This window comes from Halorubrum sp. B53 (assembly GCF_059752395.1).
Window position 1 is genome coordinate 180,196 of record NZ_MWTH01000016.1, and the last position, 41,291, is coordinate 221,486.

Sequence of the window (41,291 nt, forward strand, 5' to 3'; positions counted from 1 at the left end):
TCGCCGAGCCGGCGGCCGGCGTGGAGATCGCCGTCGAGGCCGCTCCCGTCGGCGGCATCGCCGAAGCGGTAGCGGCGCGACTCGTCGAGCGACCGGAGAGAGTCGAGGGCCGCCGCGTCCGTGTCGAACGCGTTGATCCCCTGCAGGAACCGGTCGCCGCCGTGGTCGGCCGCGAGCCGGTCGGCGATCCGGCCACCGGCGCCGCCGAGACCGATGACGTGAAGGCGCATACGTCACCCCGGTCGGCGAGCGGGGGCTTATCTCTTCGGCTCGACGGCGCAGGCGTCCCTTCGGCTCGGTGACACGGGAGACCCGCGCGCCAGCGCCGCCGTCGGTCAGAACTCGTCGAGCCGCCGTTGGCCTCGAGAGACCGCGGCGGAGCGACCGTCTGTACCGGTCTCGTCTGGGTCGGCGCCGAGCAACCGGATCAGCGCCGTGTCGGCGAACGTGAGCGCGAGCACCAACACGATCGGCGCGAGGAACAGGCCGTGGAAGCCGAAGACGACGGGGCCGAAGATGTACGCGAGCATGAGCAGCCCGACGTGAGTCGTCTTCCCGCTGAAGTACGGCCGGAGCACGATGTCGGGGATCGTGTCGACGACGACCGCCGCGACGACGAGGAAGCCGGCCACGTAGGCGAGCAGCGCGAAGTCGCCGCCGAGCACCGTCGGCACCGAGGCCGCCGCCGCCAGCGGGAGGTACACGATCTTCATCCCGATCACCGGAATCAGGCTCGCGATTCCGGTGAGCGCGCCCGCGAGCGCCGGGTACGGGACCTCGACCGGCGCCGGCGCGATCACGTTGTAGGCGGTGTACGTGACGACCGCGATGATGGAGATGGCGATGACGTTGAGCAGGTTCCCGTACAGCACCGCCTCCAGCTCGGCGTCGACCGTTTCGAGATACTCGCGGACCACCGCGTCGTCGTCGAATCTGAGCAGCCACTCGTGGAACTTCGACCCGTCGAGCAGCAGGTAGTACGTGACGACGACGACGATCAGGAGGTTGAGCGCGAGCCCGCCGAGCGTGCTCGCCAGCAGCCCCGCCTGCTCTGAGACGAACTCGATCAGCGGGTCGAGCTGGCCGGAGCGGTAGGCGGCGACGACCCCCTCGAGCGTCGGATTCGAGAGCTGTGCCAAGTCCCCGACCCAGGAGTTCTCGGCGCCGACCGTCTCGGCGACCGGATACCGCTCGATGAACCGGCGTGCCTCGATCAGCGACAGCAGTACGGTGTAGCTCAACAGGCCGATCAGCGGGACCCCGATGAGCGACAGGGAGACGACGGCCCGGACGCGTGCGGGGAGCCGAAACCGTTCCAACCGGTGAAAGAGCCGCCGCGTCGAGTAGTAGAGAAACACGGCGACCGTGAGCGGGGCGACGAACCGGTATCCGATGAATCCCACGATAAGCGCGACCGCGAGACCGAAGAGGGCGATGACGAACCGCTTCTCGTCCATGGCCGCTCGTCTCGGTCTCCCAACATAAACCATGCGCCTGATCCCGGACGAACCCCAGTCGCGGTCGCGGGCGACCGGCGGTCGGTCCCGGTCTTGTCGGACGATCGGCGGTCAGCCTCGGTCTCGTCGGACGATCGGCACCCGACCGGTCGTCAGTCGTCGTCGGCGTCTGCCGACCGCCCGACCTCGTCGCCGTCGCGCCGGTCGTCGACCCCGCGGGCCTCGATCGCCCGCTCGAATCGGTCCACCTGTTCGCGGTGCAGCGAGAGGATCATGTCCGCCAGGAAGCCGAAGATCAGCAGTTGGACCCCGAGGATCGCCGCGCCCACGGCGCCGATGGAGACGATCTCGTGGGTGATCCCGTACGCGAACCACTCGTAGAGGACGTACGCGGTCATGAGCGCGCCCGCCGCCGTCGACACCACACCGACGCTGCCGAAGTAGAACAGGGGGTTGTTCGTCTTCGCCTTGCGGTATAGCTCGAGGAAGATCACGCCTCCGTCGCGGATCGGGTGGAGGTTGGTCGCGGAGCCGCCAGGGCGCTCGCGGTAGGTGATCGGGACGACGGCGACGGGGACTTGATTCTTCACGCACTCGACGGCCATCTCGGTCTCGATCCCGAACCCGTCGGCGGTGAGGTGGAGCCGGAGGAACGACTCCCGGGTGAACGCCCGATATCCGGAGAGGATGTCTCGGTAGCCCTCGCCGTGGATCGTGCGGAAGGCGACGTTGATGATCCGGTTCCCGATCCGGTTCAGCCGGGTCATCGCTCCCGGGCGCATGTCGGCGAACCGGTTCCCGATGACGTGCTCGGCCTCGCCGTCGAACAGGGGGTCGAGCATCGCGTCGACGTCGCCCGCGTCGTACGTCGCGTCGGCGTCGGCCATCACGACGTACGGCGCGTCGATGTGGTCGCGCACCGCCTCGCGGACGGCCTGCCCCTTCCCGCGACCGGACTGCTCGGCGACGCGGGCGCCGGCCTCGCGGGCGGCCGCTCGCGTCCCGTCGGTGGAGCCGCCGTCGATCACGAGGACCTGCTCGATCCCGACGTCGCGGAAGGCGTCGACGACGCGCGCGACCGTCTCGGCCTCGTCCATCGTGGGCAGCAGGACGCAGACGTCGTCGTAGTCGCTCATGGCGGGTTGACGGTGGGGGAGTTCCTAAACTCTGCCCTTCCGACGCGAGGGACCCGCCGACCGAGCGGACCGTTCGGCGCGACGGACCCACCGACCGAGCGGACCGTTCGACCTATCGCCCCCGCGGGGAGCGCTCGGGCCGGTCCGTCGACCCTCGTGGCCGGTCCTGCGGCCACCCATACGCTCATGTATCCGACGATAGATCGTGTGACTATGTCGCAGCCACCCGACTCTCACGTCGACGAACTGCTCAGTGCGACGCGGACGGCGATCGGCGACGAACTCCGGAGTCTCACCTACTTCACCGAGGAGGACGTCACGCAGCTGTACCTCCGCAGCGATCTGAGCCGGACCGCGGACCTCGTCGGCTTCGCTGAGAACGAGCGTCAGGGGTTCCACTCGCAGTCGCTGTACGCTAACACGCAGCTCGGGGACTACCAGTTCACCGTTCGCGTGTTCGAGAACGGGTACCTCACGCGGGTCATCGCCGGGGAACACGGGGTGTGGGTGACGACCGACTCGATGGAGATGGACCGGTTCGAGGAGCTCACCAGCGCGCTCTCCTCGATCCTCCAGTCGTTCGACCCCGCCTAAGCGGGCGGCGCCGGATCCGGGCCCGCACCCGGCGGAGACGAGCGAGCGGTCACTGGAGGTGACTCCGCAGCTCCGGGACCAACTCGTCGGGGTCGACCGGCTTGGTGACGTAGCCGTCCGCGCCGGCCTTCACCGCCTCCATCATCTTCTCTTTCTGGTCGACGCTCGTGCACATCACGACCACGGCGTCCGGCCACCGGTCTTTGATCGCCTGCGTCGCCTCGATGCCGGTCATCTCCGGCATGACGACGTCCATCGACACGGCGTCCGGTTCGTACGCCTCGAACAGGTCGACCGCCTCTGCGCCGTTCTCCGCCTCGCCGACGACGTCGAACGACCCCTCAAGCGCGTCCCGGACCACGGTCCGCTGGAACGAGGAGTCGTCGACGACGAGCACCCGCTCGGTCATGGCGATCGATCGGGGGGTGGACGGCATAAGCGCGCGGATCGATCGGCGATCCCTGGCGTGACCGTTGGGAATCCCTTGTATATTCGATCAAGCGTATAATGAACATAGGAACAACGTTAAGGTGGATCCCGCGGTACCGTCTTCCATGGAAACGCGGAAGGTCCAACGGCTGGGTCCGTCCACGCTGGCGATGACGCTCCCCGCCGAGTGGGCACAGGAACACGGCGTCAACAAGGGCGACGAGGTGTCGCTGCGGATGGGTGGAAAGGGAACGCTCACCGTCCTCCCCGAGTCGGTCAGCACGGAGGAGTCGGAGGCGGTCATCAACGCCGACGGGCTCGACGCGAGGTCGCTGGAGCGGGCCATCGTGGCGCAGTACGTCCTCGGGCGGCGCGTGATCCACGTCCGGAGCGAGGGCACGCTCGACAGCGAGCACATCAACGCCGTCTACAAGGCCGAGACGCAGCTGATGGGGCTCGGCGTCATCGAGGAGACGCCGGAGGACATCTCCATCCGCTGTTCGGTCGACCCGGAGGACTTCACCCTCGACAACCTGCTCGAGCGGCTGGAGAACACGGGGTCGACGATGCGCGGCGAGGCCGTGAAGGCGCTCGCCCACGGCAACCCCGACCTCGCGCAGCGCGCGCTCAACCGCGAGCGGCAGGCGAACAAGATCTTCGTCCTCCTGCTCCGGCTCATCTTCACGGCGTACCAGAACCCGAACCTCGCCCGCGCGGTCGGCTTAGAGGAGGGGTTCCCGCTCATCGGCTACCGCTCCGTGGCGAAGAACCTGGAGCTCACCGCCGACAACGCGGAGGACATCGCCGACATCGTGATGGAGGCCGACGGCCACACGCTCGACGTCGACAGCGCGACGATGCGCCAGATCCGCGAGTTCACCGATCAGGTGGACGAGCTGACGGCGCTCGCGGTCAGGGCGGTCGTCGAGCGCGACTACGACCTCACCGTCGAGTGCCGCGACCTGTTCGCCCGGCTGGAGGACCGCGAGCAGGAGATCCTCGGCGAGCTCCCGGACGACCTCGACAACGAGACGCTGCTGATGACTCGGGAGGTGCTCGTCAGCCTCCAGCACACCGCCGAGTACGCGATGCGGAACGCCGAGATCGCCGCGAACCTCGCCCTGAACGAGGAGTCGGAGCACGTCGAGATCATCTGAAAACGGTCGGTCGCGTCGGCGCGCCGCCTTCTTGGCGGACACTGTCGCATCGCGGGCTTCGCATGAACTAAGTAGTCGCCCGCGAAGCGTCAGGTATGAGCGAGGCATCTATCGACTCTGACATGGAGATCGGCGTGGCGCTGGCGCTGGGAGCGGTCGCGCTCGTTGGCACGGTGTTGATGTTCGGGTACCCGTCGCAGCTCGGCCGCGCGTGGGGGTTCGCGGCGGCGTTCGTCTTCGCCCTCGGGGCGGTCGTCGCCGTGCAGGTGTTCGAGTAAACTACCCTACCCTACTCGCTCACGGCGTTGCCGTTCGCTTCGTTGAGGGGAGGGCTTTCGCGTGGACTCCCGTTCTGGCCATCGCTGGCAGGCTCGTAATCGCCGTTCACGTTCAACGTCCCGCGATTCAAGCGCACGTTTACGGGTGCGCCTCCGCCCGACGACGTTTGCGCCGAGCGGAGATGCTTCAGGCCGATATCCTTCGCCGTCGCAAAGTCGCTACGCGACTTTGCTGCCCGCCGGACGCAGTCCGGCGACCGCGTTGTAGTCTGCGTGCGGTGAGTATCCGCACTTGAGACACGCAAACACGTCCTGTCCGTTCGAGGTAGGACGGTTGTCCTCGTGAGTGAACCCGCACTTCGAACATCGCTGACTCGTGTACGCAGGACTTACTTGTTCGACCGAGATGCCGACGACTTCGGCTTTGTACTCGACGTACTCGAACAAGCGTCGGAACGCCCATGCGTGGAACTTCTTGGCGTTCGGCATCCGATCACGAATTCCCGTCAGGTTCTCGAATACGATCACGTCACAGTCGTGTTCGACGGCTTCTGCAACGAGTTCTTTCGAGACGGTGTGCAAGAAATGGTCGTAGCGTCCCGTCTCAGTCCGTCCAACCGACTGGATGGTTTCGTGAGCGGCCCGTGTCCCACGCTGTTGGAGCGATCCGCGTCGCTTCTCAAACTCGCGGTGCCAATGATTCAGCTCCGAGCCGTTCCAGAATGTCCCCGTTGACGTGACAGCGACGTTTTCGATGCCGAGGTCAACGCCGAGGACTGTGCTGTGCTCGGCGTTGCCTTCGTCGGCAGTCTCGAACTCCATGTCCGCCTTTGTGCGGACGTGAAGGTAGAACTCACCGTCGCGGTAGTGGAGTTCTGCACCCGTCACGTCGTAGTCGTCGTTGAACAAATACTCCGAGTGAGGCGTCTCGCGGTCCTCGTCGGGGAGAATGTATCTAGCGGTGATACGTCCTTCAACGGTCGAAAGCGTCGCGTGGTCGTCGTTGAACGTGGCACACCGTTTGTCGTAGACGAGCGTCGGAGCGGAGAAGCGCGGCTTTCCCGCGTAGTCGCCCTGTTTCCAGCGGGCGACGACGCTCTGGACAGCGTCAGCAGCCTTGTTGCGGGCGTTCTGGACGAGGTTCGCTTGAAGTCGCGTCTCGGCTCGCACGTCGTCGTAGGTCTCGCGTTGGAGTTGGGCTTTGCTCGTGGTCTTGTACTCGCCTTGCCACGCGTGGTCGACGACGTAGTTGGCGGCCCACAGGAACTCGGAGATGGTTTCGCGGAGAAGGGCAGCGTCGCTGTCGGCCACGTCGAGTTTGACGGGGACCGTGCGACGTACCTCCATCCGTCCTTCAGACGTGTTTCTTATTTTTATATTAATAACGGTTCGGTGGGAGCCGGTCAGCCATCGAACGAGGAGCGTGCCATCCCATGTCGATTTCCTCCCCGACCTACTCGCTCCCTGCGGTCGCTCCTTGAGGTCGGGGGCTCATCTTGAATTGTGCTGAGCGACCGACAAACGAGAAACCGTTAAGGACGTCTGACACCTACCTTCGCGGTATGAGCGAGTACACCGAGGAGGAGCAGCGCATCCTCGCGTACCTCACGGACAGCGTCACCCGTGGCGAGCGGTACGTCCGCTCGAAGACGATCGCCGACGCCATCGGTCTCACGGCCAAGCAGGTCGGCTCGCGGCTCCCCCGGCTCGCCGAGAAGTCCGACGACGTCGACATCGAGAAGTGGGGGCGAGCCCGGTCGACGACGTGGCGCGTGACGCCGCAGGGGTAGCGGCGGTTCGGACCGCGGTACGAGGCCCGCGTTCCGCTCGGTCGGCCCTGCCGGACTCGCGTGTTTTTAACCCCCGTGGCACCAACGGACGGGTATGACCGTCCGAGTCTCCCGGACGTTCGAGTTCGACGCGCCCGCCACGGACGTGTGGGCGTTCATCTCGGACGCCGAGAAGCGCGCCGGAGCGATCAGCGTGGTCGAGTCCTTCGAGGTCCACGACGAACGGCGTGCGACCTGGCACGTCGCGCTCCCGATCCCGATGATCCGTTCGACGATCTCCGTCGAGACCGAGGAGGTCGAGCGCGACCCGCCGAACCGGGTGAAGTTCGTCGGCAAGTCGAAGGCGTTCCGCGTGACCGGCGAGCACACGATCACCGAGACCGACGGCGGCTGTCGGCTGGCCAACGAGTTCGTCGTCGACGGTCGGCTCCCGGGGGTCGAGTCGTTCTTCGAGCGCAACTTCGACGCGGAGCTCGACAACCTGGAGGACGCGCTCCGCGCCTCGCTGGGCCCGACGGCATGAGGGTCGCCTGCGTCCAGCTCGGCGTCGAGGGTGGCGCCGTCGCGGCCAACGTCGAGGGCGCGATCGAGCGGGTCCGAGCGGCCGCCGCCGACGGGGCGGACCTGGTGGTCCTCCCGGAGCTGTTCGACGTCGGCTACTTCGCGTTCGACTCGTACGCCCGGGCGGCGGAGAGCCTCGCCGGCGACCGGCTGTCGCGGTTCGCTGCGGTCGCCGCCGACGCCGACGTGAACGTCCTCGCAGGCACCGTCGTCGAGGACCTCGCGGCCTCCGCGGCGGACGGGGTCGACGTCCCGGCGCCGGAGGGGCTCGCGAACGCGGCGGTCCTCTTCGACCGCGATGGGGAGCGCCGGCTCGTCTACCGGAAGCACCACCTGTTCGGGTACGGCTCCGAGGAGACCGACCGGATGGTCCCCGGGGAGCGGGTCCCGGTCGTCGAGCTGGAGGGCGTGCGGGTCGGCGTCACGACGTGTTACGACCTCCGCTTCCCGGAGCAGTTCCGCGACATGGTCGAGGCCGGCGTCGAGTGCGTGCTCGTGCCGAGCGCGTGGCCGTACCCGCGCGTGGAGCACTGGCGGACGCTCGGTCGGGCACGGGCGATCGAGAACCTCGCGTACGTCGCCGCCGTCAACGGGAGCGGGGCGTTCGACGGCGACGCGCTCTGCGGCCGGACGACCGTCTACGACCCGTGGGGCACCACGCTCGCGTCCGCGGGCGAGGAGCCGACGACCGTGACCGCCGAGGTCGACCCGGAGCGGGTCGCGGCGGTGCGTGACGAGTTCCCCGCGCTGCGGGACCGACGTTGACCGCCGGTCCCGATACTGCCCCGCCGTCCGAGCGCGGACCGTCTGGTTTATACCGGAGAAGCGACTAGCGTGTGTTGCCGAAGTCCGACGCTTTTCTCGTTGGAGTTCGGCGACAACACAACGCGCCCGTCCCGACCGCTCGGGCGGCGACGCCGACGACAGCCCGGGGGTCCGCTGTCCGGCCGCCGCCCGCCCGCCTCTCGTCCCACCTTCGCCTTTCGCCGCCTCTTCCCTTCCGTTTCATCACTTCCCTTCCGTTTCATCACTCACAACCGCACCCGCTGCCGGTAGGGTTGAGTATCGGCTGCGATAATTCGGGCGATAGCTTCTTATTTCGGATCGGGCTGGTGGAAAACGCCGCGGACGAACCCGGCCGGCTCGCCCGGTTTCGGACGGGCCGGCGGGACACTCGCTTCCACCGTCCGTCGTCCGTCGGCTCTCGGGTTCGGGTCCGACCCGCTCCCACACCGTACCCGAACCCGTTTCTGCGGCGCGCGGCCGCGACTCCCCGCCGAGCCGAAGCGCAAGCGAAAAACCCCCTGACGCCGAACCGTCGGTCGAATGTTCCCCCGCGAGTACCGCGGCGTCGCCTTCGTCGTCGGCCTGTTCCTCGCCGTCCAGCTCGGTGCGCTGGCGCTGGTCCCCGAGTTCGCCGAGAGCGGGTATCAGGCGGTCGAGAACCCGGACGACCCGACGAACAGCGTCGTGTACGTCCTCGCAATCTTAGTCATGACGGGCGTGATGCTCGCGGCGTTTAAGTACAACTTCGACGGCGCGATCCGGCTCCTCATCGTCGGAACCTCCGCGTGGCTCTCCTGGTACGTCTTCTCCGCGCTGGTGTCGCCGCTGGCGGCGGCCGTGCCGGCGGCCGCGGTGGGCGTCGGGCTGCTCGTCTACCCCGAGTGGTACGTCATCGACACGGCTGGGGTGTTGATGGGGGCCGGCGCGGCCGGGCTGTTCGGCATCTCCTTCGGGCTGCTCCCCGCGCTGATCCTGCTCGCGTTCCTCGCCGTCTACGACGCGATCTCCGTCTACGGCACCGAGCACATGCTGTCGCTCGCGGAGGGCGTGATGGACCTGAACATCCCCGTCGTCCTCGTGATCCCGCTGTCGCTGTCGTACTCGCTGCTGGGCGCCGACGGGGAGGAGGCGGACGACGGAGGCGGCGACGGGGACGACGAAAGCGACGAGGCTGCCGACGCCGACGAAGACGGGGATGTCGACGTCTCGGACCCCACGCCCATCGAGGAGCGCGACGCGTTCTTCATCGGGCTCGGCGACGCCGTGATCCCGGCCGTGCTGGTCGCGAGCGCGGCGACGTTCTCCCCCGCGGCCGGGCTCGCGGTCCCGCTCGTCGGCGTCAACCTCCCCGCGCTGCTCGCGATGGTCGGGAGCCTCGCGGGGCTCCTCGTGCTGATGAGCTGGGTGATAAAGGGCCGACCGCACGCCGGGCTCCCGCTGTTGAACGGCGGCGCCATCGGTGGCTACCTGATCGGCTCCGTCGTCGCCGGCGTCCCGCTCGCGGACGCGATGGGGCTCGCCGCGTTCCTCTGAGTCGCCCGCCGAGCGGGGGCGACGGGTACAGGCCGACACGGTTTTTAAAACGGTCGCCGTGGGTCGAACCGTGTCCGATCCGACTCCCCACCACGTCGGCGTCACCGTCTCCGACCTCGACCGCGCCGTCGATTTTTATACCGAGACGTTCGACCTCACCGTCGCCGCCGAGTTCGCCGTGGGCGGCGAGGCGTTCGCGGACGCCGTCGCCGTCGACGGCGCGGCCGCCGACTTCGCGCACCTCGTCGCCGGCGGGGAGGGCGCCGAGACGATCGTGGAGCTCGTCGCGTACGAACCCGAGGGCGAACCGACGGAAGACCCGGCGCTGAACCGTCCGGGAGCGATTCACCTCGGGCTCTCCGTCGACGACGTGGAGGCGTTCTACCGCGGTCTCGACGACGGCGTGGAGACGCTCAGCGAGCCGCGAACGACCGAGAGCGGCACCACGATCCTGTTCGTCGTCGACCCCGACGGTAACCTGATCGAAGTGCTGGACGCCTGAGAACGGAGGACAGCGGACGAGTTCTTACTTGACTTTCGTGCCCGGGCCGGCGTCCTCGTAGGTGGTGAGGAGGTCGGCCTCGTCGCCCGCGGCGAGCACCATCCCGTTCGACTCCACGCCGAACAGCTCCGCCTTCTCCATGTTGGCGAGCACGACGACCTTCGTTCCGGGCAGGTCGTCGACGTCGTGAAGCTGCTTCAGTCCCGCGACGATCGTTCGGGTCTCCGCGCCGAGGTCGACCCGGAGCTTCAGGAGGTCGTCGGCGCCCTCGATCCCCTCGGCCTTCTCGATCCGGCCGATCCGGATGTCCAGTTCCTGGAAGTCGTCGAAGCCGATGCGGTCGTCGCTGAGGGGTTCGATGTCGGTCATGTCGGTGTCGTCGGTGGTGTCGGGGGTGTCGTCCGTGGTTTCGCCGTCCGCTTCTCCGCCGCTGTCGCCGTCGGCGTCGGCGTCACCGGTCTCGCCTTCCGCGGCCGCCTCCGCCTCGGCGACCCGCGACTCCAGCTTCTCGTTGAGCGCCTCGACGCGCTCGTCTTCGATCTGCTCGAACAGCTCGGTCGGCTCCGCGAGGTCGCCGGCGGGTCCTTCGCGGGCCGCGTCGACGGTGACCTCGTGGACGGAGCCGCCCTCGCCGAGCTGGGCCCACAGGCGCTCGCACTTCTCGGGGGCGATGGGCTCGAAGAGGACGGCGATCGCCTTCGCGATCGCGACGCAGTCGTGGATGACCTGCGCGGCCTCGTCCGGGTCCTCGTCGACGAGGTTCCACGGCTCGCTGCGCTGGATGTACTCGTTGCCGAACCGGGCGAGGTCGGTGACGGCGTCGCCGAGCGCGCGCACGGAGTAGTCGTTGACCGCGGCCTCGACGTCGGCGATCGCCTCCTCGATGCGCGATTCGACCTCGTCGCTCGTCGCGTCCGCAATAGGCGCGTCGTCGTAGTTGCGGTGGGCGAACAGCAGGGAGCGGTAGAGGAAGTTGCCGACCGTGCCCACCAGCTCGGTGTTGACGCGGTCGCGGAACTTCTCCCACGAGAAGTCGACGTCCTGCTGGAAGCCGCCGTTGGTGGCGAGGTAGTAGCGCAGCGGGTCGGGGTGGAACCCCTCGTCGAGGTACTCGTCGGCCCAGACGGCGCGGTCGCGGCTGGTGGAAAAGCCCTTCCCGCCGAGAGTGACGAACCCGCTCGCCATCACCGCGCGCGGCTCGGCGTGGCCCGTCGCCTCCAGCATCGCGGGCCAGAAGATCGTGTGGTGCTGGATGATATCGCGGCCGATCACGTGGACGATCTCGCCGCCCTCGGGATGGGCGTCGCTGGCGCCCTCCAACCAGGCCGCCTCCCAGTCGAAGGCGTCCGCGCCGACGCGCTCGGAGTACTGCTTCGTCGAGGAGATGTACTCGATCGGGGCGTCGACCCAGACGTATAAGACGAGGTCGTGGCCGGCGGCTTCGCCGCCTTCCCGAGGCGACGGAGTCGCCTCGCCGCCGGGGTAGTCGATCCCCCAGTCCATGTCGCGGGTGATACACCAGTCTTGGAGCCCCTGCTCGATCCACTCGCGGGGCTGGTTCCGGGCGTTCGAGGTGCCCTCCAGCCGGTCGAGGAAGCCGGAGAGGTACTCCGAGAACGCCGAGACCTCGAAGAACTTGTGGGTGCGCTCGCGGTACTCGGCTGGGTTGCCGGTGATCGTCGACTCGGGATCCTCGACCTCGCCGGGCTCGAGGTGGCGCTGGCATCCCTCGTCGCACTCGTCGCCGCGGGCGTGCGCGCCGCAGTACGGGCAGGTGCCCTCGACGTAGCGGTCGGGGAGGTACTGGTCGTCGACCGGGTCGTACGCGACCATGATCTCCTTCTCGTAGACGTGGCCGCCGTCCGCTAAGTCGCGGACGAGCTCCTGGGTGACCGCGGTGTTCGTCTCGTCGTGGGTGTGGCCGTAGTTGTCGAACTCGACGTTGAACTTCGGGAACGTCTCGGCGTACCGCTCGTGCCAGTCGAGCGCGAAGTCCTCGGGGGAGACGCCCTCCTGCTCGGCGTTGACCGCGACCGGCGTCCCGTGCATGTCCGAGCCGGAGACGAACGCGGTCTCCTGCCCGAGTCGTTCGAGCGCGCGGCTGTACACGTCGCCGCCGACGTAGGTGCGCAGGTGGCCGATGTGGAGGTCGCCGTTGGCGTACGGCAGTCCACAGGTCACCACCGCCGGGTCGTCGGTGGGGAAGTCCTCGTGGCTCATGTGGTGTGTGTATCGAGTTGTCGTGGATACGGGCCTAAAGCCCGCTGGTTTTCGGGTGAGATCGAGACGGACGGATCGCGTCGGCGGAGCCACTCCCGCTCGCCCGAAACGGATTTCGCACGGGGCCTCTCGGCGACGGCCCGGAGGAGGACCTCCCGGCGACGGCCCCCGAGGAGGACCTCCCGGCGACGATTCCGAGGGGACGCCGCTCAGGGGTCCATCGACCGCTCGACGCGGCCGGTGAGCCGGTCCGGGTCGAGCCGGTAAAACTCGAACTCCACTCGGCTCGTCGGCTCGCCGAACACGTCGACTATCGGGATCTGCTCCGTCCGTTCGAGCCCGGCGAGCGACTCGGTTGACAGCGACTCGTCGGTCGTCGCCGTCAACCGCCCGCTCGCAACCACGCTCCGCCACCGCCCGTCGCGCTCGCCGTAGGTGACGAACGTGATTCCGCGATCGGTGGGATTCGCCTTTCCGCTCTCTTGTCCGACGGCGAGACGGAAGTAAAACGCCTCCTCGACCGGGTCGTACCCGTACGACACCGGGACCGAGTGCGGGGGGTCGTCGCCGGCCGTCGACAGCGAGAGCACTCCCGTCCCCGACCGCCCGAGGAACTCGTCGCGCTCGTCGTCCTCCATCCGAACCGCGTCGGGACCCGTCATACGCGACGTTGGACCGCCGTGGTAATGAATACCTGCCACTGACCGGGACTGGAGCGACCGCGTCGGGCCGTGCGCCTCGCCTACACGATCTCGCGGACGATCGCGGCCGCCTCCGACGCCGTCGGCGCGAGGACGTACACGATCGGTTCGATGCCGACCGCGCCGGTCTGGTAGAGGACGAGCGTGTCGTCCGGATCGGCGCCCGCGACCGCGTCGGCGACCGCCTCCTCGGTCGACCGCTCGGCGTCGAACTCGACGGTCGGGTGCGACTCGGCGAGCGCCGCGACGGTGTCGGGCTCGTATCGGACGTTCACGGCGCCGCGGGCGGTCGACCCCGCCTCCCGGGCCACGAGCAGCACCGTCGCGACGTGTTCGCTTACGCCGAACTCGGGCTCGCCGGGGACCATCGCCTGCCCCTTCACGTCGACGAGGCGACCGGGGACGGCCGCCACGTCGTCGATCGTCCGCGCGTCGTCGAGGCACTCGGCGACGTTGGCACCGACGTTCGGGATGAGCGCGGCGAAGCCGGAGGCGTTCGTCAGGGTACGGAGCCCGCGCCGCACCGAGCCGAGGACGCGCTCGCGCTCGCGGAGCCCGCTGTCCGGGTCGTGGACCGAGAACTCCACGTCGGCGTCGGCGAGCGCCGGCATCGCCTCCTCGTGGAGGTCCGCGAGGAGGTCGCCCTCCTCTAACCGCCGGATCAGCACCTCGATCTCGACGAGCGCGGCGACCGGGCTCAGGTCGCCGGCGGCGAGGCCCGCGCCAACCCGGTCGACCAAGTCGCGGACGCGGTCGTCGGCGACGATCCGCTCGTGGCGCGCCACGTCGCCGTGGGCGTACTTCGAGACGGCCGACTGCGAGATGCCCAGGGCGTCGGCGACCTCCCGCTGGGTGAAGCCGCGGTCGCGCAGGTCCTCCGCCAGCATCGAGCGGACCGTGGGGAGGAACTCGTCGACGACGACCTCCTCGATGAACCTCACGGGCGGTCCTCCGCGGGGGGGTCGCCCGCATCACTCGACGCGTCCGCCTCCCCCGCGAACTCCGGGTCGTCGCCGATCTTGGACGCCTGCGGGCCGTCTTGTTCCTGATACTTCGAGCCGCGCTCCGCGCCGTACGGGCGGTCGGCGGGCGACTTCAGTTCCGTGAACGTGAGCTGGGAGACGCGCATCCCCGGCGAGAGCGCGACGGGCGCGGTGCCGAGGTTCGACAGCTCGAGCGTGATTTGGCCCTTATACCCGGGGTCGCACAAGCCGGCGGTAGCGTGCACGACGATCGCGAGCCGCCCGAGCGACGAGCGCCCCTCGACGTGCGCGACGAGGTCGTCCGGAATCTCGACGCGCTCGGTCGTCGTCCCGAGCACGAAGTCGCCGGGGTGGAGGATGAACTCGTCGCCCTCCGAGACGGTCGTCTCCGTCACGTACTCGCCGACCTCGTCGGCCTCGGTCGGGTGGATGCAGGGGATGTTGGTGCGCTGGAACTCCAGGAAGCGCTCGCCGAGCCGCAGGTCGACGCTCGCGGGCTGGACCTGCTGGTCGATGTCGTCCAAGGGCTCGACCACGAGGTCCCCGTCCGCGAGCCGGTCGAGGATGTCCGCGTCCGACAGGATCATGTCGGGAGACGGAGCCCGCTCGGCTTAAAAACTCCCGAATGCGGCGTCGAGCCTCTCCCGGCCGTCGACGCCGCGGTCGCGACAACACGACTCACACCGCCGCGGTCGCGACAACACGGCTCACACCGCCGCGGTCGCGACAACACGGCTCACACCGCCGCGGTCGCGACAACACGGCTCACACCGCCGCGAGCAGGAACCCGAGCACGGCGAACGCGCCGGCGACCGCCCCCGCCGTCCCGCGATCGAGGTCGTGGGCCGCTTCCAGGCCGCCCACCACGATCACCCACTGGACCGCGATCACGAGCGCCGAGGCGACGATCAGGGGGACCTGCATCGTCCCGATCGCCGCGACGATCTCGTTCGCGATCGCCCGGATCGTCTCGCCGCCGACCGTCGCCGTCGAGAGCGCGTACCAGACCGCGGCGAGCCCGGCCGCCAGCCGGAGGATCTCCGGGACGAGCGCCCACGCCGCGATCACGAACGAGTCGCCCACGGAGCCGTCCCCGCCGGCGAGGCGCGCGCCGCCGTGGAGCGCGAGCGCGAAGATCCCCCACCAGATCGGCACGCCGAACAGGCCGTACGCGACGTAGTCGCCGGTCGCGCGACGAAGCTCCTCGCCGACGTCGACGTCGATCCGCTCCGGCCGGTCGCACTGCTCGCCGATGAGCGAGTCGTCGCCGAACGACTCGCAGGTCGTCTCGGACGGTCGGTCGGGGTTGTCGACGGTGACCTCGCGGTCGATCGTCGCGTCGAAGGCCGCGCCGAGCCCGACGATCCCGCCGACCGTCGCCAGAGTGACGAGGAGGACGAGCCCGACCGCGACCGCGCCGGACCGCGAGCGCGACGTCTCGAAGTGGCGGCGGGAGCGGTCGAGGAGCGACCCGACGGCTGCGGAGAGCGCGGCGAGCGGGGAGGGCATCATCGGGGTATCCGCGAGACCGCACAAATGTCTTATTCATCCGAACCGCGCCGGAGTCGGATCGGGTCCCGCTCGTTCGGACCGCGGTCGACTCCGCCGTGCGCGGTCACTCGCGTTCGGTCTCGGTCTCGGGGTCGGCCTCGCGTTCCCCGCCGGTCTCCGTCTCGGAGTCGTCACCGTCAGGCGCCTCGGCGGCCTCTGCGGCCTCCGCGGCCTCCTTCCGAGCACGGTCCGCCGCGAGTTCCCGGTCGATATCGTCCTCGACGTACCCCATCGACTCCACGGTGACGACGTTGCCGCCGCCGGGGTCGACGACCATCACCTCCTCGCCCTCTTCAATCGTGCCCTCGATCGAACGCGCGGAGTAGTTGGGGTTGAACCCGCCGCCGGTGAGTTTCACCTCGCCGCCCGAGGTCGTCACCGTCTCGGTGACGGTGCCGGTCTTCCCTTTTAACGAGTCGCTGTCGCTGGTCTGCTGTTGGCCCTTTCCGCCGTAGAGATCGAACTCATGGTAGCCGTAGAAGGCGGCCGCGCCGAAGGCGAGCGTCAGGAGGGCCATGATCAGCGTGAGACCCGCCCCCGCGACGCCGAGCGACGCCAGCAGGAGCCCGCCGAGCCCCGCGCCGATCAGCGCGATGCCGACGACGATGAAGTTCGCGCCCGGGGCGAGCGCCTCCGCCATCGAAAGCAGCAGACCGGCCGTCAACAGCAGGAGCGGCAGCGTGTCCGGCCCGATCAGCCCGGACTGGAGGAGCGACCCGAACCCGAAGAGCAGATCCATGTCCGGACGTACGGCCGCGGCGGTATAAGTGATGGTACGAGCGCGGTCGGGCGGGAAGACCGACTCGGAAACCGAACGGGGACCGACTCAGAACCCGAACAGCAGCACGCCGACCGTGATCGCGACGCCGAGCGCGACGAGGGCGGCGTTCTCGAAGTCGATGGAGCCGGGCTCGATCGGTTCGTCTTCGGGAGTGCCGCTGTCCTCCGTGATGCCGTCCGGGCCGACGTCGTCGACGGCGAACCGCCACTGGCGCTCGTCGCTCTCCTCGGCGTCGGCCCGGGTCTCGTTCGCCCGGATACGCGTGTCGCCGTCGGCGGCGTCGGCGCCATCGGTGACGTTGGCGTCGTCGTCGGCCTCGTCGCTCTGCATACCCGAGGGTAGGCGCGTCGTCGGTAAATGGCTGGCGGGTGCGGAGGGCGGGAGGGCGAGAAGGCGGGTTACCGCTTGCGCGTCGCCGCGATCACGTCGCCGTCGTAGACGACGCCGCGCTCGCCGTCGAGCGTGATCACGTCGCCGTCGGCGACGCCCTCGGGGAGCGTCGCGTCGGAGACCATCGGGACGCCGATCTCGCGGGCGACGACCGCGGGGTAGCCGGTCATCCCCTCGTGGGCGTCGACGATGCCGGCGAGCACGTCGAGGTCGCCCGAGAACTCGCCCTCGAAGTCGGGACCGAGCGCGACGATCGACCCCGCGGGGATCTCGTCTAAGTCGCCGTCGTCGGTCCGATAGACGGGCGCCGCGACGCGGCCCGCGACGGTCGCCTTCCCCGTCACGAGCGTCTCGGCCGCGACGTGGACCTTCAGCGTGTTCGTTGTGTTCGTCCCCTCGAACTCCGTCAGCATGCCGGAGAGCACGACCAGCGTGTCCCCGGAGGAGGCGCCGCCGGTGTCGAGCGCGGCGTCGACCGCGTTGTCGAGGATCGTCTCCATGTCGCGGGCGTACTCCGTCAGGACGGGGCGGACCCCCCACGAGAGCGCGAGCTGCCGCCGGACCCGGTCGTCCGGCGTCGTCGCGACCACGGGGACGCCCGGCCGGAACATCGCGGTCTTGCGAGCCGTGAAGCCGGACTCGGACACCGCGACGACGGTCGACGCGCCGATGTCGCGGGCGAGGTAGCGCGCCGAGCGCGCCAGCGCCTCGGTCCGGGAGCCCTCGGCGGCGGCCGGGACGCGCTGCTCGCGCGTCTCCGCGTACTCGTCGCTGGACTCGATCTCGCGGACGATGCGGTCCATCGTCTCCACGACGTTGACGGGGTCGTCGCCGATCGCGGTCTCGCCGGAGAGCATCACCGCGTCGGTGCCGTCGAGGACGGCGTTGGCGACGTCGGAGGCCTCGGCGCGGGTGGGGCGGCGCGAGTGGACCATCGAGTCGAGCATCTCCGTCGCGGTGATGACGGGGACGCCCGCGTTGACGCATTTCCGGATGATCCGCTTTTGAACGACGGGGACGTCCTCCAGCGGGCACTCCACGCCGAGGTCGCCGCGCGCGACCATCACGCCGTCGGCGGCGTCGACGATGCCGTCGAGGTTCTCGACCGCCCCGGCCCGCTCGATCTTCGCGACGACGGGGATGTCGTCGCCGCCGCGCTGCTCCAACTCGTCGGCGATCTCGTAGACGTCGTCGGCGTCGCGCACGAAGGAGGCCGCGACGAAGTCCGCGTTCGCCCGGACGGCCAGGTCGAGCTCGGCCTCGTCTTCCGGCGTGATCAGGTCGACGTCGATGGCGACCCCCGGGAGGTTGACGCCCTTTCGGGAGCTGAGCTTCCCGCCGGAGACGACCGTGGCGACGACCTCCTCGCCGTCGACCCGCTCGACGCGACACTCGATCCGCCCGTCGTCGAGGAGGACCGTGTCGCCCGGGCCGGCGGCCGCGATGGAGTGGGTGAGCCCCACGCGTTCGGGGGTGGCGTCGTCGCCCTCGACGAACGTCACCTCGGAGCCCGTCGCGAGCGAGATCGGGTCCTCGAGCTCGGCGGTGCGGACCTCCGGGCCCTTCAGGTCGACCATCACCGCGAGCGGGTCGTCGATGGCGTCGTCGACCGCGCGGGCCCGCTCGATGACCTTCTCGCGGTGGGCGGTCGTCCCGTGGCTGGCGTTCAGCCGGACGACGGACATCCCCGCGTCGGCGAGGGCGCGGATCGTGTCCCGGTCGTCCGAGGCGGGACCGATCGTACAGACGATCTTGGCGTTGCGCATACCGCCGCGTTCGACGCACGGGCGCAAAAAGGCACACGGTTGAGTCGGGATCGAGTGAACGTTCGTGACGTTCGCCGGGCGTCGGACGCGATCGCGTAGCCGGCACGCGACGCGACCTTGCGCCCGATCAGGGGGTGAGCCCGACCGAGAGCGCGATCGCGGCGACACCGATCCCGAGGAACAGCCGGTTCGCGCGCGGGTTCGCCGCCGGCGTCAGGTCGAGCGTGAGGTGCCACCCCGAGAGGGGGCGAAACGGTCGGATCCCCATCGGCGTGATCGCGTCGCCGGCGACGTGCGAGCAGAGGGCGAGGGCCGCGACGCCGCCGGCGAAGACCGGGGTCCACGGCGGGAGGGCGGTGCCGGCCGGGGTGGCCGCGGCGAGGGCGAGCCCACCGCCCGCGAGGGAGGCGACCGCGGCCGCGAGCGCGACGAACGCACCTCCCGCGACCGCGAACGCGACCGTGTGCGTCGGGCCGCGGTGCGCAACCGGCAGCCGGTGGTCGAGGTCGGGAAGCGTCGAGAACGCGACGGCGACCGCCGCGCCGAGGACCGTCAGCTCGGGCTCGCCGGCGAGGCGGACCGCGCCTGCGACCGGCGCGTACGCGAGCAGGGCGATCCCGACGTGGCCCCGCCAGTACATGCGCGACGCTCCGGGGATACGGATAATAAATCCGTCGGGGGAGGGAGGAGGAAGAGCCGTCAGCGAGGGCGGCGGCTCGCGCGCAGGCCGGGCGGTCAGCGCCTCAGTCGTCGGCCGGTGCCGGCGCGTCGCCCGCGGAGAGCCGGACCTCGGGGCCGTCGACGCCGAGCTCGTCGAGCGCCGACTGCGCGGCGCGCTTCCCGGAGACGAGCATCGCGCCGAACGTCGGCCCCATCCGCGGGAGACCGTGGGCCGTCGCGACCGCCATGCCGGACGCGATCAGCCCGTCGTGGACGACGCCGGTGTGCTCGACGACCGCGTCCTCGCTCTCGCCGACCCACATCGAGTCGTGACCGGGCGAGTCGTGGCCGGGGGCGCCGTACTCGCCGTCGGCGGTCTGGTCCATCCCGGTGTTGTGCTCCTTCGCGTGCTCGATGCCGGGCGCCGAGAGGACGCCGCGCTCGTCGAGCTTGCTGATCGCGACCGCGTCGTGGCCGGTCGCGTCGATCACGAGGTCGGACTCGACCGCGATCGGGTCGACGCAGGTGATCTCGCGCGGGAGCGCGTGGACCGGCGTCCAGTTCATCACGATCCCGCCGACGCGGTGGTCCTCGCGGACGACCAGATCGGTGAACTCCGTCATGTTCTGGACGCGCGCGCCGGCGTCGCAGGCCGCCTTGATCAGCCCGGAGCAGGCCTCGGGACCGGGCGCCGTATAGAGCCCGTCGACGTCCTCGACCGGCTCGTAGTCGACGTCGAGGTCGTCGAGGATCTCCTGTGCGGGGTCCCGGACCGTCACCGTGTTCATCAGGAAGCCGCCGAGCCAGAAGCCGCCGCCGAGGTAGTTGTTCTTCTCGACGATCATCACCTTCACGCCGCGCTCGGCCAGCTCCTTGGCGGCCATCAGCCCGGAGGGGCCGCCCCCGAGCACGATCACGTCGGAGTCGGTGAACTCGAGGAAGCCGTCGGTCCACTCGTTGCCGATAGCGCGGGTCACGTCGGTCTCGCTCACGTCGCTGAAGCCGTCGAATCCGTGCATACAACTTAGTGATATTACTTAGTTGTGAAAGGCGTTGCGGTCGATACGCGGAGTACGGACCCGGCGATCCGGTCGATTATTTATAAATAGTACCCGCTGGAACGGCAGCGAACGCCTCCAAAGCCCGAGCCACTCGGCTAGACGTGACTGGTACCGGATCGCCGGCGAACACCGCCAAAGCCCCAGCCGCGGGGCGCACGCTCGCTGTGCTCCTCGTCACTCGCTGCGCTCGTTCCTGCGGTGCTTGACGTCGTCATCAGAACGCACAGCGTTCTGATTGGCTCACGAGAGCACAGCTCTCGTGAACGCCTGCGCCCGCCCCGCGGCTGCCCCTTTGAGTCCTCCCCGACCGCACAGCAACCGCACCTCACACCTCCCCAGCCTCGCGGTTCGCGCTCTTCGAGCGCTCACCGCGTCCCTCGCGGGCCCCTCGCGGTCGCCGATTGCGACCGCTCGGCGGCGCGCCGCCACTTCAGTGTCGTAGTCGACCACCGACGCCAGACTCGCGAATCGAGCGCCCGAAGCGGGGTCGAAGCGTCGATATCTCCGCGTCTCTGGCTCGGTCGGCCCGTCCCCCTCGACGCCCCCGACTCGTAGCCTTTTTACCCGCGCTGGCGGTAGACGGACTCACTATGGCTGAGGACAAGGCACGAAGCACCGGTAGTGCGGGCCGATTCGGCGCTCGCTACGGCCGGGTCTCCCGCAAGCGGGTCCAGGACATCGAAGCAGAGATGCGCAACGCGACCGTCGACGGCGACGACGTCACGCGCAAAGGCACCGGCATCTGGGTGAACGAGGAGACCGGCGAGACGTTCACGGGCGGCGCGTACCGCCCCGAGACGCCCGGCGGTCGCACCGTCCGCCGCTCCATCCGCGCCGCGCTCGCCGACGAGGAATAGGACGATGAGCTACAAGTGCTCCCGCTGTAAGCGCGACGTCACCCTCGACGAGTACGGCGGCGTGCGCTGCCCGTACTGCGGCCACCGCGTCCTCCTGAAGGAGCGCGGCGGCGACGTGAAGGAAGTCAACGTCGAGTAACGTTCGGTTTCACCGACCGTGACGGCGTCCCGCGCACACGAGACCGTCCTCTCGTTCGCCTACCCCTCCCAGCGGCGCGCACGGCTCGTCGCCGACGCGCTCGCGCCCGAGATCGGCGAGATCGACGACGCCCGCTCGGCCGCGACCGTCTCCCGCGACGGCGACGCCGTCAGGGTCCGCGTCGCGGCGGACGACCTCGTCGCCCTCCGCGCCGGGATCAACAGCTGGTCCCGGCTCGTCGAGGTCGCGGAGCGAGTCGCGGCCGCACCCGGTCGCGGGTAGCCGCCGACTCGATTCGAGGATCCCCTGCGGCCCGCCCGCTCGCGGTCCCTCTCCGGCGGTACGGCCGACGGGGACGAAGACGTGGGTTTTTCCGTCCGGGTCGCCTCGCTTCGCCCATGCAAGGGAACATGCCGCCCGAGGCACAGGAGAAGATCGAGGAGCTGCAGGAGCTGCAGGAGACCGCACAGCAGGTCGCCGAGCAGAAGGAGCAGGCGCAGTCCGCGCTCAACGAGTCGAAGACGGCGCTCGACGCCCTCGAGGACGTCGACGAGGACGCCGGAATGTACCGCGAGATCGGCGAGGTCCTCGTCGAGACGGACTACGAGTCCGCCTACGACGACCTCGAGAACAAGGTCGACTCGCTCGAGGTCCGCGTCGAGCAGCTCCAGAAGCAGGAGGAGCGCGTCGAGGAGCAGTTCGACGACCTGCAGGGCGAACTCCAGCAGATGCTTCAGGGCGGCGCCGGCGGCGGCGGTCCGATGGGCCCGGGCGGTCCGGGCGCGGGCGGCGCGTAAGCGAGCGATGAGCGACGAGCCGACGGACGACGAAGTGGTCCGCACCGCGGCCGAGGCCGCGGAGGGCGTCGTCTTCGCCCACTACGACCAGTCGGCGGTGACCGACCTCGACGTCACGGTGACGTTCGAGGAGGGCGTGCTCGACGTCGACGTCTACCTGAACGCCCCCGAGGACCCCGACCCCGACGCGGTCGCCCGCGAGGCGGCCGAGACCGCCGGCGAGGCGGTCGACGAGCTGTTCGCGGAGTAGGCGGCCGTTTCCTCCCGTTTTTCGACGCCCCCAGCGACAGCGTCGTCCGTACCCGACTCGCTACCGAGGGGTCTCCGGACGAGCGGGCCGCACAGATCCCCCACCGATAACTATTAATCGTGCTATTGTGTACCGTTAGCACATGTCCTCTACCAGCGGCGGCAGGTCGGCGTTCGAGCGCCTTCGCGCGCGGCTGGACGAGCGGCCGCACGCCTGCGAGGAGTGCGGATTCGTCGACGACGCGAGCGAGTGGGAGGCGGCCACCACCGGGGCGACCGTCGAGTACCGCCGGGAGTGCCCGAGCTGCGGGACCGAGCACGTCCGGCGGTACCGGCTCTGAGTTGAGACCGGGGGCGCCGCGATGTACGACGAGATTCTCTGTCCGATCGACGGGAGCCCAGGGAGCGACGCGGCCGTGGAGCACGCCTGTTATCTCGCCGAGCTGGCGGACGCTCGCGTCCACGCGCTGTTCGTGGTGGACGAGACGATCGCGGGCGCCGACGGGTGGGACGTGGTCGTCGAGCGCGAGGAGGAGCGCGGCGAGGAGGCGCTCGACGCCGTCGCCGCGACCGGGGAAGCACGCGGCGTCCCGGTCGAGAGACACCTCCGGCGCGGCCGTCCGCACGAGGAGATCCTCGACGCGGCCAGCGACTACGGCGCCGACCTGATCGTGATGGGGACTCACGGTCGGACCGGGGTCGGCCGGTTTCTCGCGGCCGGCTCCGTCGCGGAGCGGGTCGTGCGACACAGCGAGGCGCCGGTGTTGACCGCGCGGCTGGGAGGGCGATCGGGGGGGCCGGAAGCGTAGAGCGGGCGGTCCTACGCCGACTCGCAGATTTCGACGAAGTTCTCGAAGACCTCGTCGCCGCGCTCGGTGTGGGCGACCTCCGGGTGCCACTGGACGCCGTACAGGTCCGCCTCGCGGTTCGACATCGCCTCGATGCCGCAGACGTCTGAGGTGGCGGCGCGGGTGAACCCCGCCGGGAGCTCCTTCACCTCGTCGGCGTGCGAGGCCCAGACGCGGGTCGACGGCGCGAGCGACCCGACGAGGGGGTCCTCGTCGTCGACGATCTCCACGTCGACGTCGGCGTAGCCGCCGTAGTCGCCGCCGCCGACCGTGCCCCCGAGCTCGGTCGCGATCAGCTGCATACCGAGACAGATGCCGAAGACGGGGACGTCCCGCTCGAGGTAGTCGGGCGCGTTGCCGACGCGGTCCATGTCGGGCCCGCCCGAGAGGACGACCCCGTCGGCCTCGACCTCGTCGGCGGGCGCGTCGGCGTCGACGATCTCGGTGTCGACGCCGAGGTCGCGGAGCGCGCGCCGCTCGAGGTGCGTGAACTGGCCGTGGAGGTCGACAACGACGATCCGAGTCATGGCCCCATTTGACGGCACCCGCACAAAAACGGCTCGGAATGGAACGCAGTATCGTGGTGGTTTCGGAATTTATAACGGTGGTTTAATGCACGAATGCGGATCGGACGGCGTTCGACGGCCAGAATCGGGCGCGCCGCGCCCCGCTCACAGGTCGAGCGGTCCCTGCTTGAGGAACTCCCGGAGCAGCGCGGTCGCGTACGAGCCGCTCGGGAGGGCGAACGCGAACCGCGGGTCGCCGTCGGCGAACGTCACGTCGAGGTCGGTCCGCAGGAGGACCGCCCGCCGGGTGCCCGCGGAGTCGAACTCCCCTGGGAGCGCGAAGTCGCCCGGTTCGATCCCCGCGTCCGCGAGGACCTCGCGCTCGATCTCGCCGGGCTCGCCGTCGCCGAGCTCGGTCTCCGTGCCGACGAGCGGGGCGGTGACGAACGCCCGCCCGCGCTCGCAGTGGCGCGAGACGACCGAGACGCGGTCGGCGTCGACCCGCTGGAGCCGGTCCGTGTCCGGCGCGTACAGCTCGTCCGGGGCGTCGGCGTCGGCGAAACAGACCACGTCGCCGGCGACGGGGCGATCGAAGGGGAGCCCGCGGCGGAGCCGCTCGCTGGCGATCCGGTTGAAGAGGAACGACTGGGCGGCGTTGACGAACAGTCGCTGGAGGTTCGACGGCACCGCCTCCAGCGCGTGCCACCAGTCGTCGTGATCGGGCGGCGCGTCGGGGGCGACGCCGCGGTCGGCGAGCCGGTGGACCATCGAGCGCTCGAACCGGAGCTTGCCCGGGATCGCGTCGAGGCAGGCGCCCCAGTCGCCGTCGCCGGTGCCGTCGGCGGCGGAGCGCTCGGCGCCGGCGGCGGTTCCCCCGCCGGTGACGCCCTCGCCGGCGACGTCGGCGTCCACCCCGAACGCGGCGTCGACGCGGTCGCGCGCGGCCCGGGTGTCGTCCGGCTCCGTCTCCGCGGGATTGCCCGCGTACAGCCGGACCGCCTCGCGCGGGTCGTTCCGAGCGATCGCGAGCCCGACGACGTGGGTGACGGGCCGCCGGCTGCCGAAGCGCTGCTGGCCGAAGTAGTTCGGGACGCCGACGGTCGCGTCGGTTGCGAGGTCGCCAGCCGTCGCTTCCGCGTCGTCGCCTCCCTCGCTGCCCGCGAACGCCCGGAGGTCGCGCACCGCGTCGGCGACGCGTTCGGGGGCCTCCTCGACCGCGTCGGCGACCCGGATCTCGAAGGCGTTGCCGGCGAGGTCGCCGAAGGAGAGCCGCCGGCCGGCCCGACCGAGCGGCTCGATGTCGGCGCCGCGGATCGCGGGGAGCTCGTCGGGGTCGACCTCGCGGAGCGTGAACAGCTGCGTGGTGACCGCCCGTTTGTCCTTCGTCCCGGCCCAGGAGACGCGCTCGCGGCTGATTCCGAGCGCGTCCGAGATCCGGCGTGCGAAGTCGTTCGTGTCCCAGTCGCGCAGCGTGACGCGGACGACCAGCTCGGGGTAGCTCCCGCGGTCGGCCCCGAGCGGCTCCGGATCGAACGCCTCCAGCTCGCGGACCCGGAAGTCGTCGGGGGACTCCCGCAGTCGGCCGCCGATCCCTTCAGCGTCGGTGGCGTAGTACGCCATGCCGACCGCGCGCTCGGTCGGGTGCGCCTCGCGGAGGGCGTGCTCGGAGGCCATTTAATACAGCGAGAGGTCGCCGGTCACCCGGTCGACGCTGTCGTCGCGGGCGGGACCGACCGCGAGCGCGGTGACGGTCCCCGGCTCCAGTTGGGTGTGACCCGCGTCCCGGACGATCGCGTACGGGAGCCCCTCCGTCTCCGCCTTGTCGGCCAGCGCGAACAGCTGGCTCTCGGAGTCGCCCTTGAGCACGACCTTCTTCTGTCCCTCCCCCTGCCACTTCTTCCGGGCGCGCCGCCCCGCGTCCTGATACGCCGACAGCGACGCGTGCGCGACCTGCGCGGCGAGCTTCCCCTCGCCCATGCCGATGTCCGTCCGGGCGACGATGGCCTGTTTCATGTCCCGTTCCACCGCCGCCGCGGGTTTAGCGCTTTGCTCTCGGGCGCCGCGCCGGAGGCTGACCGGCGTCGGTACGATTTAAAAGAAATCCGCGACGTGAGACCGCGTCGTCAGTCGTCGGCCGGGGCCGCGCCGCCGCGGGAGGCCGAGCCGAGGCCGGACGCCATGTCGGCGATCGTGCGCTCGTTGTCGACGACCCAGCGCAGCAGGAGGAACGCGAAGAGGTACTTCGCGATGATGTCCATCCCGCTGTAGGCCCACGAGGTGATGGCGACGTCGAGCACCGCGAGCCCCTCGGCGCCGAGCGCCCAGAAGATCGGGTAGCCGAGCCAGAGGACCACGGTGAGCACCTTTAGCGTGTTGAAGATCTCTGCGGTGCCGGCGACCTCGGCGTCCTCGGCCCACTCGGCGAGCAGGATGTAGAGGACGACGACGAAGAACGCGCAGCTGATGACGTACCAGACCCAGCGGAGCATGTAGGAGGACGTGGTCAGGGCGGCCGCGAGCCCGGTGACGCACATCCCGATGTCGGCCGTGACGGCGGTGAACAGCTTCGTCACGTTCGTTCCGGCCAGGAGGCCGAGCGCGATGAGGATCATCGGCGTCGACAGCGCCCACGTGAGATACCGGCCCCACGGGGTGAGCACTTCCTGCCCCGCCAACGCGTGTCCGGCCGGCATCTCGAGGAAGCTGACCGTGAGCCCGGAGATGAGCCCGGTGTAGCTCGATATCGACACCAGCGGCACCATCAGCGCGGCGACGAAGATCAGCTGAGCGCGGGGGTCCTCCACGTTCCGCCCCATGTACACGAACAGGAGGATCGACAGGCCCGCGAGGGCGATGTTGATCCAGAGCGACGCGCTCAGAAGCGAGTCAGCTTGGATCGCCTGGAACACTTCGGTTTGAGTCATTTCGAGCGGGACCATACCGCTTGCGAGTACGTCGGCCGCTGCTGTTTCGATCATGCGACGGACAGGAGTACGTGGTAATTCAATTAAAGGTCCAAACCTGACAAGTAAGGGTTTTTTGACGGATTGGGGTCTCGCGACGGATCGTTGGAAAGTTTTCGATTCTCCCTGATGAGGGTGAACGATCGTTTTTTGCGTGTCGTCCGCAGCGCTCGATCGACGGAATCGGCTCTGCATCGCCCAAACGGTGGGATCCACGCCTCACCGTCCGACCGGCGGGATCCGCTCTGCACCTCACCGTCCGATCAGCGGGAGCCGATCGAGGGGGCCGCCGGCGACGTCCGCCGCGACCGCGTCGGCGCAGTGCTCCCCGCTCAGCAGGCACATCGGGACGCCGATGCCGGGGTTGCTGCTCCCGCCGACGTAGTAGAGCCGGTCTACCCCTCTGACACGCGGGCCAGGTCGGAGCGGTCCCGTCTGAGTCACCGTGTGGGCGAGTCCGAGCGCGCTCCCGCCCGGCCGGTCGAACCGGTCCGCGAACTCGGAGACGCAGGCGGATTCCTCGACAACGATCCGGTCGCGGAGGTCGGACCCCGTGTACGACTCGACCGCGTCGAGGACGCGCTCCCGGAACGCGGCCCGGCGGTCCGGACCGTCGTCGAGTCCGGGCGCGAGCGGCACGAGCGTCACGACCGCCTCGTGGCCGTCGGGCGCGACCGACGGGTCGGTGCGCGAGGGGACGTTCACGTACACCGTGGGGTCCTCGGGCCACGCGGGCGACTCGAAGATCGCGTCGAAGTGCGGCTTCCAGTCCGTCGGCAGCGCGAGCGTGTGGTGCGCCAGCGAGTCGAGCGACCCCTCGACGCCGAGGTACAGCAGGTACGCGCTCGGGCCGTACGTCCGGCGGCCCCAGTAGTCGCCGAGGCGCGACACCGCGCCGTCGGGGAGCAGCTCGCGCTCGACGTGCTCGGGCGGGGCGTTGCAGACGACCCGGTCGTGGACGTAGCGGTCGCCGCTCAGCTCGACGGCGACCTCGTCGGAGCCCGGCTCGATGCCCGTGACGCCGACGCCGGTGTGGACGTCCGCCCCACGCTCCGTCGCGACCGACTCGATCGCCTCGATCACCTCGTACATCCCGCCGAGCGGGTAGTACACCCCGAGCCCGAAGTCGACGTGGCTCATCAGCTGGTACAGCGCCGGGGTGTTGTACGGCGACCCGCCGAGGAAGACGAGCGTGTACTGGAGCAGCTGGCGGAGCTTCGGGTGCTCGACGTACGACGCCACGTGCTCGTCGAGCGTGTCGAGCAGGTCGAGCTTCCGCCCGCCCGCGAGGACGTCGGACGACAGGTAGTCGCGGAGCCGCGAGCGCCCCGGGAGCACGAACCGGTCCATCCCGATCTCGTAGGCCGTCTCGGCGTCGTCGAGGTACCGGCGGAAGGCGTCGCCCGCGCCGGGCTCGTACGACTCGAACAGCTCCGCGGCCGCGTCCGGGTCGGCGGGGACGTCGGCCCGGTCCCCGTCGTCCCAGAACACGCGGTAGTGAGGGTCGAGCCGCTTCAGCTCGTAGAAGTCGCTCGGCTCGTGACCGAAGCGCTCGAAGAAGCGCTCGAACACGTCCGGCATCAGGTACCACGAGGGACCGGTGTCGAACCGGAACCCGTCCCGTTCGAGCCGGCCGGCTACCCCGCCGACGCGCTCCCGGCGCTCGTACAGCGTCACCTCGGCCCCGGCGTCGGCCAAGTGGGCGGCCGCCGAGAGCCCGCCGACGCCGCCCCCCACGATACCGATCGAGACCCCGTCGAGCCCTCGCGCTGTCATCGTCGGACCAACGGCTCCCGAGGGGGAGAGTCGTGTCCATCCCACGACGGGACTTTATAACCCGGCCTGGCCGTGCGACCGGGGGACGTACTCGTTCGGGACCGTTCTTTTACCGATCCGTGGGCTAGATTCGAACATGTCGCGGGGGTCACGTCGCTCGTCGTCGTCAGCGGAGGACCTCGCCGATCCGTCCGGGGACGACGCCGCCGACTCCGCCGTCGACGACGAGTCGGACGAGGACGGCGCGGTCGCCGCGGGCCCCGCGGGTCGTTCTCGCGGCGTCCGCGCCCGCCTCGCCGTCCGCGACCCCCCGCACGCCCCGGTCGCGGAGGCGCTCCCCGACGGGTCGGTCGCCACGGACGTGGAGCGGGTCCGCCTCGACGACGCCGTGGTCTCGGAGTTCCGCACCGACCGGCTGATCGGCGCGGAGCCGGTGTTCGCGGCCGACGGCGAGTACGTCTACCGGGTCCGGAGCTCCCCCGCGGAGCCGTACCCCTGTCGGTCGATCGAGTCGCTCGGTCACCCGGTCTCCGACGTCACGGTCCGGACGGCCCCCGACCGGATCCTGCTCACGCTCTCGCTGCCCTCGGTGGACCCGATCGACGAGATCGTCGAGACGGTCGAGGCCACCGGGGCGTCGGTCACGCTCGAACGGCTGACGCGCTCGGGCGCGTCGGGGAAGGGCGACCCCGTCGTCGTCGATCGGGGGCGGCTCACCGACCGACAGCGCGAGGTCGTCCGGACCGCCCAGCGGCTCGGCTACTTCGAGTACCCCCGAGAGACCGACGCTGAGGCGGTCGCGGCCGCCGTCGGGATCGCCCGCTCCACGTTCGCCGAGCACCTCGCGGCCGCGCAGCGCCGGGTGTTCGACGAGCTCGTGGACCCGTGACCGATGGCCGGGAGCCGAGGCGGGGACTCGCGACCGATGGCCGGGAGCCGAGGCGGAACACCGCCGCCCTCGCGATTCCCGCGCGATGAGGCGAACCGCGGTATTGAAACGACCGAAGCCCCGAGTTGACGTATGCACCGCAGACGGTTCCTCGGGCGGGTCGGCGCGGCCGGAATCGGTACCGGGGCGACGGCGGTCCTCGCCGGCTGCGTGGGCGTCGGCGGCGACCCCGACTACGACGTCGGAATGCTCGCGGCCGCGTACCAGCCCGCGGAGCTGACCGTGTCCGTCGGCGACACCGTCGTCTGGGAGAACACGAGCTCGCGAGCGCACACGGTCACGGCGTACGAGGGGGCGATCCCCGACGCGGCCGACTACTTCGCCTCCGGCGGCTACGACGACGAGCAGACCGCCCGCGACGCCTGGGAGTCCGACTTCGGCGGCGGGTTGGAGAGCGGCGACCGCTTCTCGCACACCTTCGAGGTCGCCGGCCGCTACGACTACGTCTGTATTCCCCACGAGACGGGCGGGATGTACGCGACCGTCCTCGTGGAGGAGTGACGTGTGCCGGCGGCGACGCAGGCGGTCGGTCTCGCTTCCGGCGAGCCAGTTCCGCGCCCGGCGAGCCAAACCCGCTCCCGACGAAACCCATTAAGCGCCCGCGACCCCAACTCACGGTAACAGACAGCTAATGAACGTCTCGACGCTCCTGGGGACCGACGTCCTCCTGTTCCTCGCCATCGGGCTGCTCGGCGGCGCCCACTGCATCGGCATGTGCGGCCCGCTCGTGACGGTGTACGCCGGCCGGATGCGCGAGGGGAGCCGGACGGACGGCGGGGGCGCGACGGACGGCGGCGCCGCGTCCGCGACCGCCGACCGCCGCGGGAGCCACCTGACGACCTACGAGGTCCGCCAGCACGCGCTGTTCAACCTCGGTCGCGCGGCGAGTTACACGGTCATCGGCGCGGCGCTCGGCGCGCTCGGCGGGGTCGTCCTCGTCACGACGGCGACGCTGACGGGCGCGGCGGAGGTCGTCCGCGGCGTCGTCGGGCTCGGCGTCGGCGCGGCCGTGATCCTCGTCGGGGTCCGGTACGCGCTCGGCGGCGCCACGGGCGGGATCCACCTCCCGGGGCTCGAACGGGTCACCGGGTGGCTCACCGGTCACGTCGACCGGCTCGCGAACGGGCCCGGCATCGTCGGGCTCGGCGCAGTCCACGGGCTGCTCCCCTGCCCGATCCTCTACCCGGCGTACCTCTACGCGTTCGCCAGCGGCTCGGCGGTCAGCGGCGGGGTCGCGCTCGCGGCGCTCGGGGTCGGCACGATGCCCGCGGTGTTCCTCTACGGCACCGTGATCGAGGGAATTGACGCCGTCCACCGGCGCCGGGTCCACCGGCTGCTCGGCGTCGCGTTCGTCGCGCTCGGCTACGTCCTGTTCGCGCACGGGCTGATGTCGGTCGGGATCCACGTGCCCCATCCGAGCCTCCCGTTCTGGAACCCGCTCGACGCCGGGATGATGGGGGGGATGTGACGATGACGGAGGCGATCGACCGATGAGCGCGCCCGACTGCACCCTCTGCGAGCTCCCGACCGACGGCGTCGACGTGGTCGACGACGAGGGCAACGAGTTCTGCTGTCCGGGCTGCCGCGACGTGTACGCGGCCCTCGGCGACGTCGACGTCGACGCCGACGCGGTGCGCGAGCGGCGGCGCGCCGACGGCGAGGACGGGGACGACGCCGACGACTCCGACGACGTGCCCGCCGACCACGAGGCGACGTTCCTCGAAGTGGACGGGATGCACTGCGCGACCTGCGAGGCGTTCATCGAGACGGTCGCCACCCGGACCGAGGGCGTCAGCGCCGCGAGCGCGAGCTACGTCACGGACACCGTCCGGATCGACCACGACCCGGACGGGGTCTCCACCGACGACCTCTCCGAGGCGGTGAGCGGGCTCGGCTACAGCGCGTACCCCCGCGACGACGCCTTCGCGCGCCGGCAGGCCGACAACATGGCGACGGCCCGGCTCGCGGCCGGCGTGCTCGTCGGGATGGCCGTCATGCTGCAGTACATCGTCATCATCTACCCGACCTACTTCGCGTTCCCCTTCTACAACGAGCGCACCCTGGAATACCTCAACCAGGCGATGTCGTCGACCTCGGGGACGTACTTTTTCATCGTGATCGCGGTCCTGACGACCGTCGTCCTCCTGTTCACCGGCAAGCCGATACTGCGGGGCGCCTACGTCAGCGCGAAGACGCGGTCGCCGAACATGGACCTCCTCGTCGCCATCGCGGCGGTGAGCGCCTACGTTTACAGCACGCTCGCGGTGATCTTCGTCGAGTCGCCGTCGATCTACTACGACGTGACGGTCGCGATCATCGTGATCGTCACCGTCGGCAACAGCTACGAGGACGCGGTAAAAAAGCGCGCGACCGAACTCCTCTCCGACCTCACGGCGGTGCAGGTTGACAGCGCGCGGCGACTGACTGCCGAGAGCGACGCGGCCGGCGAGGCGAAGGCCGGCGAGACCGAGGAGGTCGCCATCGACGACCTCGCCCCGGGCGACCGGGTGCTGGTGCGGGCCGGCGAGCGCGTTCCGGTCGACGGCGAGGCTGTCGCGGGCGACGCGGCCGTCGACGAGTCGGTCGTCACGGGCGAGTCGATGCCGGTCCGGAAGACGCCCGGAGACGAGGTGGTCGGCGGCTCCGTCGTCGCGGACGGCTCGCTCACGGTCGCGGTCGGGCCGGACGCGAGCTCCAGCCTCGACCGCGTCGCGGAGCTCGTCTGGGACCTCCAGAGCGGAAACCACGGCGTCCAGAAGCTCGCCGACCGGCTCGCGACCGTCTTCGTCCCGGTAGTCCTCGGGGTCGCGATCGCCGCCGCCGCGGCCAACCTCGCGCTCGGGAACGGCGTTACCGAGGCGATGCTCGTCGGGCTCACGGTGCTCATCGTCTCGTGTCCCTGCGCGCTCGGGCTCGCGACCCCCCTCGCGGTCGCCGCGGGGATCCGCGACGCGCTCGAACGCTCGATCGTGATCTTCGACGACACCGTCTTCGAGCGGATCCGCGACGCGACCACCGTCGTGTTCGACAAGACGGGGACGCTCACCACCGGCGAGATGGAGGTGGTCTCGGCCGACGTCGACGACGATCTGCTCCGGCTCGCGGCCGCGCTGGAGGAGCGCTCGGCGCACCCGGTCGGGCGGGCCATCGCCGCGGCCCGAGCGAGCGCGGGCGGGGGGCCGGGAGACACCGACGCGTCACCCGCTCCGTCCGCGGTTGCCGACGGCGGGACGGCCGAAGCGGCCGAGACCGGTGGCGGGCCCGAGGCGACCGCCGGAGACGACTCCGGCGAGCCGCTCGCCGTCGAGGGCTTCGAGAGCCACGCCCGCGGCGTCTCCGGGACGGTCGACGGGACCGAGATCGTCGTCGGCCACCCCGCCCTGTTCGACGAGCGCGGCTGGACGGTCCCCGACGCGATCCGCGAGGCGGTCGCCGAGGCGCGCGACGTGGGTCGCGTCCCCGTCGCGGTGGGGCGCGACGGCGCGGCCGAGGGCGTCGTCGTGGTCGGCGACGAGCTGCGCGAGGGGTGGGAGGAGACGGTGACCGCGCTCGACGACGAGGGCGTCGACGTGGTCGTCCTGACCGGGGACGACGAGCGCGCGGCGACCGTCTTCAGCGAGCACGACGCGGTCTCGTCGGTGTTCGCCGGCGTTCCCCCCGAGGGGAAAGCGGAGACCATCGAGCGGCTGAAGGCGAGCGGGCTCACGGTGATGGTCGGCGACGGGACCAACGACGCGCCGGCGCTCGCCGCCGCGGACCTCGGCATCGCGCTCGGCGGGGGGACGGCGATGGCGGCCGACGCGGCCGACGTGGCCATCGTCGACGACGACCTCGGCTCGGTCGCGACCGTCTTCGAGCTCTCGCGGGCGGCGGGCCGCCGCGTGAAGGGGAACATCGGCTGGGCGTTCCTTTATAATGCGGTCGCCATCCCGCTCGCGGTCACCGGCCTGCTCAACCCCCTGTTCGCCGCGGTCGCGATGGGCGCCTCCAGCCTGCTCGTCGTGACGAACTCCTCGCGGGCGCTGCTGGACGACTAACGCGGGCGTCGGGGTCGTCGGTCCCCCGCCCGACGCGCCGCGACCGCAACCGACTTTCCCCTCACGCGACTACCCTCAACCATGTCACAGCGACAGCAGTCCTTCGACGTTCCGACCCGCGACGGGATGCCCGCGCTCGGGCTCGGCACGTGGGAGAACGACGACCCCGCGCAGTGTACCGAGTCGGTGAAGACGGCGCTGGAGACCGGCTACCGCCACGTCGACACCGCCCAGATCTACGGCAACGAGGCCGCCGTCGGCGACGGGATCGCCGCGGCCGACGTCGACCGCGACGACGTCTTCCTCGCGACGAAGGTGTGGATCGACCAGCTCGCGCCCGAGGACGTGGCCGCGTCCACCCGCGAGAGCTTAGAGAAGCTCGGCACCGAGTACGTCGACCTGCTGTACGTCCACTGGCCGGCGGGCGCGTACGACCCCGAAGAGACGCTGCCCGCGTTCGCCGAGCTCCGCGACGACGGGCTCGTCGACCGGATCGGCGTCTCGAACTTCGAGCCGCACCACCTCGACGCCGCGACCGACGCGCTCGGCGAGGCGCCGTTCGCGAACCAGGTGGAGATGCACCCGCTGCTCCGACAGGAGGAGCTGCGCGAGTACGCCGACGCCAACGGCGTCGAGCTCGTCGCCTACTCCCCGCTGGCCCGCGGGAACGTGCTCGGCGACCCGGCGATCACCCACATCGCCGAGAAGCACGGCGTCAGCGCGGCGCAGGTGAGCCTCGCGTGGCTCCGCGAGAAGGGCGTCACGGCCATCCCGAAGGCGACGGGCGAGGACCACATCGCCGACAACTGGGCGAGTCTCGGGCTCGAATTGGACGCCGAGGACGTCGAGGAGATCGACACGCTCGGCCGGACCGACCGCCAGCTGAACCCGGACTTCGGGCCGGACTGGGAGTAGGGTCCGCTGCGGTCGGGTCCGACCCGCGACCCCGGCGGGATCCCGCCGTCAGGTCACTCGCTCGCCGCCGGGAGGACGATCGTGATCTCGTTCCCGCGGTCGGAGGCCGAGTCCACGTCGATCCCGCCCTTCGACATCTCCACGGACCAGTAGACGAGCCAGAACCCCAGCCCGCTGCTGTGGTAGACGTCGGTCATGTCGTGGTCGCCGGTGAGGACGTTCGCCTCCACGGTCGGGATCGGCGCGTGGTCGTCGCTGACGACGAGCTCCGCGCCGCGGTCGGTCCGACTCAGGGCGACCCGCACCGTGGGTCTCCCGCCGGCGGCGTGCCGGACCGCGTTCTCGAGCAGCTCGATCACCGCCGACCGAAGCTCCGCGCGCCCCTCGATCGTGACCGCATCGAGGGAGGAGACCTCGATCGAGGCCTCCGGGTGACGCTCCCGAACCGCCTCGACGCACTCGGCGACGGCCTCGCGGAGCTCGATACGCTCGGTTCCCTGTCGCTCGGTGATCAGGTCGATGATCTCGCGCTCCTTCTCGGCGGTCTCGAGGAGCCGTTCGCCCACCCGCCGGATCACGGCGGTGTGTTCGGTCGACTCCGGCGCCTCGGACGCGATGAGCTCCGCCGTCCCGAGGATGACGTTGAGGTCGTTCCGGAGGTTGTGCCGGAGGAGGTTGTCCATTACGACCAGCTGGCGCTCGCGGCGCCGCCGGTCGGTGACGTCCTTGGCGAACCCCGTGATGCGGACGACCTCGCCGTCGCTTTCGATCGGTTCCGCCTGCACCCACACCCACCGATTGTAGTTCTCGTCGGGGTTCACCCGGTACTCCATGTCGACCGAGGTCCCGGCGGCGAGCCGCTCCATCGCCGCCTCGACGGCCGGGACGTCGTCCGGGTGGATCGCGTCGAGAAACGTCCGCGGATCGGCTTCCAGCCCGTCGATCGATCCGCCGTATATCTCCTCGTAAGCGGGGTTCACGAAGAGCAGCTCCGTCCAGTCGGCGTCGAACATCCACAGCACGTCGCTCGAGACGGCCGCGATCTCTCGGAGGTACGAGGCCGTCTCCTCGTGATCGCGCTCGGCCCGCACCCGGTCGGTGACGTCGCGGGAGCTGACGACGTACCCCTCGATCAGGGCGTCGGTGAGGTTCGACATCCGGCTCTCCAGCCAGACCCACGAGCCGTCCGCGGTCCGGTGCCGGTACTCGACCGACTCCTCGGTGAACTCGTCGTTCTCGACGGTGCGGTAGAACGCGTCCTCGACCGCCTCCCGCTCGCTCGGGTGGACGTACTCGAAGGCGATATCGCCGAGGAGCGCCGACGGGTCGAACCCGAGGATCCGTTCCGCCGCTCCGTTGACGTAGGTGAACCTCCCCTCCTCGTCGAGGAGGGCGATCTTGTCCTGCGCCTGATCGAGCAACAGCTCGAGCGGCTCGGACTCGTTCATTTTCCCCGTACTTACTTACGCGGAAACATAACGGTCACGAAGTTTCACGCCCGTGTTTTGCGGCTTTTCGACCGACTCCGGGGCCGTCGGGTTCGGCGGCTTTTCGACCGACTTCGGGGGCGTCGGGTTCGGCCGCGGTTCCGACGGCTTCGTTCCGGGGCTCCTCCCGACTTCAGACGTGCTCCGCGAGGAAGTCGACGATATCGCGGTACGCCTCGATGCGGTTCTCCAGCTTCGCGAAGCCGTGGCCCTCGTCATCGAAGATCAGCTTGCGGACCGGGACGCCCTGCTCGCGCGCCTCCTCGACGATCTGCTCGGCCTCGCCCACGGGCACCCGCGGGTCGTTCTCGCCGTGGAGGACGAACAGCGGCGCGGCGATCTGCTCGATGTTGTTGATCGGCGAGATGGACTCGAGGAACTCCCGGTCCGCGTCGAGCGAGCCGTACTCGGCCTCTCGGAGCTCGCGACGCCAGTCGCCGGTGTTCTCCAGGAAGGTGACGAAGTTCGCGATGCCGACGATGTCGACGCCGGCCGCCCACAGGTCGGGGTACTCGGTCAGCGCGGCGAGCACCATGAACCCGCCGTAGGAGCCGCCCATCGCGACGACGCGGTCGGGGTCGACCTCGGGGTGGTCGTGGAGCCACTCGACGCCCGCCTCGATGTCGGCGACCGAGTCCATCCGCTTCTCCACGTCGTCGAGCGCGGAGTACGCCTTGCCGTACCCCGAGGAGCCGCGGACGTTCGGTTCGAAGACGGCGTACCCGTTGTTCAGCAGGTACTGCTTGACCGAGGCGAACGAGGGGCGGCGCTGCGACTCCGGCCCGCCGTGGATGTCCACGACGACAGGGTAGCCGCCCGCGGGCGGTTCCGTCTCCGGGACGGAGAAGAACGCGGGGATCTCCCGCCCGTCGAAGGTGGGGTAGTGGACGAGCTCGGGCTCGACGAACGTGTCCGGCGGGATCCCGGCGGTCGAGGCGGCGGTCCAGCGCTCGGTCTCGCCGGTCATCGTCTCGACGACGTAGACGTTCGCGTTGTGGGTGCTCCCGGTCGCGGTGATCGCGAACCGGTCGCCGTCGGGCCCGAAGCTCACGCCGCCGGCGACGCCCTCGGGGAGGTCGGGGGCCGGGAAGGGGTCGATCCGGTCGGGCTCGACGAGCTCGCCGACCGTGATCTCGGTGTAGCCGTCGACGTTCCGGGAGTAGACGACGCGCCGGGATTCCTCGTGAATCGCGACGCCGTCGACGTTCCAGCCGTCGTCGCCGCCCGGCTTCTCGGGGGCCGCGTCGGCGCCCTCGTCGCCCTCGCCGCCCTCGCCGCCGTCTCCCGCCGCCGACCCGTCCGCCCCGGACGCGACCACCGAGAAGTCGCCGGTCGCGAGCGCCAGCCGCTCTAAGCGGAGCGTGTCGCTGTCGCGGTCGGTGACGAGGTACAGCGACTCCCCGTCCGGCCCCCACTCCGGGCTGCCGTACCGCACGTCGCCCTCGTGGGGCGTGTGGTGGGTCAGGTCGCCGCTCGCGACGTCGAGCGTGTACACGTCGTGGTCGAACGAGGACTGCGCCTCGTGGACGATCAGCCGGTCGTCGCTCGGCGACCAGCCGGCCACCGAGAGCCAGCCGTCGCCCTCGTACACCAGCTCCGCGTCGTCGCCGGTCGCGTCGCGCTCCTGCACGTACACGTCGAACACGGACTCGTCGCGCCGGTTCGAGGCGAACGCGAAGCGGTCGCCCTCGGAGTCCCACCCCCCCCAGCGGTGCTTCGCCTCGGGGCGCTCGGTGAGGTCGACGATCTCGCCGGACTCGTAGTTGAGCCGGTACAGCTGCGCGCGCTCGTTGCCGCCCTCGTCCATGCCGAAGACGGCCTCCGCGCGCTCGGGCGAGGAGTCGGCGAACGAGACCGACTCCTCGAAGAACGTGTGCTGTTCGGGCCACCCCAGCGGCTCGTCGACCGACCACACCTGCCCCGTGCCGGTCGTGTTCAGCAGGAAGGAGAGGCGACCGTCGGGGCCGAGGTCGGCCCCGCCGGCGTTCCGCACGTTGAGGTACCGTTCGATGTCGTATCGGTGCATGAGGTCCGATTCCGGCCGCGGTGGGAAACCGTTTCGGGTGGTGGAACGGACGGTTCCCGACCGTTTCCGTCCGCCCGACCGCGCCGCGATGCCGTGTCTTTTTATCCGGGCCCGCCGTCCGGTCGGCGTATGCGCGTCGCGTTCGTCTCGCTTCTCGCCCCGGGTCACGGCGTCACGCCGGCCCGGGAGCGAACGCGACGGGTCGCCAGCGGGCTCGCCGACCGCGGCCACGAGGTCGTGTGGCTCTGCGCGCGGTGGTGGGGCGGCGACCACGACGTCTTCGAGGAGGACGGGATCGAGTACCGGTCGGTGGCGGCCGACCCGTCGCCGACGGCGTTCGCCGCGCGGCTCCCGCTCGCGCTCCGCCGGGTCGCCCCCGACGTCGTCCACGCGGTCAACAGCCCGCCGACGCCGGGGCTCGGCGCGACGGTCGCGGGGACGCTCGCGCGGACCCCGGTCGTCGTCGACTGGTGGCGCGACCACCCCGCGGACGCCGCCCGGCGGTACCGCTTCCTCGCCAAAGGCGCCGACAGGGTGACGACGCCCTCGCGGACGACAAAGACGCGGGTTCGCGAGCACGGGGCCGACGGCGACGACGTGCGGGTGGTCCCCGAGAGCGTCGACTTCGACCTCGTCGAGTCCGCCGACGTCGACGACCGGTTCGACGCGGTGTACGCGCGGCGGCTGGACCGCCACGCCAACGTCGAGACGTTCCTCCTCGGGCTCGCGGAGCTCCGCGGGCGCGACTGGACCGCCGCCGTCGTCGGCGACGGCCCCGAGCGCGAGCGGATCGAGGCGACCGCGAGCGACCTCCGGATCGCCGACCGGGTGTCGTTCCTCGGCGACCTCCCGCGCCGCGAGCGCGTCGAGTTATTTAAAGGGACCCACGTCGTCGCCGCGACGGCGACGTGGGAGACGTTCGCGACGGAGCTGTTGTGGGCGCTCGCGTGCGGCTGCGTCGCCCTCGTCGAGTACCAGGCGGACTCCAGCGCCCACGAGCTGGTGGAGGGCCGCGAGCGCGGGCGCCTCGTCACGAGCCCGGCCGAGCTCGCGGACGAATTCGTCGCCGTCGGCGACCTCCCGCGGCGGACCGTCGAGCCAGACTTCGCGGGCTACGACCACGACGCCGTCTTGGACCGGTACGTCGAGACGTATCGGGAGCTCGTCAGCGACTGATACGTAGAGAACGGAAGCGAACGGCTCGAAACCGCGGGCCGCACCGCCGGAACCGCCGGACGCCGACTACTCCTCTTGGGTGATCGTGCCGCCGTACTTCATGAAGACGAACGCCAGCCCGAGCGTGCTCACCATCGCGATGAACGTCGCGACGCCGAGCGCGCGGGCGCCCTGCGGGACGAAGACGGCGTTCGAGCCGCCCCCGCCGCCGGTCGACTCCGTCTCGATGTCCTCGCCGACGGCGAGACCGGCGTGCATGCCGACGGCGGTGTGGGGCACGCAGTGGTAGTGGGTGATACCGACGTCCTCCTCGCTCGTCTCGTACTCGTAGGTCGCCCCCTCCTCGCCGACCGGGTCGCCGCTGTCGAGGGCGGCCGGGCCCTCGACGTTCTGCACGTTGTGCGCCCCGCCGTTCCCGGTCCACTCGAACGTGATCGTCGTGCCCGTATCGACCCAAAGCAGGGTCGGGTCGAACGCGAGCCCCTGGTCGCCGGCGCCGACCGACACGGTCACCTCGCTCTGCCCGCGGGCGTCCTGGTACGACCCGACGTTCCCGCTACTGGCCCCGCTCGGCCAGACCGGCTGTTCCTCCTGTGCCGCCGCGGTCCCCGCCGTCACCGTCGCCGCCCCGGCGGCAGCGGTCGCGCCGCCTGCGGTCCGCATGAACGCGCGCCGGGAGACGTCGTCCGAGCTCATACCCCCCGGTTTGTGACGGGCTGTAGTGAATATGTTGATCCGGTCGCGGGCGGCGTCGCCGTCCCGCCCCGCCCGCGAGGACCGACGTGTCGCCGATGAGCGTATAAAAACAGCGCCCGTAACTCCCGCATGAGCTACCCGGTCACCTACTACTGCCCGCACTGCGGGACCCTCGTCGAGCTGGAGCGCGACGGCTACCTCGCGGACAAGTCGGTGACGCCGTACCCCCTCGACGGGTGGACGTACGTCGCCCCCGCGGAGCCGTTCGAGGACGCGGCCGACGTCGACGGCGTCCGGTTCGTCTGCGGCGAGAGCGACGGGGTCGTCTGGGACCCCCACGACGGAGTGCGCGGGACCGACGTCGGCGGCGAAGTCAGTGACGGCGGACAGACCGGCGAGGGCGCCGGCAGCGCCGGAGACGGTGACGACGGCGCCGCTGACGGCGAGGACCCCGGCTGCGGTGAGCCCTTCTACCTCTCGTTCGTCCGGTACGACGAGGGGCGCGAGATCGACCCGCGCGCCGAGAGCGAGCTGGTCGAGATCGACCCCGACCCGCGCCCGAGCGGGCCGCGGGGGCCGAGCGGACCGAGCGGCGTCGGGGACGACGGCGGCTCCGACGGCGGGTTCTGGTAGCGCGACGCTGCGGGCCGGCGCTCGGAAGCAATCTGCCACGATCGACCGTACTATTATCTTCGCGAGGCGCGACGGGACAGGTATGCCGGACACCAAGTCGGGACGTGACAAGCAGGCACGCGACGAGGAGCGCCGACGTATCGAGCGGGATATTACCGAGGCCCGCGAGCGCGGCGACGAAGCGGAACCGCCGGACAACGGTCCGGAAGCGTGTTATCGGCGGGGCTGCGACGAGCCCGCCGCGTTCAGGGTCACCGAGCGGTATCAGGAGGACACCGGGAAGGGCGCCGTGGAGGCGACCGCCCTCCTCTGTACGGACCACACGGTCGCGGAGGGGCCGGCCAACCTCGACAGCGCGTACGATGAGTACGTCTTCCGCATCGAGCCGATCTCGGCCGGTGACTGACCGGAGCGGGCGACGGCGTCGCTCGCCGAACGACGCCAACAGACAAGCCCCTTAATGCGGGAGCGAGAAGGCTCGGGTATGGAAAGCATCAATCGGACCGCGATCGAGCTCGTCGACGAGGCGCTCGACTTCGCCGGCGAGCTCGACGTCGTCGGGTACGAGCTGGACAACGGCGCTACCGTCGTCGACTTCGGAGTCGACGCCGCCGGCGGCGTCGAGGCGGGGCTGCTGCTCGCCGAGATCCAGACCGCCGGCCTCGCGAACCTCCGCACCCGCATGGGCGAGGTCGCAGGCGCGCCGCGCCAGTACGTCGAGCTGTCGACTGACCACCCCGCGATCGCCCTGCTCTGTTCGCAGAAGGCCGGCTGGGAGCTCGCCTTCGAGTCCGGCTACGAGGGGCTCGGCTCCGGGCCGGCCCGCGCGCTGGTCGGGCAGGAGGCGGAGTTCGAGCGCGTCGGCTACTACGACTCCTCGGAGTTCGCCACGCTCGCGGTC

Annotated in this window: 45 protein-coding genes and 2 pseudogenes; 24 read left to right on the top strand and 23 right to left on the bottom strand. The window is 70.3% G+C overall.

Annotated features, from left to right (window positions below; genetic code table 11):
• The 3 genes and pseudogenes from B4V06_RS17335 to aglJ form a co-directional block, all read right to left on the bottom strand.
• Positions 1-230, bottom strand: a pseudogene (locus B4V06_RS17335) (FtsZ/tubulin family protein); the annotation flags it as partial.
• A 105-nt stretch (positions 231-335) separates the two neighbouring features.
• Positions 336-1,457, bottom strand: a complete 1,122-nt coding sequence (locus B4V06_RS17340) for an AI-2E family transporter (RefSeq protein ID WP_123114301.1) — start codon at positions 1,455-1,457, stop codon at positions 336-338.
• Between the two features lie 152 nt (positions 1,458-1,609).
• Positions 1,610-2,593, bottom strand: coding sequence for an S-layer glycoprotein N-glycosyltransferase AglJ (aglJ, locus tag B4V06_RS17345; RefSeq protein ID WP_123114300.1), 984 nt, complete (start codon positions 2,591-2,593; stop codon positions 1,610-1,612).
• A 213-nt stretch (positions 2,594-2,806) separates the two neighbouring features.
• Between aglJ and B4V06_RS17350 the strand changes: the two genes are divergently transcribed.
• Positions 2,807-3,187: a DUF7522 family protein gene (locus B4V06_RS17350; protein WP_123114299.1), complete on the top strand. Its 381-nt coding sequence runs from the start codon at positions 2,807-2,809 to the stop codon at positions 3,185-3,187.
• A 49-nt stretch (positions 3,188-3,236) separates the two neighbouring features.
• On the opposite strand, the gene B4V06_RS17355 is transcribed toward B4V06_RS17350, so the two are convergent.
• Entirely contained in the window at positions 3,237-3,596 is a 360-nt protein-coding gene (locus B4V06_RS17355; protein ID WP_123114298.1) for a response regulator, read from the bottom strand.
• A 145-nt stretch (positions 3,597-3,741) separates the two neighbouring features.
• On the opposite strand from B4V06_RS17355, the gene B4V06_RS17360 reads away from it, so the two are divergent.
• Together B4V06_RS17360 and B4V06_RS17365 are read left to right on the top strand one after the other, a co-directional pair.
• Entirely contained in the window at positions 3,742-4,773 is a 1,032-nt protein-coding gene (locus tag B4V06_RS17360; protein WP_123114297.1) for a phosphate signaling complex PhoU family protein, read from the top strand.
• A 95-nt stretch (positions 4,774-4,868) separates the two neighbouring features.
• On the top strand, positions 4,869-5,051 hold the full coding sequence (locus B4V06_RS17365; protein WP_123114296.1) for a DUF7525 family protein: 183 nt from the start codon (positions 4,869-4,871) through the stop codon (positions 5,049-5,051).
• Positions 5,052-5,062: 11 nt separating this feature from the next.
• Here the strand turns inward: B4V06_RS17365 and B4V06_RS17370 are convergent.
• Positions 5,063-6,398 (bottom strand): annotated as a pseudogene (locus tag B4V06_RS17370) (RNA-guided endonuclease InsQ/TnpB family protein).
• A gap of 215 nt (positions 6,399-6,613) precedes the next feature.
• Here B4V06_RS17370 and B4V06_RS17375 point away from each other — a divergent pair.
• The 5 genes from B4V06_RS17375 to B4V06_RS17395 all read left to right on the top strand — a co-directional run bounded on the left by B4V06_RS17375 (position 6,614) and on the right by B4V06_RS17395 (position 10,223).
• Positions 6,614-6,841, top strand: a complete 228-nt coding sequence (locus tag B4V06_RS17375) for a DUF7123 family protein (protein WP_007998354.1) — start codon at positions 6,614-6,616, stop codon at positions 6,839-6,841.
• Positions 6,842-6,935: 94 nt separating this feature from the next.
• Positions 6,936-7,364, top strand: coding sequence for an SRPBCC family protein (locus B4V06_RS17380; protein ID WP_123114295.1), 429 nt, complete (start codon positions 6,936-6,938; stop codon positions 7,362-7,364).
• Positions 7,361-8,167 carry a carbon-nitrogen family hydrolase gene (locus B4V06_RS17385; protein ID WP_123114294.1) on the top strand — a complete coding sequence of 269 codons (807 nt, stop codon included), beginning with the start codon at positions 7,361-7,363 and terminating at the stop codon, positions 8,165-8,167. The genes B4V06_RS17380 and B4V06_RS17385 overlap by 4 nt, the downstream gene beginning before the upstream one ends.
• A gap of 561 nt (positions 8,168-8,728) precedes the next feature.
• The gene (locus tag B4V06_RS17390; protein ID WP_123114293.1) at positions 8,729-9,721 is read left to right on the top strand and encodes a presenilin family intramembrane aspartyl protease PSH; all 993 of its coding nucleotides are present in this window, start codon (positions 8,729-8,731) and stop codon (positions 9,719-9,721) included.
• A 70-nt stretch (positions 9,722-9,791) separates the two neighbouring features.
• Positions 9,792-10,223 carry a VOC family protein gene (locus B4V06_RS17395; protein WP_123114292.1) on the top strand — a complete coding sequence of 144 codons (432 nt, stop codon included), beginning with the start codon at positions 9,792-9,794 and terminating at the stop codon, positions 10,221-10,223.
• A gap of 24 nt (positions 10,224-10,247) precedes the next feature.
• Here B4V06_RS17395 and metG read toward each other — a convergent pair whose 3' ends face one another.
• The 10 genes from metG to B4V06_RS17445 form a co-directional block, all read right to left on the bottom strand.
• The gene (gene metG / locus B4V06_RS17400; protein WP_498170797.1) at positions 10,248-12,443 is read right to left on the bottom strand and encodes a methionine--tRNA ligase; all 2,196 of its coding nucleotides are present in this window, start codon (positions 12,441-12,443) and stop codon (positions 10,248-10,250) included.
• A gap of 209 nt (positions 12,444-12,652) precedes the next feature.
• Positions 12,653-13,105, bottom strand: coding sequence for a pyridoxamine 5'-phosphate oxidase family protein (locus B4V06_RS17405; protein ID WP_123114290.1), 453 nt, complete (start codon positions 13,103-13,105; stop codon positions 12,653-12,655).
• A gap of 80 nt (positions 13,106-13,185) precedes the next feature.
• Positions 13,186-14,085, bottom strand: a complete 900-nt coding sequence (locus B4V06_RS17410) for a thiamine-phosphate synthase family protein (RefSeq protein WP_123114289.1) — start codon at positions 14,083-14,085, stop codon at positions 13,186-13,188.
• Positions 14,082-14,714 carry a dCTP deaminase gene (dcd, locus tag B4V06_RS17415; protein WP_123114288.1) on the bottom strand — a complete coding sequence of 211 codons (633 nt, stop codon included), beginning with the start codon at positions 14,712-14,714 and terminating at the stop codon, positions 14,082-14,084. Before dcd ends, B4V06_RS17410 begins: the two co-directional genes overlap by 4 nt.
• Positions 14,715-14,892: 178 nt before the next feature.
• Positions 14,893-15,636: a Yip1 family protein gene (locus B4V06_RS17420; RefSeq protein ID WP_498170799.1), complete on the bottom strand. Its 744-nt coding sequence runs from the start codon at positions 15,634-15,636 to the stop codon at positions 14,893-14,895.
• Positions 15,637-15,742: 106 nt separating this feature from the next.
• On the bottom strand, positions 15,743-16,417 hold the full coding sequence (locus B4V06_RS17425; RefSeq protein WP_123114286.1) for an NfeD family protein: 675 nt from the start codon (positions 16,415-16,417) through the stop codon (positions 15,743-15,745).
• A gap of 87 nt (positions 16,418-16,504) precedes the next feature.
• Positions 16,505-16,789, bottom strand: coding sequence for a DUF7312 domain-containing protein (locus B4V06_RS17430; protein WP_123114285.1), 285 nt, complete (start codon positions 16,787-16,789; stop codon positions 16,505-16,507).
• Positions 16,790-16,857: 68 nt separating this feature from the next.
• Positions 16,858-18,615 carry a pyruvate kinase gene (gene pyk, locus B4V06_RS17435; protein ID WP_498170802.1) on the bottom strand — a complete coding sequence of 586 codons (1,758 nt, stop codon included), beginning with the start codon at positions 18,613-18,615 and terminating at the stop codon, positions 16,858-16,860.
• Between the two features lie 127 nt (positions 18,616-18,742).
• The gene (locus B4V06_RS17440) at positions 18,743-19,255 is read right to left on the bottom strand and encodes a metal-dependent hydrolase (RefSeq protein WP_498170804.1); all 513 of its coding nucleotides are present in this window, start codon (positions 19,253-19,255) and stop codon (positions 18,743-18,745) included.
• Between the two features lie 103 nt (positions 19,256-19,358).
• Positions 19,359-20,294, bottom strand: a complete 936-nt coding sequence (locus B4V06_RS17445; protein ID WP_498170806.1) for a sulfide-dependent adenosine diphosphate thiazole synthase — start codon at positions 20,292-20,294, stop codon at positions 19,359-19,361.
• 632 nt (positions 20,295-20,926) lie between these two features.
• Between B4V06_RS17445 and B4V06_RS17450 the strand changes: the two genes are divergently transcribed.
• The 7 genes from B4V06_RS17450 (at position 20,927) to B4V06_RS17480 (ending at position 23,187) form a co-directional block, all read left to right on the top strand.
• Positions 20,927-21,193 carry an eL43 family ribosomal protein gene (locus B4V06_RS17450; protein ID WP_007994537.1) on the top strand — a complete coding sequence of 89 codons (267 nt, stop codon included), beginning with the start codon at positions 20,927-20,929 and terminating at the stop codon, positions 21,191-21,193.
• A gap of 4 nt (positions 21,194-21,197) precedes the next feature.
• Positions 21,198-21,332 (top strand): DNA-directed RNA polymerase subunit P, encoded by a 135-nt coding sequence (locus tag B4V06_RS17455; protein WP_004049526.1) that lies wholly within the window; start codon positions 21,198-21,200, stop codon positions 21,330-21,332.
• Positions 21,333-21,350: 18 nt separating this feature from the next.
• A complete protein-coding gene (locus B4V06_RS17460) occupies positions 21,351-21,614 on the top strand; it encodes a KEOPS complex subunit Pcc1 (protein WP_123114281.1) in 264 nt (87 codons plus the stop codon).
• Positions 21,615-21,742: 128 nt separating this feature from the next.
• On the top strand, positions 21,743-22,129 hold the full coding sequence (locus B4V06_RS17465; RefSeq protein ID WP_123114937.1) for a prefoldin subunit beta: 387 nt from the start codon (positions 21,743-21,745) through the stop codon (positions 22,127-22,129).
• 7 nt (positions 22,130-22,136) lie between these two features.
• Positions 22,137-22,379 carry a DUF3194 domain-containing protein gene (locus B4V06_RS17470; protein WP_123114280.1) on the top strand — a complete coding sequence of 81 codons (243 nt, stop codon included), beginning with the start codon at positions 22,137-22,139 and terminating at the stop codon, positions 22,377-22,379.
• 142 nt (positions 22,380-22,521) lie between these two features.
• Complete coding sequence (locus tag B4V06_RS17475; protein WP_123114279.1) at positions 22,522-22,719, top strand: HVO_0649 family zinc finger protein; 198 nt, start codon at positions 22,522-22,524, stop codon at positions 22,717-22,719.
• A gap of 21 nt (positions 22,720-22,740) precedes the next feature.
• A complete protein-coding gene (locus B4V06_RS17480; protein ID WP_498170808.1) occupies positions 22,741-23,187 on the top strand; it encodes a universal stress protein in 447 nt (148 codons plus the stop codon).
• Positions 23,188-23,198: 11 nt separating this feature from the next.
• Here B4V06_RS17480 and B4V06_RS17485 read toward each other — a convergent pair whose 3' ends face one another.
• The 5 genes from B4V06_RS17485 to B4V06_RS17505 all read right to left on the bottom strand — a co-directional run bounded on the left by B4V06_RS17485 (position 23,199) and on the right by B4V06_RS17505 (position 28,471).
• A complete protein-coding gene (locus tag B4V06_RS17485) occupies positions 23,199-23,753 on the bottom strand; it encodes a GMP synthase subunit A (protein ID WP_498170811.1) in 555 nt (184 codons plus the stop codon).
• Between the two features lie 144 nt (positions 23,754-23,897).
• Positions 23,898-25,406 carry a tRNA pseudouridine(13) synthase TruD gene (gene truD, locus B4V06_RS17490; protein WP_498170813.1) on the bottom strand — a complete coding sequence of 503 codons (1,509 nt, stop codon included), beginning with the start codon at positions 25,404-25,406 and terminating at the stop codon, positions 23,898-23,900.
• Positions 25,407-25,745: a peptidyl-tRNA hydrolase Pth2 gene (pth2, locus tag B4V06_RS17495; RefSeq protein WP_123114275.1), complete on the bottom strand. Its 339-nt coding sequence runs from the start codon at positions 25,743-25,745 to the stop codon at positions 25,407-25,409.
• A gap of 110 nt (positions 25,746-25,855) precedes the next feature.
• Entirely contained in the window at positions 25,856-26,656 is an 801-nt protein-coding gene (locus B4V06_RS17500) for a bacteriorhodopsin (RefSeq protein WP_123114936.1), read from the bottom strand.
• A 291-nt stretch (positions 26,657-26,947) separates the two neighbouring features.
• Positions 26,948-28,471: a phytoene desaturase family protein gene (locus B4V06_RS17505; protein WP_123114274.1), complete on the bottom strand. Its 1,524-nt coding sequence runs from the start codon at positions 28,469-28,471 to the stop codon at positions 26,948-26,950.
• A 136-nt stretch (positions 28,472-28,607) separates the two neighbouring features.
• Between B4V06_RS17505 and B4V06_RS17510 the strand changes: the two genes are divergently transcribed.
• From B4V06_RS17510 to B4V06_RS17530, 5 genes are all read left to right on the top strand, one after another.
• Complete coding sequence (locus B4V06_RS17510) at positions 28,608-29,360, top strand: helix-turn-helix domain-containing protein (RefSeq protein WP_123114273.1); 753 nt, start codon at positions 28,608-28,610, stop codon at positions 29,358-29,360.
• A gap of 132 nt (positions 29,361-29,492) precedes the next feature.
• A complete protein-coding gene (locus B4V06_RS17515) occupies positions 29,493-29,921 on the top strand; it encodes a plastocyanin/azurin family copper-binding protein (RefSeq protein ID WP_123114272.1) in 429 nt (142 codons plus the stop codon).
• Between the two features lie 130 nt (positions 29,922-30,051).
• A complete protein-coding gene (locus B4V06_RS17520; protein WP_498170816.1) occupies positions 30,052-30,888 on the top strand; it encodes a sulfite exporter TauE/SafE family protein in 837 nt (278 codons plus the stop codon).
• 22 nt (positions 30,889-30,910) lie between these two features.
• A complete protein-coding gene (locus tag B4V06_RS17525; RefSeq protein WP_498170819.1) occupies positions 30,911-33,457 on the top strand; it encodes a heavy metal translocating P-type ATPase in 2,547 nt (848 codons plus the stop codon).
• Positions 33,458-33,583: 126 nt separating this feature from the next.
• Positions 33,584-34,372, top strand: a complete 789-nt coding sequence (locus B4V06_RS17530) for an aldo/keto reductase (protein ID WP_498171073.1) — start codon at positions 33,584-33,586, stop codon at positions 34,370-34,372.
• 53 nt (positions 34,373-34,425) lie between these two features.
• On the opposite strand, the gene B4V06_RS17535 is transcribed toward B4V06_RS17530, so the two are convergent.
• Positions 34,426-35,820: a PAS domain-containing sensor histidine kinase gene (locus tag B4V06_RS17535; protein WP_498170822.1), complete on the bottom strand. Its 1,395-nt coding sequence runs from the start codon at positions 35,818-35,820 to the stop codon at positions 34,426-34,428.
• 172 nt (positions 35,821-35,992) lie between these two features.
• Positions 35,993-37,885: a S9 family peptidase gene (locus B4V06_RS17540; RefSeq protein WP_498170825.1), complete on the bottom strand. Its 1,893-nt coding sequence runs from the start codon at positions 37,883-37,885 to the stop codon at positions 35,993-35,995.
• A gap of 129 nt (positions 37,886-38,014) precedes the next feature.
• On the opposite strand from B4V06_RS17540, the gene B4V06_RS17545 reads away from it, so the two are divergent.
• Positions 38,015-39,061 (top strand): glycosyltransferase, encoded by a 1,047-nt coding sequence (locus B4V06_RS17545; protein WP_498170827.1) that lies wholly within the window; start codon positions 38,015-38,017, stop codon positions 39,059-39,061.
• A gap of 66 nt (positions 39,062-39,127) precedes the next feature.
• Here the strand turns inward: B4V06_RS17545 and B4V06_RS17550 are convergent, their stop codons facing one another.
• A complete protein-coding gene (locus tag B4V06_RS17550; RefSeq protein ID WP_123114268.1) occupies positions 39,128-39,757 on the bottom strand; it encodes a halocyanin domain-containing protein in 630 nt (209 codons plus the stop codon).
• Positions 39,758-39,886: 129 nt separating this feature from the next.
• Here B4V06_RS17550 and B4V06_RS17555 point away from each other — a divergent pair, with 129 nt between their 5' ends.
• The 3 genes from B4V06_RS17555 to B4V06_RS17565 form a co-directional block, all read left to right on the top strand.
• Entirely contained in the window at positions 39,887-40,390 is a 504-nt protein-coding gene (locus B4V06_RS17555; protein ID WP_123114267.1) for a DUF7969 family protein, read from the top strand.
• Positions 40,391-40,472: 82 nt separating this feature from the next.
• On the top strand, positions 40,473-40,796 hold the full coding sequence (locus B4V06_RS17560; RefSeq protein WP_123114266.1) for a hypothetical protein: 324 nt from the start codon (positions 40,473-40,475) through the stop codon (positions 40,794-40,796).
• A gap of 78 nt (positions 40,797-40,874) precedes the next feature.
• The coding region (locus tag B4V06_RS17565; RefSeq protein WP_498170829.1) for a methenyltetrahydromethanopterin cyclohydrolase at positions 40,875-41,291 on the top strand (417 nt) is incomplete at its 3' end.

Coding starts and splice junctions, on each gene's coding strand:
- B4V06_RS17380 (WP_123114295.1), top strand. CDS start 6,936: ATGACCGTCCGAGTCTCCCGGACGTTCGAGTTCGACGCGCCCGCCACG.
- B4V06_RS17535 (WP_498170822.1), bottom strand. CDS start 35,820: ATGAACGAGTCCGAGCCGCTCGAGCTGTTGCTCGATCAGGCGCAGGAC.
- B4V06_RS17355 (WP_123114298.1), bottom strand. CDS start 3,596: ATGACCGAGCGGGTGCTCGTCGTCGACGACTCCTCGTTCCAGCGGACC.
- B4V06_RS17520 (WP_498170816.1), top strand. CDS start 30,052: ATGAACGTCTCGACGCTCCTGGGGACCGACGTCCTCCTGTTCCTCGCC.
- B4V06_RS17365 (WP_123114296.1), top strand. CDS start 4,869: ATGAGCGAGGCATCTATCGACTCTGACATGGAGATCGGCGTGGCGCTG.
- B4V06_RS17375 (WP_007998354.1), top strand. CDS start 6,614: ATGAGCGAGTACACCGAGGAGGAGCAGCGCATCCTCGCGTACCTCACG.
- B4V06_RS17485 (WP_498170811.1), bottom strand. CDS start 23,753: ATGACTCGGATCGTCGTTGTCGACCTCCACGGCCAGTTCACGCACCTC.
- B4V06_RS17540 (WP_498170825.1), bottom strand. CDS start 37,885: ATGCACCGATACGACATCGAACGGTACCTCAACGTGCGGAACGCCGGC.
- B4V06_RS17510 (WP_123114273.1), top strand. CDS start 28,608: ATGTCGCGGGGGTCACGTCGCTCGTCGTCGTCAGCGGAGGACCTCGCC.
- B4V06_RS17530 (WP_498171073.1), top strand. CDS start 33,584: ATGCCCGCGCTCGGGCTCGGCACGTGGGAGAACGACGACCCCGCGCAG.
- B4V06_RS17465 (WP_123114937.1), top strand. CDS start 21,743: ATGCCGCCCGAGGCACAGGAGAAGATCGAGGAGCTGCAGGAGCTGCAG.
- metG (WP_498170797.1), bottom strand. CDS start 12,443: ATGAGCCACGAGGACTTCCCCACCGACGACCCGGCGGTGGTGACCTGT.
- B4V06_RS17390 (WP_123114293.1), top strand. CDS start 8,729: ATGTTCCCCCGCGAGTACCGCGGCGTCGCCTTCGTCGTCGGCCTGTTC.
- B4V06_RS17425 (WP_123114286.1), bottom strand. CDS start 16,417: ATGGATCTGCTCTTCGGGTTCGGGTCGCTCCTCCAGTCCGGGCTGATC.
- pth2 (WP_123114275.1), bottom strand. CDS start 25,745: ATGAAACAGGCCATCGTCGCCCGGACGGACATCGGCATGGGCGAGGGG.
- B4V06_RS17385 (WP_123114294.1), top strand. CDS start 7,361: ATGAGGGTCGCCTGCGTCCAGCTCGGCGTCGAGGGTGGCGCCGTCGCG.
- B4V06_RS17550 (WP_123114268.1), bottom strand. CDS start 39,757: ATGAGCTCGGACGACGTCTCCCGGCGCGCGTTCATGCGGACCGCAGGC.
- B4V06_RS17430 (WP_123114285.1), bottom strand. CDS start 16,789: ATGCAGAGCGACGAGGCCGACGACGACGCCAACGTCACCGATGGCGCC.
- B4V06_RS17475 (WP_123114279.1), top strand. CDS start 22,522: ATGTCCTCTACCAGCGGCGGCAGGTCGGCGTTCGAGCGCCTTCGCGCG.
- truD (WP_498170813.1), bottom strand. CDS start 25,406: ATGGCCTCCGAGCACGCCCTCCGCGAGGCGCACCCGACCGAGCGCGCG.
- pyk (WP_498170802.1), bottom strand. CDS start 18,615: ATGCGCAACGCCAAGATCGTCTGTACGATCGGTCCCGCCTCGGACGAC.
- B4V06_RS17440 (WP_498170804.1), bottom strand. CDS start 19,255: ATGTACTGGCGGGGCCACGTCGGGATCGCCCTGCTCGCGTACGCGCCG.
- B4V06_RS17455 (WP_004049526.1), top strand. CDS start 21,198: ATGAGCTACAAGTGCTCCCGCTGTAAGCGCGACGTCACCCTCGACGAG.
- B4V06_RS17560 (WP_123114266.1), top strand. CDS start 40,473: ATGCCGGACACCAAGTCGGGACGTGACAAGCAGGCACGCGACGAGGAG.
- B4V06_RS17405 (WP_123114290.1), bottom strand. CDS start 13,105: ATGACGGGTCCCGACGCGGTTCGGATGGAGGACGACGAGCGCGACGAG.
- aglJ (WP_123114300.1), bottom strand. CDS start 2,593: ATGAGCGACTACGACGACGTCTGCGTCCTGCTGCCCACGATGGACGAG.
- B4V06_RS17480 (WP_498170808.1), top strand. CDS start 22,741: ATGTACGACGAGATTCTCTGTCCGATCGACGGGAGCCCAGGGAGCGAC.
- B4V06_RS17470 (WP_123114280.1), top strand. CDS start 22,137: ATGAGCGACGAGCCGACGGACGACGAAGTGGTCCGCACCGCGGCCGAG.
- B4V06_RS17360 (WP_123114297.1), top strand. CDS start 3,742: ATGGAAACGCGGAAGGTCCAACGGCTGGGTCCGTCCACGCTGGCGATG.
- dcd (WP_123114288.1), bottom strand. CDS start 14,714: ATGATCCTGTCGGACGCGGACATCCTCGACCGGCTCGCGGACGGGGAC.
- B4V06_RS17500 (WP_123114936.1), bottom strand. CDS start 26,656: ATGACTCAAACCGAAGTGTTCCAGGCGATCCAAGCTGACTCGCTTCTG.
- B4V06_RS17340 (WP_123114301.1), bottom strand. CDS start 1,457: ATGGACGAGAAGCGGTTCGTCATCGCCCTCTTCGGTCTCGCGGTCGCG.
- B4V06_RS17450 (WP_007994537.1), top strand. CDS start 20,927: ATGGCTGAGGACAAGGCACGAAGCACCGGTAGTGCGGGCCGATTCGGC.
- B4V06_RS17515 (WP_123114272.1), top strand. CDS start 29,493: ATGCACCGCAGACGGTTCCTCGGGCGGGTCGGCGCGGCCGGAATCGGT.
- B4V06_RS17420 (WP_498170799.1), bottom strand. CDS start 15,636: ATGCCCTCCCCGCTCGCCGCGCTCTCCGCAGCCGTCGGGTCGCTCCTC.
- B4V06_RS17505 (WP_123114274.1), bottom strand. CDS start 28,471: ATGACAGCGCGAGGGCTCGACGGGGTCTCGATCGGTATCGTGGGGGGC.
- B4V06_RS17525 (WP_498170819.1), top strand. CDS start 30,911: ATGAGCGCGCCCGACTGCACCCTCTGCGAGCTCCCGACCGACGGCGTC.
- B4V06_RS17350 (WP_123114299.1), top strand. CDS start 2,807: ATGTCGCAGCCACCCGACTCTCACGTCGACGAACTGCTCAGTGCGACG.
- B4V06_RS17545 (WP_498170827.1), top strand. CDS start 38,015: ATGCGCGTCGCGTTCGTCTCGCTTCTCGCCCCGGGTCACGGCGTCACG.
- B4V06_RS17445 (WP_498170806.1), bottom strand. CDS start 20,294: ATGCACGGATTCGACGGCTTCAGCGACGTGAGCGAGACCGACGTGACC.
- B4V06_RS17555 (WP_123114267.1), top strand. CDS start 39,887: ATGAGCTACCCGGTCACCTACTACTGCCCGCACTGCGGGACCCTCGTC.